Here is a 55,731-nt window from a genome sequence, read left to right as displayed (position 1 = left end):
GTCTTGCGGGCGATCGTGTCACACAGGCTTTGACGAATGGTCTCGAACTGCCCTTCGCAGGCTGCGAGTTCGCTTGGTAGCCGGGCCGCCAGTGCGACCGCAACCAATGCCGTCGTCTCGCAGCATGGGTCTTCGTAGGAGCTAGCGCTTTCATAGCACAGCAGAACGAGGCCTGCTCGGATAGGGTCGATTTTCAGATGGAGCAGGACGCGTTGGAATTCGTCGATCGTCAGGTTTCCATCTTCGACCTTGTCGAAGAACTTTTTACGCCGACTTTCTTTGATCACGCCTTCATCGGTCAATTTGCGCAAGCTTGTGTTCTGCAGCCTCATCTGTTCCTTGATGAGCGCTGCATACAGTTGGTTTACGCTGTGAGCTCTGCTGGCGACTCCATCTTCCGTCCCTTCGCACATGCGTGCCTCCACGATCCCATGTATTCCACTCCATGCAGTTTCATAGTTTGACTTTGTCGATTTGCATTTTGCAAGCGGAAAATTCGCCTTCCGCTACCAACATTGCGCAGAAAATCAGTGTTTCGCGCACCCCGCAATGAGCCTTGGTAGCGGCGTTCAGCTCGCCTTTCAGCCGCTCGACCGCCGCATTGTCCGTAGAATTGAGACGGACGTAGATCCGAACGGGTCCGTCCACCGGAAGCAGGGTCTCCAGCGCTGCGGAATGTCCATCTTTGAGGGCTGGATACCGCTCCAGCGCATGGAGAATGACGTCTTTGAACGTAACAAAGCGCGTCTGCTCAAGGCTGAGTGCTGCGATGGCCCTGACGATATCTTCGAAGGCGTGTGCGCTGATGGAAATCTCGTGGGCTACATGCGTGCTTTTGCTCAATTCGATCTCCTTTCTCTCGATGTGGCAGCGTCTGAACTTGTCATCCTGCAACTGCGCGGTTTCCGGGTCATCCTTTTACCCGTGGGGCGGATTCCTCTCCACCTTGGGGCTGATTTTCGCCCGCTGTGGGGCACAAATATCCCCGGTGTGGGTCGCAAATTGGACCACGGTGGGAAATACTCATTCCCAGGCTGGGAGCGAATCGAATCCTGGGTGGGGTTCAATTCTGCCCCAATCTCTCATTTCCTTAGAAATCCTGACACTTCGCTGTTGAGAAAAGGTTCTCCTCGGTCGGATTTTGGCTGTGGCGGCAGACGCCAGCATCCAACCGAAAGGGAAAACTCAATGACAAGTCTCGATCTGAAGAATCGCAGCGGCACGCTTGCTGTTGCGGTTGCGGCGCTCGCGGCCGCCAGCGTGTTCGGCGCTGATGCCGCAATGGCGGGGGCCGACACGACCTTCAACACCGCTCTCGCCCAGTTCACCGGCTTCCTTGAAGGCTCCGGGGGCCGGATCATCACCGTGCTCTCGCTCGCCGGCGGGATCGTGGCGCTGGCGTCGGGCCGCTTCTCGCTCGGTCAGGTCGCAATCCCTGTGGGCGTCGGCGTCGGCGCCGGGACCGGCATTCCGATCGTCACCGCCTCGGTTACCGGCACGGTCTGAACGCTGCGCCCTCGCTTCATGATGGCAAGGGTACCGCAGTTCACCCTTTGGGCTGCCGCTACTTGTCCTCCCTCTGGCGGAGTTGATCCTTGGACCAGTATTCGATCCCAAAACATCTCGACGATCCAGAACTGATCGGGTTCTGGACCCTGGATGAATTCCTGGTGATGGTCATACCCTTCACCTGGGGCATCCTCGCTCAGCACGTTGTCATCGGGCTTCTTTTGGCCCTGGCTGCGTGGTTCGGCTATCGCAAAGTCAAAGCTGGGCGTTCGATGCATTGGGTCCTGCATTTTGCCTATTGGCATTTGCCGGGAGAATTCTTCGGTCTGAAGGTCGCTCCGCCATCTCATCTTCGTGTGATGGCGGGCTGATATGGAAATCTCTTTTGCTCATGAGGCGTCGCAGCGGACCCTCAAGCAACGCAACCTGCTTGCGCTCATCTGTGTCGTGCTCGGCATTCTCGTGGTGGTCATGTTCACCGCGGCATCGACGCGGGACCGCGAGGTCGTGCTGCAGCCCATCCTGCCCAGCCAGATGACGCTGAGCTCTGCGGCGCTCACGCCCGAATATCTTGAGGCCGTGACGCGCGACACCGCGCAGCTCGCGCTCAACCGCTCGCCCGAAACACTCCAGTACTGGCTTGATGGCATCGTGTCCATTTCCGCGCCGGAGGCGCGCGGGGCTCTCAAGGCCAAGCTCCTGCGGATCGTGGCTGAACAGGAGGGGTCGCAGGTGACCCAGTTTGTCACGATCAACTGGATCCGTACCGATCCGGAAAACCTCACCAGCCAGGTCGGCGGCGTCCTTCATACCATCGTCGGATCCAAGGACGTGCGCCGCGAGCACAAGATCTTCGAATTTCACTGGACCTACACCGGCGTGTCGCTGCGCCTGAAGGGGTTTGGTGTCGTCGTTAAGAAGGAAGGAGCGAACCAATGACCTTCTCTGTCTCGACGCTCTGCCTTGCCTCAGGCGCGCCGTTGCTTTTCCGCATCGACAGCCATTTTCTTCGTGGGCTTGGCGCTGCGCTTTTCTCGGTCGGCTTCGTCATGGCGGCCACGCCAGCCTTTGCTGACGAAAACATCCTCGCCGTCGACAATGGAGAGGTTCGCTGCCGGGCATCCAAGGCCGACCTGACGCGCATTTCGCTGAAGGATGACCGGTTTGTGTCGGTGTCCCGAGTGCAAACTGGCGTCGAGGGTCAAGACTTCTCGATCGTCCACGAACCCACCCGCGGCGATATCTACATCTCGGTTCCCGAAGCCTATGCAAAGCCGAACATCTCCTTCTTCGGGACGACGCAAAAGGGCCTTGTCTACAAGTTCGACTGCCAGATTGGCGGTGACAGTGCGGTGCAGGTTTTTGTGGCGAATGCCGATATCGAAAATCCTTCCGCCAAGCCTGAGGTCCTTACAGCATCGGGTTCGTTGCAGGATCGCGCTGTCGGGCTCGTCAGGGCGATGTTCGAACAGCGCCCGGTGACCGGCTTCGAGATCCGCGATGCGGCCCGTGCCCCGGTCAACGTCGGCGATATGAAGGTTCAGCTCCTCACCGAGTATCGCAGCCCGACGATGACCGGGAAGGTCCTGCGCATCGAGAATGCCAGCTCCTCACCGATCGCGCTTCGCGAAGAACTCATCGCCGGGGACGGTGCAATCGCCGTCACAATTTCCAACCCCAACCTCGCAAGCGGGCAGGCGACTGCTGCTTACGTGGTCGTGCCTGCAGGAAGGTAAGCCTCATGGATTTTCTCAAGCGCAAGCCCAAGGATCTGGATGGCGCCGAGGCCGATGGCCGCGATGCGGTCGATGAAACGGGCTCGATCATCGACAATGACAAGGCACAGAAGCGGCAGAGAATGCTGTTTTTTGGGCTGGGTGGTGTCGCGGTCGTGGCTTCGACCATGTATGTCTTGCGGACGGAAACCGTGGTTGAAGAGGCAACCAAGCCTGGGCACGAGACCGAGGTTTCGACTGATGCCCTGATGAACCGACAGCGCGTCGATCAGGAATGGATGGCCATCTACGAGGGTCAGGTTAACTCCCAGGATCAGCGTCTCAAGGGCGTCGAAGCGCAGGCTGGCCAGGTTGCGCAGTTGCAAAGCGAGATTCAGGCTCTGCGCGGTGAAAATGCCGCGATGGCGCGCGACGGGCAGCAGGTACTCGAGGCCTATGAGCGTGAGAACCAGCAACTGCGCCAGCAGGTCACCAGGGGCAATGCCCGCCCGACTGCGCCCGGACCTGTTGCGGCTGCCCGTGATATGGGCGTGTCTTCGCCAGCTGCATCCGGCGCACCTTCCGCCGCAATCCCCCGCCGCGGCAGCGACGTGCAGATGGTGTCCTTCGCGCAAGCAGGCGGGACGGGCTCGCGCATTGATCCCGCCAAGGCCCCTGCGGTTTACACCGACTCCCCGAACTACCTTCCGCCCAATTCAATCGCGAATGCCACCGTGGTGGTCGGCGTTGATGCGACGACCAATACCCGCAGCCAGAGTGACCCTCTGCCGGTTCTTCTGCGCATCACGGGCCCGGCGCGCTCGGTCTATGGTGACGGCAAGCTGCTCGCGACCCGCGTGCAGGGCTGCATGGTCAATGGTGCGGCTTACGGCGATCTCTCCAGCGAAAAGGTCTATGTGAAGCTACAGCGCATGACCTGCGCGCAGCCCGGCGGGCGCTTTGCGGTGTCAGAGGTCAAGGGCTTCATTGCCTTTGGCGGCAAAGTCGGCGTTCGCGGACGGGTTGTCAGCCGTGAAGGCTCGCTGACCACGCAAGCCTTTCTTGCAGGGCTGGTGAGCGGGGTAGGCAACGCCTTCCAGGGTGCCAACCAGATCCCCCGGATTTCCCAAGATCCCGTGCTCCCGTCAGCTTCCGATGTCGGCATTCAGGCGATTGGCGGCGGCGCGGCCAACGCCGGGAACACTCTCTCCGATTATCTGATCGAACGGGCCGAGCAATATCAGCCGGTCGTCGAGATGCCCACCGGTGCTGCGGTCGAGGTCGTGTTCCTCGACGGCACCTTCATCAGGAATTGAGGCCCGTCATGGAATTCAAATGGACCACATGGAAGGTCGCAGGGGCCGCCCTTGCGCTCACTGGCTCCCTCGCCGCAATTGCAGCCGCCGCTCATGCCGCGGCGGCAGACGACGCTGCGACGATCAAGGCAGCGCTGGTCAAACGTCTCCCCAAGACCGAGATCACCACGATCGACTGCGACAAGATCGAGGGCGTTTGCGAAGTTCAGGCACGCCAGAACCTCTTCTACATCGACCGCTCGGCGCGCTATCTCATCATTGGCCGTGTCTACGACATGGAGACCAAGCAGGATCTCACAGCCGCCCGGTTGCTCGAGATGAACCCGGACATGCTGGTCGGCGCGGGGGGCGCTGGGGAGCAAGAGGACGCTGCCGAGCCGACACCGGCACGGCAGGCAGGTGCGGGCGGCGCGCAGCCACTGCCACGTATCGATCCCGCAGCGCTGGCAGCTCTGCCCTCGAGCGGCAGCGTCGTGATGGGCAAGGGTGGCCGGACGCTCACCGTCTTCAGCGATTTCCGGTGCGGGTATTGCAAACGCCTCCACGAAACCCTCGCGACGCTCGACGTCAAGGTCGTTGAGCGCCCGATTTCGGTGCTCGGCACCCGTCCAATCTCCGAGGCGGTCATCTGTGCGACCGACAAGCGCCGCGCGGTGAACGAAGCCTATGATGGAGGCGCGATCACGAGCGGTCGGCGCTGCGACACCTCGGGCCTTGATGCCAATGAGGCCTTTGCGAGGCAACATGGGTTCACCGGCACCCCGGTCATTGTGCGCGACGATGGCGCTGTCCTTCACGGCTTCCGCCCTCGCGAATTCCTCGAAACCTGGCTGAAGGAGAAGGTGTCATGAACACCAAAGGCGCATTGGCAATCGCGGCTGTGACGTTCGGGCTGTCGGCCTGTACGACGCTCGGTACCAACGTCAGCGGCAAGTTTCGCTGCGAGGCTGCAGACGGTATCTGCGCGCCTTCTCTGGTGATCGATGACAGCGCAATTGCGCGGATCGAGGAAACGACCTCGGCGGATCTTCTGAACCCTGCAGGTCCATTCCGGATGGACGACGGGATCTCCGCGCCTGTGCGAGGCCAGTCGCTCGGTTTCGAAGCCCTCGTTGCGCGTTCGTCGCCGAGTTACGAGCTGTCTGTCGTGTTTCCGGGCTACACGGATGCCGCAGGCACAGCCCATGCCCGCATCGCGGTGCCAGTTAAGGCGATGCTCCCGGGCCGGGGCGATGCTCTCGAGACAATTGCGCTACGAGGTGCAAAGCCTGCGCGTGCTCAGGGGCTGTTGGCGGCCGCCGAGAGCGCACCGCAATTCATGGCGATTGCCCCTGGCATCTTGGATGACGGTCAGCCAGGTTCCGTGGGCGCTGAGACTGCCATGGCGTCCAATCTTCCAAAGACCCCAGCGCCGATCCAGCAGGCCCCAGCCCAGCAAGCGGCTTCTCAGCCTGCCAACCCGATCGCTGAGATCGAGGCGAAGGTCTCCGAGCGCCTCGCATCACAGCAGCGATTGCCGAGGCGCGAGGCCGCCTCATTCCCTGCAACGCCCCCTGCAACGCCCCCTGCAACGCCGGAGTAACGCGCCATGCTGCAGGCCTTCACCAACATCATCGATCTGGTAACCGGCGACGCTCGCAAGCCTGAGCAGAACGCTCGGCCTGCCAGCGTGCCAATGCTCTCCCATTTCCTCGGGTATCGCTCGTTCGATGAGGAGAAGCGTATCTTTCATCAGGTCCGCTCGAAGGGTTTCATCATCGAGCTCGCGCCGCTTGTCGGTGCAAACGACCGGGTCAATGATGTGATCGGGTCGCTGTTCTCCGACATTCTTCTGCCCGGCACCAAGTTCTCGGTCACGAACTATTCGAGTCCGCGCGTTGCTGAGAAACTTCAGGCCTGGGCGTTGCCGCGCTACAAGGCTTCGGGGGTTTTCCAGACGCTCGCCCGTCACCGCGTCGACAAGTTGCGCAATGGAGCATGGTCCACTCTTGCGAGCGATGGCCCGTTCTTTGTGCGGAGCTTTCGCGTGCTGCTCGCGGTCGGGATAAGTGACGGTTCGGGCCTTTCGACCGATGACCTCCTTACCATGCGCGAGGGGATCATATCCGCGCTCGATTCCATCGATGTGCCGGTCAAGGAATTCGCGCCAACCGACCTGATCCGCTTCTTCGATGAGATCCTCGCCCCGTCCACTGGCGCTGGCGACGAAGTGCCGGGATACAACCGGTTCGATCCTATCAATGAGCAGTGCATCAGGCGCGATCTCGTCACCCATGTCGGTCGTGACCGCCTTGTGCTTGAGGCACAGTCGTTGCGGCCAACGGGCTCATCAGTCGATGGCGTGCCCGAGTTAAAGGACTTCGTGCCTGAGCGCTTCGATGTGCGCACCATGGCGGTGCGCAATTTTCCGGATCGTTGGGCACCCTGGGACAGCCAGAAGGTGATTGGGGACATCTTCAACCCCAAGCTCTCGCTGCCTTGTCCTGTCTTGCAGACGGCTTGTGGAGTGATCCCCAATCAGGAGTCTTCCGAAGCGAAGGCCGGCTACAAGTTCGTGCGCACCAGCTCGCTTGCGGAAGGCAAGGGCGTGAAGCTTGTGCCCAAGCTGCGTACCGAAGCGGCTGAGTGGCAGTTCGTTGCCGACCGGGTCAAGCAGGGCGAGAAGCTCGTGTCCTGCTACTATGCTGTTACGATCATCGCGCCGAAGGGCCGGGGCGAGCCCTGCGAGCGCACGCTGAAGGCTCTCTACAAGGCGAGCGGGTGGGATCTGATTGACGAGACCCATATCCAGCTTCCCGCCTTCATGGCGCACTTTCCGCTGCTGCTGGCTGACGGGCTCGACAGCGACCTCAAGCGGATGAAGCGCATGCGCACCATGCGGTCGGCGAACCTTGCCGCGATTGCGCCGATCCAGGGCGAATACATCGGTGGCAACATCCCGCACCTGCTCTTCGTAGGTCGCCGGGGGCAGCCGCAATTCTGGTCCCCCTTCCAGAACAGTGCCGGCAACCACAATGTCGCGATCTCCGGCAAGTCCGGCTCGGGCAAGTCGGTGCTGCTGCAGGACCTCACGGCAAGCTTTGCAGGGGTCGGGGCCAAGACCATCGTGATCGATGACGGCCGCAGTTTCGAGCATATGGCCAAGGCGCTGGGCGGGACCTTCACCGAGTTCAAGCTGTCTTCGGGCATTTCGATCAACCCGTTTCGCATGATCGACGAGGCCCTTGCCGAAGGTGACGACGACTATCTGGTCGATTGCCTTGCGATGCTCAAATCCATCGTGTCGCAGATGGCGCGCAACGAGACCCGGCTCAATGACACGGAGCGCGGGCTTATCGACCAGGCGGTCAATCTTGTGTGGGACACCCATGGGCGGGACGGCACCATCGATCACGTGATGCAGGCCCTCAAGGGCCACGAGCATCCCTTCGCTTATGATCTGGCGACCTCGCTGCTGCCGTTCGCGGCCAAGGGAACATACGGGAAGTTCTTCCTTGGCGATGCCAACCTTGATCTGTCGGCCGATCTTACCGTGTTCGAGCTCTCGGACCTTGCGACCCGGGTGGAGCTGCGCGGCGTCGTTCTGACCTCGATCATGTTCATTGCCTCGCAGGTCATGCGCCGGATGGACCGCGCGATCCCGAAACCGCTGATCATCGATGAGGCCTGGCAGATGCTGAAGGGCGGGGCGATGGCCGACTTCGTCGAGACCTATTCGCGCACCTGCCGCAAATATGGCGGCGCGCTGATCACTGCCACGCAGTCGATCCACGATTACTACAAATCCGAAGGCTCGCGGGCCGCCCTCGAAAACTCCGACTGGTTCCTCATCCTCCAGCAGAAGGGCGAAACCATCTCGGATTTTCGCAATTCGGACCGGTTCGAGATGGACAACATGACCGAGGCTTTGCTCCGGTCGCTGAAGCGAAACGGCACCGACTACTCGGACATTTTCATCCGCGGCCCAGAGACTGAATGCGTCGCTCGCCTGGTCCTCGACCGGTTTTCGGGCACGCTCTATTCATCGAGCCCGCACGTCTTCGCTCAGATTGAGGACTATGTGCAGCGTGGCTACCGGATGCCCGATGCCATCGAGGCAGTCGCATTCCCTGAAGAGCATCAGGTGCCTGAATATCTTCCGATGAGGGAGGCTGCAGAATGAGCACGCCTTCTCGTCCCTTGGCACGTCCCCTTGGCCGTTCCCCGATGCGTCACTCGGCCATTGCGCGCCGCAAGAAGGCCGCTCAGGATCTTGTCGTTATTGCCCTTCGGTTCAGCGGTTGGCTTGCCACCAGCGCGCTTGCGACCCTGGGCATCGCCACGCTGTTCTTCCTCGTGCTTGGCGGCTTCACTCTCGATGGCCTGATGCTTCATCTGGACAATCTCGCGTCGCGCTTCGTTGCCGCCGACGCTTCGAGACGCGGCCAGTTCGCGGCCATCAGCTTCGGCGTCATGCTCACGGGCTTTGTGCTGATCGCCTTCTTCCGCCGCGCGAGCCTGATTTCAGCCTTTTCTATTGCCGGAGATGACCAATGACTGACCTTTTCGACCATATGGCGGCGCCTGCCACACCCGCTTCGGCAAAGGCCTCACAGGTCAGACGTCGCAGTCGCTTTGCCGCGCTGTCGGCTCGTGAAATCCTCCTGTTCGCGGGCGCTGCGGCGACCTTTGTCTGGGGGGCCTGGGTGACCAAGAGTGTTGCCGCACAGGGGGCAGGGCAGCAGGAATTCGTCCAGCTTCAGCTGCAGGGCATCATCGGGGATTATCTCCAGGCACAGGCACGCTCGAATGCCGACGAGCAGACTGCTGCGCGGCAGACCGCTGTCTTCATGGCAGCGCTTGATGAGACTGTATCTGGCCTGTCGAAGTCCGGGAAAGTCGTGCTCGTTCATGAGGCGATCGTGGGCGGCGAGGTTCCCGACGTCACGCAGAGCGTGAAGACTGCCGTTTACGCAAAGGTTCCGCGTCCCCAACCCGCCCAAGCGCTTGGCGCCGCTCCCCAGGGTCAGGCGGCCCGCGTTGAACAAGAGATGCAGGCCTTCATGGCTGCCAATCAGGGGCGTCAGCGCGATGGCAAACCCTGATCCGCTCCCTCGTTCGGCTCAACGCAAGGGGTTTGCTCGGCTTTTGTCGGACAGTGAGCCCCCTGTGAAGACAGGTGCGACCAGACGCCTTTCGACCGGTGGCAGGCTTGTGGCGATCGCTGCTGTCTGTCTCGTTGCAGGTGCCCTCAGCGCAGCTTCGAAGTGGAGCGAGAACCACGCGTTGATGATCAACGTGACGGACTCGCTCCCGAACTGGGCGTTCGTGGTCGAGGCCAGGCGTTTTCCGGTGCGCGGGGACTATGTGGTTTTCCATCCCGGTCATGATCCCATTACGGTCAAGTATTTTGGGGCGAAGCCGGCGGCTTTCACCAAGATCGCTCTTGGTCTGCCGGGCGACATGGTGACGCGCATCGGGAATGATGTGCACGTCAACGGCAAGCGTGTGGCGACCATCAAACCGATGACGAAGCGCGGCGATCGTCTTGCCGCTGGCCCGCTCGGGGTTGTGCCGGAAGGCTGCATTTTTGCAGGCACACCGCACAAGGACGGGTTCGACAGCCGCTATGCCCACATCGGTTTTGTGTGCCGCGACCGGCTTGTCGGCACCGGGCAGCCAATCCTGTGAGGGTCGCTTTCTCCTTCCTCGTTGCTGGCGGACTTGCGGTGTCAGCGACGGCTTCGAGCGGCGGGGCAGTGTCTGGGCAAAGCGTCGACCACGGGCAGATGGGCCAGACCTGGCCCATTGCTGAGCCAGATCTCCTGAGCGTTATCAAGGCGCGGCTCGACCATGCGGCTGCGACCGGAAAACTCGATCAGATGAATCGCCAGTTCGCCGAAAAGGTGAAGGCGAGGGTGATGCGACCGGTCCCGGTCTCCGGGATTTCGCCTGCGGAAGAGACCCGGAGCTGGGAGTTCGATCCCTCGATCCGGATCGACAAGGACATCCGCGATCACAAAGGAAACCCGATTGCTGTGGCCGGTCAGCGCGTCAACCCGCTTGCCGCTGCTGGGCTTAGCAAGAAGCTCCTCTTTGTTGATGGAGACGACCCGGCAGAAGTCGAATGGGCGATTAAGCACGGGGGTGATGCGCGCGCCAAGATCATCTTCGTTGATGGCTCTCCCTTCGAGCTCATGAAGGCTCACCAGCGCCGGTTCTACTTTGATCAGGACGGCCGTCTTACCAGCTATTTCGGGATACGCCGGACCCCGGCGCTGGTCGAGCAGCGGGGCGACGTCCTCATAGTCACTGAGCAAGCCATTGCGCGCAAGGGGAGGGGGGCATGAACTCCTGGCGCAATCTGGTTCCGGCGCCTCTTGCTGCGCCCGAAACGCGCGCGCTCAAGGCGGCACGTTTGCGCACGATGACCGGGCTCTTTCTGGTCGCTGCCCTCGTCGTCTCGTTCGGGGCACTTCGGGCGCTAACCGGCATCTTTGCTCTCGCAATGTTCGCAGGCGCTACGACCTTCGCTCTGCTTCAGGGGTTCCTTTGGGTCCGGGCCAAGAACGCGGCGGATGATGCCTGGCTGATGAGGGAGAGAGACGATGCGCTCTAGGCTCCTTGCGCTCCTCCTGGGCTTTGCGTCCCTGTTTATGGCGGCAACCGTGCTGGCCCCTCCGGTTCTGGCTCAGGGTCTTCCGAGCGGGCCTGGCCGGTGCTCAGGCAGTTTCGTCAATCCGGTGACCGATGTGTGCTGGGGCTGCATGTTCCCCTTGTCGCTGGGGTCGCTCAAGATTTGGCCATCATCGCGTACTGACACCGACAATCCGGATCTTCCGATCTGCGCCTGCGGCACGCCGGTGCCGCGCATCGGCCTTGCAATCGGGTTCTGGGAGCCGGTCCGGCTGATTGATGTCTCGACCAAGCCGTGGTGCTTTCCGAACCTTGGCGGCATCAAGCTCGACCCCGGTTTTTCGATCGGTAACGGTTATGCCTCGGATGGCGCGCAGCTAGGGGGCCAGTCCCAGCGCACCGCCAAATACCACGTGCACTATTACATCTACCCGCTTCTCTACTGGCTCGAGGTGGTGACCGATTTCCTCTGTCTCGAGGCGAGCTCGTTCGACGTTGCCTATATGAGCGAGATCGATCCGCTTTGGCAGGACGACGAGCTGGCATCTCTGCTCAATCCCGAGGCCGCCCTTTTCACCTCAGTCATCGCGCAGGCCGCCTGCTCGGCCGATTGCATCTCGGCCAGCGCAAGATTGCCAATGGACGAGCTGTTCTGGTGCTCTGGTTGCCAAGGTTCGATGTATCCGATGAACGGCAATGTTGGTGCCAATATCGGCATCAAGCAGTCAGCGCGGCTCGCGGCCGAGCGCATGGTCTACAAGCTCCACCGTCAGGGTCTCGCCTGGGGCACCAGCGGATCGAAAGCGCTGTGTTCCAAGTACATCATGCCGATCCTCAAGAAGAGCCAGTACCGGATGCAGCAGGTAAATCCGACGCCCATGGTGAGTGGCCGCGAAGCCTGTTCTCCGATTGGAGCGACCACGATCTTGCCCAAATCTGGGCAGGTCTATCCCGTCAAAGGCGAGGATGTCGGCTTCCTCCTCTGGCGCAAACGCAATTGCTGCATGTTGTGAGGTCGCGCCAATGAACCGCAGAGGACTCTTCCCCGCTCTCGCCGCCAGCCTGCTGCTTGGTGTTACAGCCGTCGTTGCCCAGGATTTGACGGACTTCGACCCGAAAGCGATCGAGGCGCGGGCCGATACATTCAAGGCCGACGCCCAGGCGCTCTTCGACTATGCTACCGCTAACGCGCAAACCCAAGGCGAAGAGGCGCAGACGGTTGTCGCGCAAGGCTATGAGGCAGTTGAAGGCCTCGATGTGTCGCAGATCGCCGGCAAGGATGGCCCGGTCGACTTCGACGAAATGGTGGCTGGCGCCAGGGCCGGCATGGCCCGCCCCAAGGGTGCGCCGCTGTTCGTGGCATTCGCCAGCCTGTCGATGCCAGAAGAGGCGCTCGCACAGATGATCGCCGACACGACCAGAGCAGGCGGCGTTGTCGTTTTCCGCGGCTTCTCCACCGGTAATCCGCAGACCTTCATCAGCGGTATCCGCAAGGTTACAGACCAGTCTGGCGCAAGCAACGTGGCAATCGATCCCCGGCTGTTTCGATCCTTCGGCGTCGACCGGGTGCCTACCTATGTGGCTCTAGCGACCGATTTCGAGCCCTGCGATCAGCTCGATTGTGTGACCGCGCCGCCGCCGCATGATCGCATCTCAGGCAATACCAGTGTGGCTTATGTGCTCGAGACCTTCGCCGGGGCCAACGGTCCGGGCGCGCCGGTTGCCCGTCTCGCCCTTGCCAATCTGAGGGGGAAGAGGTGAATGGCCTGCGCATCCTTGCGGTCTCCCTTGCGCTTGCGGCTTGCGGTCATCTTGCTCACGCTCAGATGGCGGCCAGTGATGCTAGGGTAGAAGGCGAAGCAATCGCAAAGGGTGTCCGTGACACCACGTCTTCGGACATCCTTGGCAATGGTTCGGCGGCAAACGTGCCCGGCTTCCAGGGTACGGATATTCCAGCGCGTGATTATGTCGACGATCCTGTCGGATTGACAGCGGCGGGTGAAGCGCAGCGGTATCAGAATGAGTACCGTGTGATCGTCGATCCCTACAGGACCCGTTTCGATCCGGGGACTGTCGACCTGTCTGCCGGTCGCCTGATTGAAGCTGACCCCGACGCCTATCTCGGCGCTGGTGGTGGGCCTGGAGGAGCAGCGGGAGCCTGCAACCCCTTACCTCCGGGAGGCACTGGCACCACGACTTATCTTGAAAGCTGCAACGCCGGCTCGCAGCCCTTTGCGGAGGCGCGCAACTGCAATGCGCCGCTGCAGATCCAGACCGAGGGACGACGCACCTGGGAGTACGTCTGCGAAACCGAAGCGTTTGCTGATCGCAATGAGATGTGTCCGATGCTTGCGCAAGCACCGGACTCCAGCTCTTGCACTCTCGAGCGCACCGTTCGGGTAGGGCAAAGGTGCCTGCAGTGGGTGGAAGAGGAATTTGGTCGCAGGTGGTGTGCTGAGCCGGGTGAGCCGTTCTTCCGCCAGTTCTGGCAATGCCCCTCTCGGCTAAGCGGCGTACCCGGCGGGATTGAACGCAATACCTCGCGGATCGTCGGCGAGACCATTGACGAGGCCGCCTGCCAGAGCGCCACGAATGGTGCCACCTGCACGCTAGCGAGCGAGGTCTGCACTGCGCCTGGAGAGACGCGGGTCATCAATGGTCTTTCGGTGACGCGCAGCTGCTGGGAGTGGCAGCGCACCTATCAGTGTGAAGGGGTGGCTCCTGCCAATGACTGTGGTGCCCTTGAGGCGCGTGGGGATTGCAGGTTCAGCCATGATGAGTGCCTGAGTTTTGACGCGGATGGTGTGACCTGCAACGTCCATGATCGCTGGTACCAGTGCGCCATTCCCGGCGCGGGATCGCCGCCGCCGCCCGCCTATGTCTGTGCAGGCGATCTCTATTGCATCAATGGGGAATGCACTCAGGTCGAGCGCGAGGCATCACCTGAGTTCAAGGACGCCATGGTGGCCATGAACGTCATGGGCGAGCTGCGGGACGGGTTTGATCCTGACCGGTTGAAGATCTTCAGTGGCGAGCATTTGCGCTGCACCCGAAAGGTTTTCGGGTTGTCGAACTGCTGCAGCGGCAAGGGCGTGCCGCTTCTCACGCCGTTCCTGTGCGACCGCGAGGACCGTGAGGTAGACAAGCGGGATGACGAAGGTCTGTGCCGCTTTATCGGGACCTATTGCTCAGCCCGCGTGCTCGGCGTCTGCGTGACCCGCAAGCAGTCGTACTGCTGCTATGGCAGTAAGCTCGTCCGTATTCTCAATGAACAGGGCAAGGCGCAACTTGGGATGCGGTGGGGGACGCCGCAGCGCCCTGACTGCGAAGGTTTCCTGATTGCCCAATTCCAGCAGCTTGACTTGAGCCGCATGGATTTCCGGGAAGTTTATGCCGAGTTCGTTGATGCGGCAAAGCTGCCTGACGAGATCGATATGTCGATCCAGATCCAGCAGAAAATTCAGAACTACTACAACACGAACGGTGGGACCTGACCCATGAGCAGCGCCGATATTCTTGCCTTCCCGCATAGCGAGCCGTTTCCGCCAGCGCAGGTGCTCGATCTCGCGGTCAGCGTCGCCATCGGCCGCGATCTGGCGCGCAGCGAGACCGAGATGTTCGCGCTCATCAAAGACTGGTTCTTGCGGCCTGCGACGGTCGGTGAGCTCGCAGCATCGATCAAGCGTCTTCTTGATTGCGGCTCGATCACTCGGGTGAGCGATGGCGAGTTCGACTTTTGCCTCACGCCGGCAGGTGTGGAGGCGACCACCACCCTGTCGGGGGGAATGATCCGGATGATCGACCGGGGCCGCGGTTACTTCAAGACCGCCTTCCTCTTGCAGATGCTCGACCTTGAAAAAGGAAAATGCCCATGACGAGACTAGCGCTCCTGAGCCTTGCGGCGGCCCTCGGGGCCGCGGCTGTTCCCTTGCTGGCCCAGCCACCGGCTGATGCCAATCGCGATGCGTTCTACTGCGACGAGCGCAAGCTTGGGAGCTGGTTTTACTGCAACTCCGAGGAGGCCAAGCGCAGGGCACGCGAGCAGGCAATGCCTGCATCGCCTGCCATTCCTGCGACTGAGCGCATGGCCCAGATTACGGCGAAGCTCGATGAGCTCAAGGCACGTGCCATTCTCGAGCCAACGTCCGAAAACATCGTCAGCTATATCCGGTTTCAGCGTGAGCAGCTCGACCGTGCTTCGACATTCGCGGATGTGTGGGGCCGCTCGATCTGGCAGAACCCCGATCTCGACTATACGCTCGAACGACCCGTCTCGACCCTCGCAAAGCAGACTTGGGCGGAGGATCGCAAAGCCCAGCGTGAGGGCTCGATGGCGGCGCTTACCGAGCGCTACGGGGTCTTCTATTTCTACTCCTCATCCTGCTCGGCTTGCCGAACCTTTTCGCCGGTAATGCGGGCGCTGTCCGACACCTATGGGCTCGAGGTTCTCGCGGTCTCGATGGATGGCGGACCCAACGAAGCGTTCCCCAATTATGTCGTCGATAGCGGCCAGTACCAGCGCATGGGTCTGCAGGGCGGAGCTGTGCCGGCGCTGGTCCTTTTCGACACCCAGACACGCAAGCCGATTCCGATCGGCTACGGCGTGATGGCGGCCGACGATGTGATGCAGCGCATTTTCTACCTCACCCAGATTGAGCCCGGGAGTGACTACTGATGGCACGCCAGACCAAGCGCGGCTTTGCCGCCCGCCTCTTCCGCTCTTCGGGGACGGCCCTTGCCGTGCTTGCCGCTGCGAGTTTTGCGGCAGCCCCGGTCAGTGCCAATGTCGGGTCGGAGCTCAATAGCTTCTTTGACGACATGGGCGCTGCCGCCAATGCCACCGGCCCCGTCGCCTATCAGGGCCAGTCGGCAGGCTATTACTCGGGTGGCAACATCTGGACCCGTTTTCCGCAAAAGAACGTGAACCCGGTCAATCTGCAGCTGCCGGGGGTCAAAGCTGGATGCGGGGGCATCGACGTCTTCTCCGGCAGCTTCTCCTTCATCAACACCGACGAAATAGTGGCCATGCTGAAAGCGACTGCCAACAACGCGCTGGGCTTTGCCTTCCAGCTCGCAATCAAGTCAATCAGCCCGCAGATCGCCTCGACCATCGAGGAAATGGCACAGAAGGTTCAGCAGATGAACCAATTCAACATGAACAGCTGCGAAGTGGCGCAGAACCTCGTCGGCGGCTTGTGGGGCAAGTCCGATCGGATGTCCTCGGAGATTTGCAAGTCGGTCGGCAACAGCCAGGGGTTGTTCTCCGATTGGGCCAAGAGCCGCCATGAATGCGGGACAGGGGGGCAGCGTGCCTCGACGATCGCGGCCAACAGCGATCCCGACATTCCTGCACAGAGTTACAACTTCACGTGGGAGATGCTCAAGCAAAGCTACCCCAGTTTCTCGACCGAGTTTCGTGAGTACCTCATGACCTTCGTCGGAACGGTGATCTTCTACCAGGATGGCGATGCCAGTGGCAAACGCGGGTTCCAGTTCGTGGGGCAGGGCGACCGCGCCCTTCTGACCGCGCTTCTGGACGGTACCAGCTCGGTCACGATGCTGAATTGCGATACCAACGACAAGTGCCTCAACCCGACCACGCAGGCCATGTCGATTTCGGCGTCACAGGCGTTGAAACCCAGGGTCCGGGCGATGATCGAGAGCATGAACGCGAAGGTTCGCAGCAATGCCGCGCTCACCAGTGACGAAATCGGCTTGCTCGGGGCGACCACCATTCCACTCTACAAGATCATGACGGTCAACGCTGCCGCAACCCTCGGGGGCATGACCAGCAACGACATGAATGACCTCGCCGAAATCGTGGCGATGGATCTGCTCGATGCGCTTGCGCAGCAATATTATGGCTATGCCTCGCGCGGGGTAGGGACCTTCCAGAATGCCAATGAGGAAGCTCTTTCGCAGTGGCGCGATCAGATCAATTCGGTCCGACAGGTGCTCGACACATACTCGCAAGGCATGAAGCTGCGCCTCGACCGGACCCAGCATGTCGTTCAGCGCGCGGTGTTCCTCGAGGGCACGCTCAGGAACAATCTGTCGCCGCAGATGTCGGCCGCGCTGTCATTCAGCACGTCGCTTTCGCGCCAGGGCATCCAGTAGGGACCGCGTGCCATGATGGAGATATTCACGATCGGCGGGGGCGAATACATCGTCAATGTCTTCAACGCGGTATCCGCTTGGACAGGGGGAGGGGGCTTTCGCTCGCTGCTGCGCGTCGTGATGGTCATGGGCTTGATTTACACGCTGCTAGTGGTGGCGTTCAGCCTCAACTGGCGTGCCTGGTTCAACTGGTTTCTGGGGGCCACGCTCATGTACGGTGCCCTCATCGTACCCACGATGACGGTGAGGGTTACCGACCGCCTCAATCCATCCCTGGCACCCGCTACGGTCGCAAACGTCCCTCTGGGACTGGCAATGATAGCCTCGGTCAGTTCGACTGCTGGTGATTGGCTCACGCGCACGGCTGAGACGGTTTTCGTGATGCCAGGTTCGCTCCAAATGTCGAGCAACGGCATGATCTACGGCGCGCGCCTGTGGGACCGCACCCAGGACTTCCGGATCCGCGATCCCCGCATCAGCGCCAATCTTGAAGAGTACATGAAGCAGTGCCTCTTCTACGACATTCTGCTCGGCTTCAAATCTTTCGATACGATCGCGAACTCCAACGATATCCTGACGGAGATGGGGCCGGGATCGCCCGCGCGAGGGATGAAGTTCGTGCCCGAAAGCGGCCCTCCTACCATCGTCACGTGTCAGGCCGGTTATACGGCGATCGCCACCGGCGTTACGACCTATTCCGACACGGCACTGGAGGAAGAAGGTCGCAAGATTTTCCCGGGGTTAACCCCAGCGCTCGCGCGCTCGAAGCTGATTGCGGACCTTCCGATTGTCGCCAACCATTTCCATGGCAGTTCGCAGTCCGCGCAGCAGATTTTCCAACAGCGCTCGCTCGTCAACGCTTTCCTTCAGGCGCGCGCCAACCTTGGTGCGGCCGATGGTGACACCTTCGCGGTCCTGCGTGCCGAGGAGCAGGCGCGCAATACCTATACGTCGATAGCGGAGCAGGCCATGACATGGGTCCCGCTCCTCAACATCGTGCTGACGGTCGTCTTCTATGCGATGTTCCCGGTGATCTTCCCGCTCTTTCTCATCCCGCGCAGTGGGACGCCTGCGCTGAAGGGATACTTTACCGGCTTCTTCTACCTTGCCGCCTGGGGACCGCTCTACGTGGTCCTGCACATGTTCATCATGGACCGGACGGCTGATGCGATGAACGCGACCTCGCCGGGCGGGGTGACGATGGCCGGGATGGCAGGAATCGATGCCGTCAACACGGATACGGCAACGATTGCTGGCTTCCTGATGATGTCGATTCCGTTTCTGGCTGCAGGCATGGCCAAAGGCGCGATGGCGGTGTCGTCTCAGGCAACTTCGATGTTGGCACCTGCCCAGTCTGCGGCCGAGGCCGCAGCGGTGGAGCGCACGACCGGAAACTACGCTTACGGCAACGAGAGCTACATGAACCTCTCGAGCTCCAACCGGCAGTCTGACCAGTGGAATACGGCGCCGTCGTTCTCCGGGGGCGCGCCGATCATGTCGAGCGTAGGTGCGAATGCCGCGATAACCCGAACAACATCAGATGGGTCGACGATTTACGATACCTCACCTGCGATGAGCCGCCTCGCGTTTGCATCTTCTGTCAGCCAATTCGCGAATGCTGAGCGTCAGCAGACGCTGTCCGAGCTGGAGACTGCGCGCAATACGCTGAGCGAAGAGCGCTCCCGCGCGCTATCGTTGGCTGATCGAACTTCGAGCCGGCAAACAACCGGCACCCGCAATTCCAGCGGCTCCGAGAGTTCTGCAGGGTTCCGGTCGGGCGAGAACCTTCAGCGGTTTGACAACCAGTCGCTTGATGCACGCGACACGGTCTCGGAGAGCGATCGTGTGAGTTCCTCGCAGGGAGCCCAGCAAAGCAATACGGATCGTCTCGAAACAACCAAGGGTGGCTCGCTGAGCGTTGGTGGTTCAGCGGGCCGCGGCGGTAATCGCGCTGCAAATGGCGAGGGCGGAAGCGGGGCGAATGGTGCCATTGGCGGCAACGTTCAAGCGGGAATTAGTGGCGGCCGTTCGCGGCTAGATTCGGTCACCCGAGGAACTGAAGCCAACCAGAGCCAAGGCTTCGACTCATCGACATCTGAAAATCGTTCAAATGGATCCAACGCAACGCAGGACAGCGGCAGCTATTCGCAGAGCGGCAGCTTCAGCCGGAGCGAAGGGTACTCGGAAAAGGCCTTTTCCCGTGAACAGGCTCTTGAGGACGTTCGGCGGATTGATAAGCGCATTGCGGCGATCGACGAGGTCTCGAAATCCCTCAGCAGCAACACCTCAAGTAGGGATGGCTATGGGTCCAATCTCTCCTTTGACCTCAGCCAGATTATCGCAAGCCGGTACCAGGAAAAGGCTGGTGAACTGGGTCTGACGGCACCGAGTCTGGCCCGTACTGATCTTAGCCCCCAGGAGCAGGCGACTGCTGAAGTGGTCGCTCGGGCGATAATCTCCGACTATTACGATCAGCGGGTGGCGCCGTTCAGCGATCTGATACCAGAATCTGGTTCGCTTGTGGGCAATGTCTCAGGTCCGGGCTCATTTACCGAAGCAGACTTACGCGGACAGGGTCCCCGTCGTTCAGCCGGGTCACCGCGCAATCTTGTCGAGGGGGCGTCAGACAGCGCGATCGGCAATCGAATTGAGGAAGGCGGTCAGTCTCTCGGACAGCGTTATGAGACCAATGTCACGCGATCCGGCCAGCGCCGTCAGGATTTTCAGCAGGATCGCAAAGGCGAGGACGGTGCCGACGATCGCTTCAATGAGCGCTTCTATGATCGTGATCAGCGGTGACCTTTTAAACCCAACCGCTATTCCGGAAAGGCTACCAGCTAAGGACGGCCACGATGAGGAAGGCAATCGAAAGAGCCAGTGCAATCAGCGAACCACCCTTCGAAGGCTTCCCTCCGTAGGTGAGATACTCTTCCGGGCTCTTAGGGTTGCCGAAACGGCCAGGGAGATCAGTTGGGGATGCGCCGCGTGAGATATCGCCAGTGACGACAGCATAAGTGATCGGATCCATGTTCGATCTGTTGTTGAAATCGTCCATCGGGGTTCTCCTAGCCTTTCCGTAGCGTTTTTACGCCAAAAAGACAATCATAGGATCAACGCTGCGAGGGGTTAGGAGTCGATTGCCGATTCGATTTGTATCAGCGATTGCGTGGGGTGCCAGAATCATACCAGAAGGGGAGCGGTTGCGCTGAATTCAAGCGAGCCGTTGAGAGCATGTTATCGAAGACTGACGCGACCTATCTCGATCTTCGAGAGCGCATTCTATTTGGCGAGCTCAAGGCTGGAGCACCGTACTCTGCCCAGGACATGGCTGCCTACTACGGGCTTCATATCAATATGGCGCGCAGGCTGCTGGTCGCCTTGAAGGTCGGCGGCTATCTTACCCGCTCGGGCACGTCCTATGTCATCTCAACATTCTCGCAGAGCCAAGTTGAGGAATGGCGCCTTTCGTTGGGCGCAATCGTCGAGATCGGAGCAGTACGGTTGGCGCAGTCCGGGGGTGGAACTCTTGGCCCGCTTGCGGCATTCATCGACGAACGCATTCGAAACGTCCCTGTGAAACACGAGGATTTTTTTCTTGGTGCCATGGGGCTGACGCATATCGTCCTGGGTGGCAAGGAAAGCACCCTTGCCAACCTTGTCTCGCAATTCATCCCCCAGGCGTTTTTCCGCCTCCTTTGGATGGCAGATTCTTATGCTGTCCGCACAGGATTTCTAGTGGAGGCGAGCGACCAGTTTCTTGGATCTGCCAGGTCAGGCGACCTTGCGGGCGTTCGCGCAGCTAGCCGGATCTTCTTCGATGGCATCGCCCCTTCGCTCCAGACGCTCATCGAAAAGATGGGCGAGGGCATCTATCCGGTCAACGACCGCCAGGATGGGTTTCAGACGATCGAGGACAACATAGCCGGGTATCCAACCTATGCGGGCAGCTCCCGCACATTCACGCCGATTATAGAGCCTTTGGAAGAGGTCGGTCAGGTAGCCCTGCCGCTTTGCTGAGTGAGGCCTCCTACGCGATCACGGGCTCTCTCGGGTGGAGCCGCATGGCGACAGCTTCGGCTGCACAGTCCCGCGGTTCGGGCGTCCCGATGAGGTCCACAATGACATTAGCTGAACGTTTCATGCCCTCGAGGTCGGCAGCCTCAAGTCGAGCCGCAACTGCATAGGCGACCGCCAAACTGGCGTGTTTGACGTAATCTTCCATGAGGCGAAGCTCGCCGGTGGCGCTGACGATCGCCAGCATCATCCTGTTATGAGCAAGGCTCGTCCCAATCGTGTCCCCGCCATCCGCTTCTTCGAGGAAGTTCTCAGCCAAGGCGCGGATAACAGGTAGTGCCGGCGCGCAGTCCATGGACGACAGCCTGATGATTGCCGCGGCTTCGATTGCCGCTAGTTCGGCTATCTTATCATCGAGTTGCTTGCCGCTGGGCTGGTACCATTTGAAACGGGCCCAGTCCGTCTTAATGAAACCGGTGCTCCGCAGTTCCGCAAATGCGGCGGCACCCCAGTCTGCGTCCATTCCCACGATCGCGGCAAGCGAAGCTGGGTCAGTGCCCTCATATCCGAACTTGGAACTGATGCTGCAGCGCCGAATTTGCTCCATGCACGCGTCAGGGCTGATCGCCATCCGCTTGGCAGCTTCCTGGTAGAGCTCAATCCGTTTCGCCATGCGGCAATAGTAGCATGACGGCAATTCTCATCAATCGGCCTTTGGCCAATCGCCTCCGTGTACCTCACGCTCGTATTTCGAAATACGCTTCCATGCGATGGCGATTTCGTCAAATCCATCGTTCGAGAACAAGCGTTCGCACAGGCGGTCGATTTCGTGCGGGTCGTTAGGCAAGCTCTCGTCCTCACGGTACTTTGCGACCGCGTCCATTACTTTCAGAGCGTCGTCGTAGTTTGCCATTCGGTGCTCGTTTCGACCCTGTGATCGGTCGCATTGCTGTGGACCGTATGTCAAGACTGTATCACTAACTATCAAGGGTTTGCCGGTTGTTCGATTGGGCGCATTGCCGGTTGCATTGGCGTCGAGGCAAGCCTGTCGCGTGAAAGCGTTAGACTGCGCTGCGTTGGGTCGCGCTCAGCATCAAAACCCTTGAGTCGGTATGGCGCTCCTCTGCGAGGCGGACCGCCGCAAATCTTATGACCATACATTCCCCAAGTGGCATGCCGTCTGACGTGAGCTTCGCCTGAATCCGACCGCAGGACAATCATTTTCCGTCCCGAGCGGCGTCGTCGGGCGCGCAAGGCGCTGAGACAGGGCAGATCGGCCCGCGAAGCCGCCGTGTTGTGCCCTGGTGGCGGTGTTTTTCAGCGCAGCGGACAGACCCATCCTGCCGTTTTCGTTCAGTTTGGGCGTGGATGGCGGTCATGCGCATAGCGGAGGCGCTCGCAATCGGCGGATGGCGGCGAGGATGGCGCGGACCATCGGACCGGTGACGGCCACCTCGGCCAGCTGGAAGGTGATGGCGCGGGCATGGCGGACGACACGTGCCCCGATCTTGATCAGCTTCAGTTGAGGGCATAGCGTGGATGGTACGCTAAACAACGCTAAGGGCGAACAATCAGCGAACGCTTATGCGACGCGGCTATCCGGCGGGAGATTGAGGGCCTTGCGGCCAGCGGAAGCGGCTGCGCGATCCCAGAGGAAATCGCCGGAGAAGGCAATATGCTCCCAACCCACGGGGGACGTATGGGCGAGCAGATAATCAGGCACCGCGACCGAGGTTGATCGTAGATGCTGGGCGGCAGCATCCATGTAGATCGTGTTCCAGTAGACGATCGCGGCGATGACTAGATTGAGGCCGGATGCCCGATATTGTTGCGCCTCATGGCTGCGGTCGATGATCCGGCCTTGGCGGAAGGTGTAGATTGCCTGCGTCAGGGCATGGCGTTGTTCGCTGTTGTTGAGACCAGCATGGCATCGCTGGCGCAGATCGGGATTTTCCAGCCAGTCCAGCATGAACAGGGTTCGCTCGATCTTGCCGATTTCCTGTAGCGCGACGTCGAGTTGGTTCTGCCGTTCGTACGCGGCGAGCTTTCGCAGCATGACCGATGGCGCGACATGGCCGGCCTTGATCGAGCCGACGAGGCGCAGCACGTCATCCCATTGTTCAGCGATGATGTCGGTGCGGATACGCTTGCCCATTAGCGGGGCGATGGCCGGATAGGCCTTAACCGGCGCGATCGGCGCGAGGCGCCGGTCTGGAAAGTCGCGCAGGCGCGGGCAGAAGCGAAATCCCAGCATCGCGCACAGGGCGAAGACATGATCGGTCGCCCCGCCAGTGTCGGTGTAATGCTCGACGATTTTCAGATCGGTGCCGTGGCTGGTGAGGCCGTCGAGAACATAGGGTGCCTCATGCGTCGCGGCAGAGATCACGTTGACGTGGTAAGGCGCACGCTGGTCGGAAACATGAGTGTAGAAGCTGAAGCCATGATCGACGCCATAGCGGGCGTTGATATCGCCGCCCGATGCACCGCGCTTCGCGCCCCTGAAGAACTGGCCATCGGAACTGGACGTTGTGCCGTCGCCCCATACGCGCGAGAATGGCAGGCGGTGATGCGCGTTGATGAGCACGGCCAGCGCCGCGCAGTAGCTGTCGTCGCGGATATAGGCGTCATGGGTCCACAGGAGCTGGTCGCGCGTCACGCCCTGGCTCGCGGCAGCCATGCGCGACAGGCCGAGATTGGTGGCATCCGCAAGGATGGTGGCGAGCAGCGCGTTTTCGTTGGGGCACGCTTCGCCGGTGCGCAGGTTCGTGAATGCAGCAAGAAAGCCGGTTTCCTGCGCCACTTCATGCAGCAGCTCGGTGATGCGGATGCGGGGCATCATCGCATCGAGCCGGTCAGCCAGCGCTTCGGCATCGGGCATCGCGATCGTGCGAACCGGGGATATCTGGAGGCGGCCGTCGCGGAACCGCACACCCTCCAGAGCGTCGCGCTTCAGGCGCTGGGCAAATTTCTTCAGTCGCCAGTCCAGTTCGCGGCCCCGTTGTTCGAGCCATTCGCTGGCTGTGGGTGGCAGACCAAGAGCCGACACGATTGGCTTCGCCTTCGGTTCGCTGAGCAGGTAGCTGTCGAACTGGCGGTATCCCGCCGATCGCTCCACCCAGACATCCCCCGAACGCAACTTGTTGCGCAGATGCGCGATCGTTGCGATTTCCCAGAGCCGCCGGTTGATCTTGCCGTTATCGCCAACGACGATTTTTCGCCATTCTTTACGGAAGGGCATCGGAGCGTCGGTAGGAAGATCGCGTTTGCCCGACCTGTTGAGGTCGCGCAGCATTTCGATGGCAGCGATCGTTTTCGCACTGCCCTTTCCGGCCCTGAACTGGAGCGTCTCAAGCAGGTCGGGGGCGAACTTGCGTAACGTCGCATAGCGGTCGGCCGCGACCGTCAGCGGATCGAGGTTGGCGGTTTCCGCGATGCTCGCCACTTCCGGCCTCGCCTTCATCAGGGTGTTCCACCCGACCGATGCGTCCAGGACCTCAATTGGATCTTCGCCAGTATCGACCGCATCGGTCAGCGCATCGATCGTTCTGCGAAAGATCAGCATCAGCCGCGCCACGTTCTTCGATGTGGCGGCATAGCTACGCGCCTGGGCATTCTTCGCGCGGGTGAAGATGCTGCCGATCAGCTTGTCCGCCATCTCCAGAGCGCTGTCGGTCAGCTGCTCTTCAAGATCGAGCAGGAAGGCAACCAGCGTGGCGCGCCGCCGGGAGGGAACGTATCGCTCGATCATATAGGCAGGCGATGCACGGCCTTCCCGGACATATTGCCGGAAGCGGTCCGCGTGGATGCGGCCAGCCACGTCCGGGGAGATGCCGATCTTCCGCACTTGCCGCAGGCGGTCGAGAATCTGGCGGATATGATCGGGCCTTGCCGCGATGGGAATGGTCTTGAGCGAAGCGAGCTGGCTCATGCCCCCGGCGTCGTCAAAGAGCTGGTCGAGGGCGTGGACCTGTTCAGCGCTGAGATCGTCGATCAGGGCATAGGCGGCTTGCTTGCGGGCACGCGCGCGCCCCGCGCTGCTGGCACGCTCGATGGTGGAGATGGACGGCAGCAGAATCCGGGCCTCACGAAGGGCGGTGACAACACCGGTCGCTATCGTCATCCCCTTGTCGGTCGCCCATGCCGTTTTCGTGGCCGCTTCGATCATGAACGGAATATCGGCACGCGTCGGCCCTCGCAGTCCCAAGCGCGCGGCTAGCTCGCGAGCATGGTCCGTCATGGTCTGGTCCCTCGCCGCATAGTCAGCCAGATCCGTGACGCGCAGGCCAAGCTGTTCTGCGACGAAGGCGGCGAGATCATGGGGCATCGCTCCCCTGTTCTGTATCAACTGCGCCAGTGTGATGCCCGGGTGGCGCAAGAGCGCGAGTTGCAGCGCGACGCCCAACTGGTTCCGTCGTTCCCGTCGCGCGCCGATGATCTCGATGTCCGCAGGCTCGAAGGTGTAGAGCCGAGCCAAGTGGTCGCGATCGGTCGGGATGGCAAGGATCTGATTGCGCTCGCTCTCGGTCAGGAGTTGATGCTTGCGCTTCGTCATGCCGATTCCCGTCCACAAAAGGTCAACTGCGCCTATGGACAGCCATGAGTAAAGAGACATAGTATGTGGACGGCTATGGGCGGGGTGAAGCGGTCGCCCTTCAGAGCGTCCACAGAACGACCGTTTGGGAGACACGATAGATGGGCGGCATTCTGGGCTACGCCCGCGTCAGCACCGGCGATCAGGATGTGGCGGGCCAGACCATGCGACTGGAGAATGCCGGCGCCATCAAGGTGTTCACCGATGTAATATCGGGAAAAAGCATGGAGCGGCCTGGACTGGCCGAACTGATCGCCTATGCCCGCAAGGGTGACACGCTCGCCGTGGTCCGCCTCGATCGGCTTGGGCGTTCGCTGACTGAACTGCTCGCCACAGTCGAAACTTTGCGCAGCCAAGGCATCGCCCTCCTGAGTCTTGAGGAAAAAATCGACACCTCGTCGGCCGCCGGCGAACTCATCTTCCATGTGTTCGGAGCTATCGCCCATTTCGAGCGGCGGCTAATCTCTGAGCGGACCCGCGATGGGATCGCCGCTGCACGCGCCAAGGGCAAGCAGCCTGGCCGTCAGCCGCTCGACATGTCCAAGGTGGATGCGGCCATCAAACTGGTCGAAGCCCGTATCTCGCCGACAGAGGCAGCACGGCAACTCGGCATCGGCAGATCCACCATCTATCGCGAAATGCGCCGCCTTGGCGTGGAAAGGCCTGCCTGAATGTCCAGATTGAAATCTGCTCACGATCTGTCCGGGCTGATGAAATATGCGGATCGTGCTCCGTGGGACGAGGCGATGGATGAAATGCTGTCCGCGCATCTCGGTCCGGCATGTGAAGCGACCGGCCTCGAACCCGACGCCATATTCGAGATCATCGGTGATCATTGGCAAGGGCCGCTATGGGGCTGCGCCTTTGAAGATCTGCTGACACAGGAACTGGAACCTGACGGTCGCAATCTGGTCGATGACTATCTCAAGCGCCGAGGCTGGAACGAGAAGGCGCCGAACAAGGCCTATATGCGCGCGCTGCGGGATACGATGATGTCGCTCTATGAGGTTAGCGAGGTCGTCCCCGGTCAGTCGATGACCTTGCGTGATCTGTTGCGGGATGTTGCGCCAGTCACGGTCCGCGAACACGGCGCGACACAGACCCTCGTCAACTGGGACAAGATCGCTGCACGGGTTGTCGATGTGAACGGTCGCCATGGCATCTCGGGCGCGCTGTTGCCGTTCAGCGCTGATGGCGCCCTACAACTGATCGACGCGTTTGGCCGGCTTGCGGACGATGCAAAGGACACCTCCGAACTAAACCAGACCGACCGGGATGCTATTTTACGGGCATCAGGCCCGATGTTCACGAACATGTGGCTGCTCGATTGTCTGGGCAAAGCCATGCCTGGCACCATGCCGGATATGGTCAACGCCGATGGCGATGATCTTGTGTTCCACCGCATCGTCTTCCCCCTGGCCAAGGGCGTGATCGGCAAGAGCGTGGTTCGCAGGCTGAACGCGGCACAATGGCTGGAGCCTGCCAGCGACACATTCTGGAACTGGCTGGTGCCGGTGACGAAGGAGAGAAAACCACGAACGGCCAAAGGCGGGCAGGCTTTTGTGACGACCATGGAGGACGGCACACCCGTCTTCGCCAATGTCGAGTTGGCGGGACGCAAACTGATCGTTGAGGTCAATAGTGCCGCCCGTGCGGAGAAAGCGATTGCGCAAATGGGCGAATGGCTTGGTGATTGCGTGAGCACACCTATGACCGAAATCCGGACTCTGGCCCAGTTCATGGCTGATGACGCCGCCCGCGCTCCGCAGGAAGAGCCGCTCGATATCCCGCCGGACGAAATGGAGCGCATCGTTCATGATATGCTGACACGCGAATATACCAAAACGCTTGATGAAGCGGTGCCTGCCCTTGGCAACAAGACGCCGCGCGCTCTGGCCCGCACGAAGGCTGGCCGGGCGAAAGTGGCCGACTGGCTCAAATATATAGAGAATGGCGCAGCAAAATCCGGGGTCGGCGAGCCAATGGCTACCTATGATTTTACGTGGATGTGGCAAGAGCTGGGCATCATCGGCCTCCGCAGGTGATGCCCTTGCACGCCGTTCCGGTATTGTTCGTCCTTAGCGTTGCTTGGCGTACCTCCCACGCTATGCCCTCTTCAAGGAGCGCGGCAATACCGACGCCATGATTGTCACGCGCCGTAGCCAGCAGGTCTTCTCAGAAAGTTGCGAGGCTCACGGTGGCACCATCGTCCCGGCCGATGACCTGCGGACCGGGATGTTCCGCAACCGCGTCATTGCCCACCTGACCCGACCCACCGGGTATCGTCATCAATGGCGCGGTGAAGTGGCGATCTGCGACGGCAGCGGAGGCGAGCCGCTGGTGGGGTTCGTGTCTCTCCTGATGGATAATTCGGAGATTTCACGGTCCGGCGATATCGGGAGCCAGGTGATGGGGCGTTTGTTCGGCGGCCTGTCCAACACCACGGCGATTTACCTGTTTCACCCGGATCGACTGCCGACCGTTGCCGATGCCGCTGCGGTCGTCGACGAGGAAGAGCGCCGGATTGCCGCGGTCGAAGAGCGGTTCGAGGCAGCGAGCGAGCGGATCGCGGAGTTCCAGCGGAACCTGGCGATCGGCGACGAAAGCAACTGCGGCACGGTGATCGAGGTTCGCGGCCCCATGGCAGAGATTGCGGTGCCGACCAACCGGCGTGCGCCCAATGGGGAAAGCACCTTCTGGTCGCGGATCGAGCGCCTCGCGCCGCCCGGCTACGCGATCTGCACTTTCGGCCTCTGACGCCCACAGACCCACAATTACACATCCCCACAAGTCCACATTCACGAGGAGGATCAACAAATGCGCATAATCTCAGTCCAGAGCATTGCCGGCGGCACCGGTGTTACCAGCGTTGCCACCGAAATCATCGCCGACAAGCTGCGTGCAAAGGAGGCAATTCTGGCCATCGATCTGGGCAACACCCAAATGCTCGGCCGCAAGAATCTCGGTCGTGGTTTCGAGACGCTGGGTGACGCATCGCTGATCTTCGGCGCATGGCCCGCTGGAGTATGGCTACGGCAGGAAGCCCTTCCGCGACTCTGCCTGTTGGACCTGCGGGAACAGCGGCACCCCTATGATGCATGCGAAGAAGAGGTGCTGCTGGCGCTCACCTGCTATGACAGCGTCGGCGATATTCTCGACAGGTTGCGCGACCAGATGGCCAGTTTCGCCACCCGCTTCGACAGCTGCGTGGTGGACCTGTCCCAGGCGCCCGACCTGCTCAGGCGCCTGTTCATCGCCGTCAGCGACGAGGTGCATTTCTGCGAACGCCTGATGTCAGAATCGCAGACCTGGGAGGCCTTCCGCGAGAAATTCCTCGATGGCGAGGAGTACAAGCCCGACCAGATCTGGATCAAGCACCCCGATCGCGGCGAATGGCGGCCGCAGGTGATCGAGGACTGCCCGGGAATGCGGCTTGTCGATGCCTGATCCTTCATCGGCGTGCGCTGCGGCGGGAGGTCGAGCAAACGGTGTCCACCAAAGGGCCGCCCTCCCCTCGCTTCGGACTGCATCGAAGACCCCTTCGATCGCTCATTGACCTTGGTCCGGCACATACGCAGTCGGAGTGTCGAAGGAGAAAGCGATGCGTACCTCATTCGATCTTGGCAAATTCGATCCCGAGGTCACCTTGATGGATGCCGCCGTCGAAGAGGAGATCTTGCCGACCATGCGAATGGTGGCAAATGCCAGCCTGGGCGTCGAGCCCTTCGACGCCTACTACGCGGCGCAGGAACTGCTCGAGGTGCTGGAGGCGGTCCAGAGAAAGACACCCGGGGCAAAGGTAAGGCTGGCAGGCATTCTTTCGGCGGACTGCGACGATTACCAGCGTTGCCTCTATTACTGCCTCGCTGGGCGAGGAGCTGGCGTTATGCTCCTGTCCCTGTCGTGGCTGGTCCGCATTCTCCGCGGAAGGGCGGGTGCAATGGGCGAAGTCCTGCGAACGAAGGCAGAGGTGGAGCCGCCCTGCCCTCCTTATGTCGCCTCCCAACCTGATGGCCCGGTACCGTCGGCAAGCGAAGATTTCCACCTCGGTCCATCCTGGACCAGGGACCCGTTGACATATGGGCCGATCAAAGATTGAAGCGGCAACTTTGTTGGACGGTCCGGAACGGCAGGTTTTGGGGAGTGAACGAGGGATAGCTGCCCATTGTTGCGGCCATGTCCGATGGCAGCTAGCCGAGATCGATTTTACCGGCATTGCGGCTTCGCGCTTGTTTGAATAGGTCTGGCCCGGAATCCACTGGCGGGGAATGAGGCTATGCGAGAACATGAGTTGCGGCGGCAAGTTGTCAGCGAAATGCATTTGCGTCGCTGGCCGCTGTTGCAACTGCCGGTCGCAGTGTTCCAGTGGGTGCTTGAGGTTGGGCCTGGCGAGCGTGAGGCGGAGCGCTCAGTCTTGTCCGCTCTGTGCGGAAGCCAATCGGATGAAGAGAATCCGCGCCACCTGTCAGGTGCACTCTTTGGCGACGTCTCCTTTACATGGGAGCGACAGAGCGAAGGTTCGACGCTGACAGTGTTTTGTCCGGAACGCGCCATCGAAGTTTTGCTCGACCCCGGACTGGACTCTTCGGTGGGCGAGGCCATTGACTGGGCGGAAACCCTGCCGGGCGCAATCATTCGCGCGACATCGATCTGGGTTGGTGGCGACGAAGCCGAAGTCGAGAGGGCATTGCCGGCGGTTGATTTCAATCGCAGCGAGCTTGTGTCATGCGGCCTCTCCGGGGGAGTGCGTATCTGGTCGGATTTTCGCATTCACCCCGATGGCCGGGGGCGCCTTGTGGTGTCAGCCGGGGAAGTCGACCGGAGTGATCTCACCCGGCAACTGCAGCAATTGCAGGAGCTTGGGAATTACCGCAACAAGGCGCTCTTGGGGCTGCCGGTGGCACAAGAGGCCTGGCCAAGGCTGGACGCGGCCGAACGCGAATTGGCCGCACTTGCCAAGGCCGTAACGTCCTCGGTGGCCTCTGACGATGATTTGCTGGCGCAATTGTCTGACCTCAGCCTGGAACTTTCGACCATTGCCACGTCAATCGGCTATCGCATGAACGCTACCGCAGCCTATTCGCGTCTGGTGGAAGAGAGGCTCGCACAACTTGCTCCGGAACCGATCCGTGGGTTCGCTTCGCTCGTCGACTTCACTGAACGCCGCTTCCTGCCAGCAGCGCGCACCTGCGCCGCCTTGACTGAGCGCGAACGCCAGCTGACACGGCGTGCGCGCCAAATCTCCGAACTGCTGCGCGCCCGCATCGAGACGCGAATCGAGAACCAGAACGCGAAGCTGCTTCGATCGATGGAGCGCAGCACGACGATGCAAGTGCGCTTGCAGCAGATCGTCGAGGGCCTCTCAGTAGTGGCCGTGAGTTATTATGCCATCGGCCTGCTAGGGTATGCCATAAAGGGTGCGTCCCATCACTTTGACTGGGTTGATCCGGAAGTTGCGATCGCTTTGCTGGTGCTGCCGGTCCTGGGATCCGTGTGGTTTGCGCTCCATTCGCTCAAGAAGCGGGTTCTGGGCGGCCATTAACTGCATCCACGCGGAAATTGCGCAAGCGACAGCGCCTGTTACCAGCCTCCAAGCACATTTCATTGTTAAGTTAGCAGGCGAAATGCAAACTTTCCTTGCACATCGGTCGCGACTGGCAGTAGCAGTTGCGGTCCGCTGCATGTTGGGAGGTGCATTTGGCCGGGGAATTGACGATCCTTGTTGTTTCGCGCGACGATGCGCTGATCAGCGCGGCGCGAGCTGGGCTGAAGGAGCGAGCAGATTACCGGCTGGTCATAGCTGAGGACGGCAAGGCCGCGCAGGAGCGGCTCAACGACATCGAAGTACACCTCTTGCTTTGCGATCTCGACACGGTGGACGATGCCCAGGACAACATACTGACACGCGCGCGCGTGTCACATCCGGGGGTTTGTCGAATTGCGGTCTCTTCGCAGAATCGCGACGAAGCTGACAGCGAGGCAGTCCGTCGCTCTGCCGCCTATCTCTATCTGTTCAAGCCGCTAACACCTCATCAGATTGCGCTCATGGTAAAGCGCAGCCTGGAAATGAACGAACTTTCGCGACGCCATCGCCTTCTTTCGCGTGAACTGAAGATTTCGGTCGATGACCAGATCTTCGAGGAACGCGTGGATATGTCAGTCAAGGGCGGTTACTCGCAATTCGAGAAGCTCGTTTATGCCAGCGCCAAGATGGCTGATTTGATCGTTGAAGCGCGCAAGGCGGCGGTTACCGATCTGCCAGTCCTCATCGAGGGCGACACCGGGACGGGCAAGGAACTGCTGGCGCGAGCGATCCATTTCAACTCTACACGTGTCGATTCTCCGATCCATGTACAGAATTGCGGCGGTATGCTGGATTCCACGCTCCATTCCGAATTGTTCGGACATGTGCGGGGGGCTTACACCGGAGCCACCGCAGACCGGCTTGGGCTGTTCCGTGCCGCAGATGGCGGAACGGTGTTCCTTGACGAAATTTCAGATGTTTCGCCGAGTTTCCAGGTCAGCCTGCTGCGCTTCCTTCAGAATGGCGAGGTTAAACCGCTAGGGTCGGACAAGTTGTTGCATGCCAATGTCCGGATCATTGCGGCGTCGAACCGGCCGCTTCTGGAAATGGTCGAAAAAGGCGAATTTCGGCGTGACCTGTATTATCGTCTCAAAGGCTTTTCGCTGAGCATCCCGGCGCTGCGAGACAGGCGGGAGGATATTCCTGTTCTTACAGATTTCTTCATCGAGAAATATGCCGGAGTAGTCGGCCGCAGGGTAATTGGCATTACGCAGAGTGCGCTCGACAGGCTGCAGGCTCATCAATATCCAGGCAATGTCCGGGAACTGGAAAGCGAGATCAGGCGCGCGGTGGCGCTGGCTGAAAATGGTGGTTACATTACAGAGCGTAACCTTTCGGCCGTGTTTGATAATCTCGTTGTTGCCCCGGATGTCGGCCAGCAGGCGGAAATGGAAGGCGGCACACTCAAGGAGATGGTCGAGCGTCTGGAGCAACGGGTCGTGGTAGGTGCACTCACCCGTTTTCGCTGGAACCAGAGCAAGACTGCCGACGCGCTGGGGCTATCCCGCGTGGGCCTGGCCAACAAGATCAAGCGCTACGGTCTGCATGATGGCTGACGTTGGTCTCATGCAGGAGCAGGAGCAGGAACGGGAGTGGCAGTGAAATGGCAGACCGGGACAATGTTGTTCGCTTGCGTTTTTCCCGCATGCCCTATCCGGGGCAAGAGGCGCCACAAGACCTCGGCTCGACAAAACTGACGCGAACAGCGGGTGCAGGACTTTCTGGTGCGCATGGCCATTGGTGCGGGCGCTGCAAAGGCATCTGGTATTCGGCGTTCGGCGAAGTTGAATGCCCGGTCTGCGGCAACCGGCACGGCTAGCCTGAACGGTTGGCATACGCACCTCCTGCGGCTCCGACTGCAAAGAATGTTTCAAGGAGTGCGTGCAAAGTTTCTTTGCATTTTCTTCGCCGAAAATATGAGCTTCATCATAAAATACTGAAAATGCTTTATTATTTTTCTGGCACGAATCATGCTTAATGTCCTCCCATAGCCCGCAGGGGCATTTGGCCGGTCGGGCACTCCGCCGGGAAGTTGGGAGACTGAGAAATGGCGAATCTGTTGTGGCTTCAAGGCGGTGCGTGCTCTGGCAACACCATGTCCTTCCTTAATGCCGAGGAGCCCAGCGCATGCGATCTGGTGACGGATTTTGGCATCAATGTCCTTTGGCATCCCTCGCTTGGCCTCGAGCTGGGTGAGAATGTCAAAGTCATGATGGAAAAGTGCCTTTCCGGCGAAATCCCGCTCGACATTTTCGTGTTCGAAGGCAGCGTCATCAATGCGCCCAACGGTACCGGCGAATGGAATCGCTTCTGTGGCCGCCCGATGAAAGACTGGGTGGCAGATCTTTCTGCCAAGGCGCAATTTGTTGTGGCAATCGGCGATTGCGCCACCTGGGGCGGCATCCCGGCAACGGCGCCGAACCCGTCTGAAAGCGAAGGCTTGCAGTTCCTCAAGCGGGCCAAGGGTGGAGCGCTGGGCGAAGGCTTCACGTCTCAGGCTGGCCTTCCGGTCATCAATATTCCCGGCTGCCCCGCTCACCCTGACTGGGTAACGCAGATCCTTGTCGCCGTTGCCACGGGCCGCGCGGGCGACCTGACGCTGGACGAATTCCATCGGCCAAAGACCTTCTTCTCCAGCTTCACGCAGACGGGCTGCACCCGCAACATGCACTTCGCCTACAAGGTCTCGACCACGGCCTTCGGTCAGCGCAAGGGCTGCCTCTATTACGATCTGGGGTGCCGCGGCCCGATGACTCACAGCCCCTGCAACCGCATTCTGTGGAACCGCGTTTCGTCCAAGACCCGTGCTGGCATGCCCTGCCTTGGCTGTACGGAACCGGAATTCCCCTTCTTCGATCTCGCCCCAGGAACTGTCTTCAAGACCCAGACTGTGATGGGCGTGCCGAAGGATCTGCCGCTAGGGGTTGATCGTACCGGCTACGTCAAGCTCACAGCTGCCGCCAAGGGTGCGGCTCCGGCGTGGGCCGAAGAGGATATCTTCGTCGTCTGATTCATGAGGGTTCATGGCGCGCAGCGAAGCGCGCCGCACACAGAATTTCGGGAGAATTACAATGGCAGCTACACAAACCCTCGACATTTCGCCCGTTGGCCGGGTGGAGGGCGACCTTGATGTCCGCGTCGACATCGAGAACGGGATCGTCACCAATGCATGGACGCAAGCGGAAATGTTCCGCGGCTTCGAAGTCATCCTCAAGAACAAGGATCCACAGGCCGGGCTTGTCGTTACGCCTCGTGCTTGCGGCATCTGCGGTGCCTCGCACCTGTCCTGTGCTGCCTGGGCACTCGATTCCGCCTGGGGTACCACCGTTCCGCGTAACGCGATCCTTGCCCGCAATCTCGGGCAAATCGTCGAAACACTCCAGTCAATCCCGCGACATCACTATGGTCTGTTCATGATCGACTACACCAACCAGAACTATGCGAAGTCCAAGTTCTACGAAGAAGCGGTGAAGCGCTATGCGCCCTTCACAGGGACCTCCTATGAAGCGGGTGTGACCATTTCGGGCCGCCCGGTAGAAATCTATGCCCTGCTTGGCGGGCAGTGGCCGCATTCTTCCTTCATGGTTCCTGGCGGCGTGATGTGCGCCCCGACCCTGACCGACGTGACCCGCGCCTGGTCGATCCTGGAGCACTTCCGCCGCAACTGGATCGAACCGTTGTTCCTTGGTTGCTCGATGGAGCGCTATGAGGAAATCACCACGTACGATCAACTGATGGCGTGGCTTGATGAGCGGCCGGAACACGCGAATTCCGATCTCGGCATGTTTATCCGCATGTCGCTCGACATCGGACTGGAGAAATATGGCACTGGCCACGGCAAGTTCATCTCGTGGGGCTATCTCCCGCATGAAGACCGTTACAACAACCCCACGATTGAAGGCCGCAACAGCGCCGTGATCATGAAATCGGGGACGTTCGACGGTGCCAGCGGCGCGTTCAAGCTGATGGATCAGGGCAATGTCCGCGAGGACATGCAGCGCGCGTGGTACAACGAAGGGGACGATATCCACCCATTCGACCGGACGACGATGCCAATCGCGAAAAACGACATCGATACTGATGGCAAATACAGCTGGTCGACTGCCGTTCGCCACGCCGAACATGGTCGTCTTGAGGCCGGCCCGCTCGCGCGGCAGCTGATCGCTGGTGGCGATCATGGCGAGGCCTGGCAACACAGTGATGGACTGGTGCTCGACATGTATCGCAAGCTTGGCGGCGCTTCGACCTACCTGCGCCACTTCGCCCGCCTGCATGAGCTGTGCAAGCTATACCGCGAAGCCGAACGCATCCTGCGCGAGTTCCGTCTCAACGATGAATGGTACATCAAGCCTACTGAGCGCGATGGCCAGGGATGGGGCGCGACCGAGGCTGCGCGTGGCGCCTTGTGCCACTGGATCGACGTGCGCGATGGCAAGATCCACAATTACCAGATCATCGCTCCGACCACATGGAATGTCGGCCCGCGTGCGAGCAATGGCGAGTTGGGACCGATCGAGGAGGCACTCATCGGCACCCCGATTACAAATACTGCCGATCCGGTTGAAGTCGGACATGTCTGCCGTTCCTACGACAGCTGCCTGGTTTGTACGGTCCACGCACACGATGCGAAAACGGGCGAGGAACTGGCGCGCTTCCGCACAGCTTGATATCGGGCCGCCGGGTGGGAGGACGCTGTGAGGTGTCTCCCACCCGAGGCTGCGAATAGAATAACAACCCGTTGGGAGAATGCGCCGGAATGACTGGCGACAACACCGAATTGCAGCGCCAGCGCGAATGGCTCCTGTCCCGGTATGGCGTGGTGCCTTCAGAGGCCGATCATGCGACACTTCTGCGCATGATCGAGGATTATCTCAACGAAGGGCTGGAAACGCAGGTTGAGCCATTTCCCGAAACCGACCGCGAGTTTTCAGGCATTCTTGACGAGTTAAGGGCGCTCGACCCGGATGATCTAAGGGCCAAGCTCGACATTTCCGGCTGGTTGCTTCGCCCGTACGGGGCAGACGAGATGCGCTGTCAGGAATGCATGTATTATCTGGTCCACAGGCGCTGGTGTGACCTGCCGGAGCTAAGCTTGCCCGCCGAGCCCGAATGGTGGTGTCGCCTCTGGCGCATTTGAAGGAGTTGCGCATGGCCACTGATGCAGACGAAACCCTACGGCGGGAGATCGCGGGTCTTCTGGCTGGCGGCCTTGAAACCGAAGTCTTCCCCAGAGCCGAAGACTCCGCGCAGGTCAACGCGATCGTGTCCCGCCTGCAATCGGAAGGCAAGGACCTTGCTTCCAAACTTGTGATTGCCGGGTTTACAGATCACACCATCACGGCTGATGAACTGGAACAGCCCTGCGAAACCTGCATGTATTACCTTATCAAGCGCCGTTTCTGTGATCTGCCTGAACTTATGCTGCCGGTTGAACCCGAGTGGTCGTGCCGCCTGTGGCGAATTTAGACGCACCTGCCACTGCGATCATTGGCTGCGGCAATATCAATCGCGGTGATGACGGGGCTGGTCCGGCCGTCATCGCCCGGCTTGCTGCTGAAGATTTGCCGTCTGATGTAGCGCTGCTGGATGCCGGCACTGATGGGATGGCAGTGATGTACCGTGCGCGCGGGGCGCAGCAGCTTATCGTGATCGATGCAAGGGAGCCCGAAGGCAAGCCGGGGGCTATCTACGAGGTTCCCGGCGATGTGCTGGCGGCAGAACCGGTCCATGGCGTGGGTCTTCACGCGTTCCGTTGGGACAACGCCCTGTTTGTGGGACGCAAGATCTTTGGCGATGACTTCCCTTCTGATGTGCAAGTCTATCTGATCGAAGCGCAGACGCTGGACTATGCCACCGAGCTTTCCGGGCCGGTAGTTGCAGCGGTCGAGAAGGTGGCGGCCAAGATCGCGGCGCGGCTCGTCATCGCCCCCGAGGCTTAAGTCATGGAGCAGACCATCTCGGTCGCGCGCGGGACGATCCGGTTTCCCGCAGGCCTGGTCGCTACCTATTTCTCGGGCATCGATGCAGTTGCGGTGCTGATCGATGGCGCGACCTTGCGGATTTTGCCGGTGTTTCACGCGGCGGCCGGAGGAGCGCTGTTGAAACAACGCAATGCTCAGGGTGATCGGGTAGTTGGCGCTTTCGATGTGTTCGAGGCGCACGGCCTGGCCGACTTCGAGGCGCAGGACGTCCCCGTAAGGTGGTCAAGCGGAGATGCGGCGCTTCTTGCGGACCTCCCCGTAACTGATAACTAAGTTTACATAACGAAAAACTGGTAGACAATTTACCCGGCGCTCGTTTTAAGGGCTGCAGGCCCGAATCCGATCAAGGGGAGGCCGGGGAGAGTCGGGATGGTTGCGCTCAGTCGCACAGAGGATCAGCTGGCGGCCGCCTTGAAGGTGGTGGAGGAAAGTGACGCTTCGGTTATCGAGAAAGCCGAAATGCTCATGGAAATTGCCATGGGTCTGCAACAGCGGCCGAAGGAAGCCGACGACCTGCTGGCAGCCATCGAACTCTATGAACAGGCAATCCATCAGTGCGGAGACCAGGATGCACTGCTGACTGCCCGGATTCGTGCGCGAATGGCCACGGCGCTCATGGCAATTCCTTCCGAAATTGCCGCACCGATCGAACAGGCTCGTGACTTGCTGAAACAGGCAACACCGGTCCTGGCGGAGGGAGGCAGCGGCGAAGAGGTGGCTGAAGCGGAAATGAACCTTGGCCTCGCCCTGCAGACTCTTGCAGGCGCAGGCATGGCACGAATTACAGATGCAATATCCGCCTATCAGCGATCGCTGCGGACGTTCAACAAGCTGCGTCATCCACGCGAATATGCCATTCTGAACAACAATCTGGCGACCGCCTTCCTCTCCGTTCCGATTACGAGCGAAAGCGGCAAGATCAGCGAAGCGCTGGCGGTGCAATCATTTGAAGAAGGACTTTCGGCGGTCAATCTGATCGATCAGCCGATGGAATATGCAATGCTGCAGAACAATCTGGGCAATGCGCTGCAATATGCATCATCGAGCCACCGGGTCGAGAACGGTTTCCGTGCGCTGGAGGCCTATGACGAGGCGTTGAAGGTGCGCCAGCGGGACAACACTCCGCTTGAATATGCCAACACCATAGCGAACAAGGCCAATTGCCTTTGCAACCTCCCTGACGATCCGGAAGACGGAGAAGCAGGCAATCCACGCAACATCGCGCAGGCGATCAAGCTGCTGCGCGAAGCGCGCGAAATATTTGCCGCTTCCGGAGCGCAGGACCGGGCCGAGAGCGCGGCGCAAACGATCATCGAACTTGAAATGGCAGTGCGCGGCGAACCCTCGCGCGCCAACGGCGGATTTTAGAGAACAATGGAGGTGAATTTGCTCGTAATTTTACTGCTGGCCCTAGTGGCCGGAATAGCAGGGGCTCTTGTCGGCGGCGCGCTCTCGGGCCTGAAGATTGGCGGGGCTGCGCTGGGCAAGCAACTGGCAGCCCAACTGGGCGGGCTATACGGCCTGCTCGCCGGAGTTCCCGGTGTAGTCATGGGACTCGCCGTGCTGTTTTTCATGCAATCGGCCTGAGGGAGACTACCATGTTTGATATGGTTTTCAGTTCAACCAAGTTGTTTTTTCAGGGCAAGCTGTTCCAGGATACGGCCCTCGCCATCCGTCTACTTGTGACCGGGGCTGCCGCAGCTACCGTTGCAACTGTATTGGTTGGCATGGTTGCACCACTATGGGGAGCGGCGATTGCCGGGGGCCTGGTGGGCGGCTTGCTTCAGCCTTACCTCTACCGGAACATCAAGTACGCCTGATCCGATGTCAGAGGCGGATCCCCAGCGGCCCGAGCCAACGCTTTCCCGCCTGCTGGGGGATCTGACCGCGCTGGAAGCGCTGGCAGAGAACTGGGAAGAAGGTGCACGCAATGGTGCGCAGGCACGGGCAGCGGCGCTTGACGCGCTCAATGCCGAAGCCTTCCGTCGCCTGATCCGGTCGCTGCGTGAGCTGCCCGGCGCAGCCGAGGCTTTGCGTCAGGCGGCGGCGGACGAGGTGGTCTATTGCGTGCTCCGCCGCCATGGCATCCTCAAGGCCAGCCTGTTCGAGCGGGTCGATGCCGCGCTTGCCACGGTGCGCCCGACGCTGGCCGGCCATGGCGGCGATGCCGAACTGGTCGAAGTATCTGGCGACAAGGCAGTGGTCCGTTTTCTGGGGGCCTGTGATGGATGTCCCGCTTCGGCGCTGACTTTCTATGCCGGGGTAAAGAAAGCGATCACTGAGCAAGTGCCCGAAATCCGCGAAGTCAAACAGGCCAAGGGGCTGGGTGGCGGCGGCGGTGACACGGTGCATTTCACCTCTCCCTTCGCCGCGCATGAGCATGAAGGCTGGCTCCACGCGCTGCAACTGACTGAATTGCCCGACGGGACGACTTCTGTCCTGGAGCTGGAAGGGCGTTCGCTGCTTCTTTCGCGCTTCGGGGACAAGGTTACCTGTTTCGAGAACGCCTGTGCGCATCTTGGCATGCCGATGGACCAGGCGGAAATTACCGATGGCTTCATCACCTGTCCGCACCATGGTTTCCGTTATGCGCTCGAAAGCGGTGAATGCCTGACGGCACCGGAAGTGCAATTGCAACCTCATGCCGTACGCGTCCGAGGGGACGCCATCGAACTGAGGCTGACGCGATGAAAGTATCGCTCGCGCCCTCCTTCCGTCCGGTCAAAGCCGAAGGGACGCAAATCGCGGGGGCACCGCTGCTGGAAGAAGGCGGGCCGCGCGTTGTGCTCGGGTGGTCGCCCGGCGACATTGCAACGCCGCTGTCTCCCGCCGCTGCAAGCCTGTTCGGGCCGCGCGGTGTCTGCCTGCATCCTGATGGAACATTGTGGGTCGCGGATACCGGGCATCATCGGCTGCTGGGATGGCGAAAAATTCCACAATCGGACAATGAGCCTGCCGACATTCTGATCGGCCAGCCGAGTTTCTCACGCGAAGGCCGCAACGCCAAGGGGCCTCCCGGTCCTGCTACGCTCAATGTGCCAACTGGCCTGTGCTCATGGCGCGGCGGATTAGCCGTGGCTGATGCCTGGAACCACCGCGTGCTGATCTGGCGCGAAGTGCCAACAGGCAATGGCCAGCCAGCCGATCTGGTGCTGGGTCAGGAGGATAGTGAATCCGTTCTGGCCAATCGCGGCGCTGACCGTCCAACCTCGGCCAGCCTGCACTGGCCCTATGGCGTGGCCGAAGTGGCCGGCAGACTGGTCGTATGCGACAGCGGCAACCGCCGCCTGCTGGTTTGGAGCGATCCTTCAGAAACCGGCCAGCCAGCCGATCTGGTGCTGGGCCAGCACGACTTCTCTACGCGCGACGAGAACGCGGGCGGCGAAGTCACGGCGATGTCGATGCGGTGGCCGCATGGAGCCTGCTGGTGGAATGGCCATCTCGCGCTGGCAGATAGCGGCAACAATCGTGTAATGCTGTGGCGCGGATTTCCAGAGCACAATGGCGCGCCTTGCGACGCAATCCTGGGACAGCGGGACGCCGCGCATTGCGATCACAATATGTCCTCCTACTATCCCAGCGCGGCCAGTGTGAACATGCCCTATGCGACGGTTGAAGCCGGTGGCCAGCTGATTGTGGCCGATACCGCGAACTCGCGTCTGCTCGGCTGGGCAGACAGCGCCACCGGCATTGCGGCGAACCGGCTTTGTGGTCAGCCGGACTTCGCCAGCAAAGGCGACAATCGCTGGGGCATGCCCGAACGAGACAGCCTGTGCTGGCCCTATGGCCTGTCAGCGCTGGGTGATCTGGTGGCGGTTGCCGATAGCGGCAACAATCGCGTCCTTTTGTGGAATCTGGCGCGGTGACCGGCGAACGCCTTCTGGTACGCGGCCAGGTGCAGGGCGTAGGCTTCCGGCCCACTGTATGGCGGGTTGCACGCGAGCTTGAGCTAACCGGTGATGTGCGCAACACCAGCAGCGGGGTTGAAATTCGCCTTTGGGGCGAAGCGGTGTCGCGCTTTGAAAGCGAACTGCGCGCGGCTCTGCCTGCATTGGCGCGGATTGATGCGATAGAACGCGTGGCAATTGATGCTGTGCGGCCCGAGAGCTTCGTTATCGGTGCATCGGAAGGTGATGGCATGCGCGGGGCTGTAACGCCCGATGCGGCAATCTGCTCCGCCTGCCTTGAAGAAGTGCGCGACCCTTTCGAGCGTCGCTATCGCTACCCCTTTACCAATTGTACCGAATGCGGGCCGCGTTTCTCGATTATCGAGACCGGCCCCTATGATCGTGCCCGCACGACCATGAGGGGTTTCGCGATGTGCCCGGAATGCGGAGAGCAATATTCCGATCCGACAGACCGGCGCTTCCATGCCCAACCTATCGCGTGCCATGTTTGCGGACCACGCGCATGGATCGAGCGCCTTGGCCCCGGTACTGTTAATCACGAAGCCTTTTCGATGATGGACGACGTGGATGCCGCAGGCGGCATGCTGATGAACGGGCATATCGTCGCCATCAAGGGGCTTGGCGGCTTTCATCTCGCCTGTGATGCCACCCGCGCGGAGGTGGTGGCCGATCTGCGTATGCGCAAACGGCGCAGGGGCAAGGCCTTTGCCCTGATGGCGCGCGATCTGGACGTTATCTGCCGTTATGCCGAATTCTCGGAACAGGAAGCCGAACTGCTGGCATCGCCTGAAGCGCCGATCGTGTTGCTGCGCGCATCGGGGGAACCGCTGCCCGAAGCGGTTGCGCCGGGGCTGGACCGTATCGGCTTCATGCTGCCGCACACCCCGCTACATCACCTGCTGTTGCGGCGGATGAAGCGCCCGGTGGTGATGACTTCAGGCAATCTCTCAGGCCGCCCGCAATGCACGACTAACGAGCAGGCCCGCGCCGAACTGGAAGGCATTGCCGAATTCGCGCTGATGCACGACCGGCACATTGCCAACCGGATCGACGACAGCGTTGCGCGGGTCGATCTGGGCCGGGTCCGGCTGCTGCGCCGCGCACGCGGCTATGCCCCCAGAGCTATCGACCTGCCCACCGGCTTTCCGCGTGACATTTCAATACTGGCCATGGGCGCGGAGCTCAAGAACAGCTTCTGTCTGGTGCGCGATGGCGAAGCTGTGCTGAGCCAGCACATGGGCGATCTGGAAGATGCGGCCACCGAAGATGATGTGCGCCGCAACCTCGATCTTTATACCCAGCTCTACGACCATCAGCCAGCGGCAATCGCGGTGGACGCGCATCCTGAATATCTTTCGACCAAGCATGGGCGCGAAATCGCGGATGGACGACCGGTGATCGCGGTACAGCATCACCACGCCCATATCGCCGCCTGTCTGGCAGAAAACGGCCGCTCGCTCGATGCCGCCCCTGTACTGGGAATCGCGCTTGACGGTCTGGGTCTGGGTGATGACGGCACGATCTGGGGCGGTGAGTTCCTGATCTGCGATTATCGCGGATACCGTCGTGCCGGGATGCTCAAGCCGGTCGCACTACCGGGTGGGACTGCGGCGATCCGCGAACCCTGGCGCAATGCCTATGCCCATTTGATGGCGCAGATGGGCTGGGCCGAATTCGCGATGAATTTCGCTGACCTGCCATTGTTTGCCCGCCTTTCCGCCATGCCGCGATCCACGATCGATGCGATGATCGCCAGCGGCACCAATAGCCCACTTTCTTCCTCATGCGGGCGGTTGTTCGATGCCGCTGCGGCGATCTGCGGTCTCGCCTGGGATCGGCAGGAATATGAAGGGCAGGCAGCCATGTTGCTGGAAGCAGCAATCGATCCGGCGGCGCTGAATGAGCCGGACGATCTGGCCTATCCTTTTTCCATTCCGTTGCTGGGCGGGCGTGGGCTTCCCTATGTTGAACCGCTCGCCGTGTGGCGGGCGATGCTGGGTGACCTGCTGCTGAATACGCCTGTTGGGGTGATGTCCGCGCGGTTCCATCGCGGCCTCGCACGGTCTGTTGTGGCCATGGCGCAGCGCCTGACCGCAGACGATGGCCCTGATACTGTGGCCCTGTCTGGCGGCTGTTTCCAGAACGCCACGCTGTTCCGCCTGGTCCATGAAGGATTGGAACAACTGGGGCTCAACGTCCTCAGCCACTCGAGAGTGCCCGCCAATGATGGCGGTCTGGCTTTGGGGCAGGCCGCTGTGGCCATGGCCCATTTGCACGAAGCGACCGCGGAAACCGAAAATGGGAGAGAAGTATGTGCTTAGGTATTCCGGGACAGATCGTGGAGATCACCGATGCCGGGCGCAAGCTGGGCGTGGCCAATGTCTCGGGCGTGCGGCGCCCGGTCAACCTCGCCTGCGTTATTGGCGAAGGCAGTGTCGAAGACCTGATCGGCACATGGGTGCTGATCCATGTCGGATTTGCCATGAGCAAGATTGACGAGGATCAGGCGGCCGAAACACTGCGCATCCTGACCGAGCTGGGAGAGGCGCAGCAGGAACTTGCAGCCATGCGCGACGGCGATCGCGCGTTGGGAGACGCGCAGTGGTGACCACTGGCCCTGCCTTGAATGCGCTTTATCCGCATATGCGCAGACGTGGCGAACAGCTCCGTGCCTCGGCGCAAAGCCTGCGCCATTCGGTTGAGAGCAAGGCTCGGGACCACACTGAGGTGTTCGGCAAGTTTTTTGCAGAACAGGCAGACGAGCTGGTCGCCGCCGCGACCACGCTGGCCGCAAGCTATCGCCAGGGCGGGCGCCTGCTGGCCATGGGCAATGGCGGATCGAGCTGTGATGCCGCGCATGTCGCGGTGGAGTTTCTCCATCCAGTGACCGCCGGAAGGCCGGCGCTGGGTGCGATCAACCTCGCGGCCGATGTCGCGATGCTGACGGCAGTCGGTAATGATGTCGGACAGGACCATGTGTTCGTGCGTCCGCTGATTGCCCACGGGCGGCACGGTGATTGCCTGATCGGCTTTTCGACCAGCGGCAATTCCGCAAACCTCATCCGGGCTTTTGCCAAGGCACGGGAGATGGGCATTGCCACGATCGGCCTGGCGGGTGGTGACGGGGGCGAGATGGCCCGCGCCGGACTGGATCATCTGCTGGTGGTCCCAACAGGCTCGATCCACCGGGTGCAGGAATGCCACCTCGCGGCCTATCACATCCTCTGGGACCTGACCCACACGCTGCTAGCCAATGACCGGGCCGCACCGCTGGAGGCAGGCGCATGAAGTATGTCGACGAATTCCGCGATCCGGTTCGCGCCGGTGTCCTGCTCAAGGAAATCGAGGCCCTGACTGCACAGATCATGGCCGGGCGCGATCGCCCAGTCGTCATCATGGAAGTGTGCGGCGGCCACACGCATTCGATCTTCCGATACGGCATCGAGAAGATGCTTCCGCCGGAAATCGAGTTTGCCCATGGGCCGGGCTGTCCGGTTTGCGTGTTGCCGATGGGCCGGGTCGATGATTGCGTGGAACTGGCTATGAAGCCGGAGGTGATCTTCACTACGTTTGGCGATGCCATGCGCGTGCCGGGATCGCGGCTCAGCCTGCTAGGCGCAAAGGCCGAAGGGGCCGATGTGCGGATGGTCTATTCACCACTCGATGCCCTCGCGCTGGCCCGTGCGAACCCGGACCGCGAAGTGGTTTTCTTCGGCCTCGGCTTCGAGACGACGATGCCCTCCACAGCCCTGACAATCCTGCAGGCCCAGGCAGAAGGGATCGGCAATTTCTCGCTGTTCTGCAACCACATCACCATCATCCCCACGATCAAGGCGATCCTCGATTCACCCGATATGGGGATCGATGGCTTTCTCGGGCCGGGCCATGTCTCGATGGTCATCGGCACTGATCCCTATGACTTCATCGCACGCGACTATCACCGTCCGCTGGTGGTCGCCGGCTTCGAACCGCTCGACGTATTGCATTCGGTTTGGATGGTGCTTCGGCAAATGGCCGAAGGCCGGGCGGAGATCGAAAACCAGTATGCCCGGATTGTGCCACGCTATGGCAATGAAGCTTCGCTGGCTGCGGTTACGGAAGTATTCGAACTGCGGGAATTCTTCGAATGGCGCGGGCTGGGCTCGATCGACCATTCTGGCGTCCAGATTCGCGAGGCCTATGCGGCCTGGGATGCTGAGCGAAAATTTGCCGTTGCATCGCCTAGCATTCCGGATCCCAAGGCTTGCCAGTGCGGCGAAGTGCTGAAAGGCGCGATCAAGCCATGGCAGTGCAAGCTGTTCGGTCGGTCGTGCACACCGGAAACACCGATGGGTGCCCTGATGGTTTCGTCTGAAGGAGCATGTGCCGCCTATTATCAGTATGGCGGGATCGATGCGGTGCCGGAGCCAGCGCAATGAACGCTGTAACTCCCACTGGCAACGGACGGCTGCGAGCGGAGCGGGTCACGCTGGCGCATGGCGGTGGCGGCAAGGCCATGCGGGATCTGATCGAGGATGTGTTTACCTCGGTTTTCGAACCCGACGGGTTGGAAGACCAGGCGCGGTTGAGCCACGAAATGTTGGCCGTGGAGGGTGCCCGGCTGGCCTTCACCACGGACAGTTTCGTAGTGCAGCCGCTCGAGTTCCCCGGTGGCGATATCGGCAAGATTGCGGTTTGCGGCACAGTTAACGACCTTACCGTCGGCGGCGCGCAACCGCTGTGGCTGTCGGCGGCCTTTATCATTGAGGAAGGCACCGAAGTCGCCTTGCTACGCCGCGTGGCAGCGGCCATGCGTAGGGCGGCCGACCAGGCCGGTGTGCGGATCGTGACCGGCGATACCAAGGTGGTTGAGCGCGGTGCCGCCGATACGCTGTTCGTCACCACTTCCGGAGTGGGAGTCATCCCTGCGGGACGCGAACTTGCCGCGGAGAAAGTTCGCGCGGGCGATGTCGCGCTGGTCAACGGCGTACTGGGTGATCATGGCGCCGCCATTCTGGCCGCGCGCGGAGACATGGTTTTCGAGGCGGATATTCGTTCGGATTGCCGCCCGCTCAATCACCTGATGGAAGCGGTGATCGAAGCCGCACCGGGTGTGCGCTGTGCGCGGGATGCCACCAGAGGAGGCCTGGCCAGCGCACTCAACGAAATATCGCAAGCCTCGGCCATCGGGATCGAGATCGACGAGGCCAGATTGCCAATGAGGGCCGAGGTCAAGGGCGTGTGCGAACTGCTCGGGCTTGATCCACTCTATCTCGCCAATGAAGGGGCGCTGGTGCTGTTCGTTCCAGAGGAGCAGGCGGAAGCTGCGCTGGCAGCCATGCGCTCAACCGAGGCAGGGCGCGATGCAGCCATTATCGGGCGCGCGGCAGAGATGCGCAGCCCGCGCGTGGTCATGCATAGCCTGTTCGGCGGAAGCCGGATCGTCGACATGCTGGTCGGCGAGCAACTGCCGCGTATCTGCTGAGGGAGAAGACCTGCCATGCAACTCTCGTTGATCGCCCTGGGTTTCCTTGCCGGAATGGGCCATGCGCTCGAACCCGATCACCTCGCCGCAGTCGGTGCCATGGCCACGGGACGGAATTCGCGCCGGTCGATGGTGCTGCGGGGTGCTGCGTGGGGGCTAGGGCATACGCTCACCCTGCTCGCGATCTGTTCTGCAGTGATCCTGCTGGGCATGGCATTGACAGGCCGTACGGCAGCCCTTCTGGAGAGCGCCGTTGGCTTCATGCTGATTCTGCTGGGGGGCGATGTACTTTGGCGGATGCGCAAGGCACGGGTGCATTTCCATCTGCACGATCATTCCGATGGCGAACGTCATTTTCATGCTCACAGCCATCTTGGCGAACGGGCGCCCCATGATGCGAGCCGCCACGAACACTCTCACCCCCACAAATTTCCCTTGAAAGCGCTGGCTGTCGGGCTGGTGCATGGCGCGGCAGGATCGGCTGCCCTGCTTACCCTGGCAGTCGCTTCGGTTGGTGATCCTCTGCTGGCGGTTATCTATGTCCTGCTGTTCGGAGTTGGCTCAATTGCAGGAATGGCTGCGCTCAGCTTTGTCGCCTCCTGGCCGCTTGGCTATGCAGAGCGTGTTGCCTTGCGACTTCATCGAGCGCTGAATCTGTCGTTGGCTGTGCTGGCACTTGGCCTGGGATTGCACACGATCTACGCCAACCTGCCTGGCGTGTTGGGGGCGGCCTGATGCACGAGCTGTCTCTTGCCCGGAATATTGTCGCCATTGTTGGTGATCACGCGCAGGGTCGGCGGGTGTCGCGTGTTCGCCTGGCAGTCGGCCCCTATGCCTGCGTAGAGCGCGAGGCGATCCGATTTTCATTCGAGGTGGCGAGCGAAGGTACGCTGCTCGAGAAGGCTGCACTCGAATTTCTGGAAGGCGAGACCGACCAGTTCATCATCAAGGATTTCGATATGGAGGAAATGGCCTGATGTGCGGCACCTGCGGATGCACCGATCCTGACAACGAGATCGCGATGATCGACCCGGAAACCGGAAAGCGAGTGCTGCTTCGCGGCGGCGATGACCATTCCCACGATCATGACCACACCCACGATCACAATCATTCACACGATCATGATCATTCACACGGGCACCATCATCACCATCATCATGATCACGGGCATGACCATCACCACCACGGTGAACAAGCGGCGCGTGTATCGCTGGAAACCGCCGTGCTTGACCGGAATGATCGCCAGGCGGCTCGCAACCGGGGCTGGTTCGAAGGGCGCGGTGTTGTCGCGCTCAATCTCGTCAGTTCGCCTGGGGCTGGCAAGACGACCTTGCTCGAAACCACGATCCGGGCGCTGGAAGGAAGTCTGCCGATTGCCGTTATCGAAGGTGATCAACAGACGGCCAATGATGCCACGCGCATTCGCGAAGCGGGGGCCCGTGCAATCCAGATCAACACAGGGGCCGGCTGTCACCTCGAAGCCGATATGGTTGCCCGCGCTGTTGAAGAACTCGCACCGAAATCCGGCTCGTTGCTGCTGATCGAGAATGTCGGCAATCTTGTTTGTCCGGCGATGTTCGATCTGGGTGAGCGGATGAAGGTCGCCGTTATCTCCACCCCGGAGGGCGAGGACAAGCCACTCAAATATCCGCACATGTTCCGCGCAGCAGAGGTGGTGCTGATCAACAAGATCGACCTCGCCCCGCATGTTGGATTCGACGAGGCCGCATGCCGCTCAAACATCTCCTCAGTAAACCCCAATGCGCGCGTCTTGCTGGTTTCCGCCCGCACCGGTGAAGGGATGGACGCGTGGTACGATTTTCTGCGAGCAATGGCGTCAGCAGCCGCGGATGGCGGGTGCCTCATTTAGGCGGGACTGCCCACGGGACTAAGATCGTCATCTTGCCCTATCGAGGAATGGCGGCTTTCTTTAGTTTTAGAGCCCAGACCGGACGGTCCGAAACCGGCCCTGTTTCACCCATGATCCGCCGCGTGAATCTATGTCCGGTTTCAACGGTTGGTTCTGAGACCGGGAACGACGGCTCTGTTGGCGGCAGCAGCCTGCCAAACCCTAACCGCAGCTATTGCAATTGGCATCCCGGAACCGGATTTTCCGGACACAAGCCAAAAGCGGTCACATTAACATAGCTTTGAATTATATTGTGATAGACCCTCGAAAATTCCAGCCTTGGCGAAGGTTGAAATGTCCTCAAAGGCAAGAAGGCGATCATTCCTAACGTGGCGAACACGATTGGGCTGTATGGGGATGCTGGCTTTGATTGCCGGACTTACCGGCATCTGGGTTGTTGGTTCGGCAATGACTGGCGCGACCAACGCGTCGGTTGAACCTGCCCCCGCGCCCGCCACCGAAATCCGGTTGACGACATCGGATCAGGTCGAGATCGCTGCGAGTTACTGGAAGGCTGACGATTCCACCGCCCCGGCCATTCTCTTGTTGCACGGCAACGGCGGCAATCGGCGAGATATGCTCGATATGGCAACGTGGTTGGCAGGCGAAGGCTATTCCGTGCTGTCCATCGATATGCGCGGACATGGCCAATCCAGTCCACAAAGCAAAAGTTTCGGCTATCTTGAAGCCCGTGATGCCCATGCCGCACTCGCGTGGCTCAGGCAGCAGCACCCCGCGAGCAAGCTGGGGGCAATCGGTTTCTCTCTGGGCGGTGCGGCCAGCGTTCTTGGCGACAGAGGCCCTCTCGACGTCGACGCTCTTGTGATGATGTCGGTCTACCCTGACATTCGCACGGCCATTTTCAATCGCATCGAAGCCGCCGTCAGGACCCTGCCGGCAGTGGCAATCGAACCGATGCTGAGCTATCAGTCCATTCCACGCTATGGAGTTGGACCGGATAAATTGTCTCCCCTCGCAGCCATGAACAAGGTTCGCGTTCCGGTCATGGTGGTTGGGGGAGAGCTCGACGCATACACTCCTCCCGCTGAGATTGAAGCCATGTACCGGGCAGCACCGCCAGGAAGCGAGTGGTGGATACTGGAGGGCTTGGGACACGATGAAGTGGTTCGCGCTAATGACCCTGCGTTTCGTAAGAAGCTCGAGACCTATCTTGTTCGCAGTCTAGCACGATGAAGCGCGAGATGGTTGGGCTGGGTCCGCCCCTAGGGCGAAGGCACTGGGCATTGCGTAAGTCCTGATGACTCGTCCTCGCCGCGGGATGCACTGCATCACCTACGTACGGCCATGCCAATCGACGAGGTTGGCCCGGTGCGCGTAAGTCGGCTCTTGTCGAAAACCGACGTTTTGGCGATGCGGGGAGGAATAACGGCTTCGTCCCCAAGATCGGTTGTTGGTGCCGATGTTGTAGTTTGATGAACGAACGGAGGGTTTCAGGGGGCAGGTAATTGCCATTGAATGTCGGTTATGTTGGCGATGTCAGGCAGCTGTTGCGAGTTTCTCGACCTTTATATCCTGCTCGTGCTTGCGAGCCTGGGCCAGTTCATAGGTCGTCTGCATCCGCAACAGCGTGTCGGCCTTGATGCCAAAGGCCTTCTCAAACCGGATAGCCATATCGGCAGACAGGTTCGAATTGCCATTCAGCAAGGTGCTCAATGCCTGCCTCGATACACCAAAATGCTCGGCCAAAGCCGTCACGCTGACCTGCGCGGGCTCCACGATTTCCGTCTTCAGCCAGTCCCCCACGTGGACCGCGAGCGACGGGTGCATCTTAAGCGCCATGATAATCCTCCAGATCCATATCGATCAGCGCGCCTTCGTCATTCAAACCGAAGGTCATCCGCCAGTTTCTCGTAACCGTCATCGACCAGATCCCCTTCCGATCGCCTGTCAGCTCATGCAATCCGAAGTTCGGAGGCACCGACAGCTCCTCGAAGCTTTCCGCAGCGTCGATGAAGGCGAGCATCTTGCGCAGTCGCCCCGCATCTCCAACCAGGCCTTTGGCGTTACCCGTCTCGAAGAAGCGGCGCAGGCCCTTGTGCCTGATGCTCTCTATTTCCATCATGCGGGCTTAGCCCGGTGCCGCAGGACTGTCAAGTGTCGCGCGACACATGTCAAAGGTGAGAGGCGATGGGTCTATACTCGCGCTGGCCATTCCGGCCATCGGAGAACCATCATGGGACATTCAGACCTCGACCCCGCTATTCATGATCGGAGCCCCTGGAACGCTGGGGAAAAAGTTGGTCCGAACATGCCTGTCTTGTCGACGAGTGATGTTCCCGCTGGTCAACGCATAGAGCAAGGCTGCACTTTCACATCTCCATCTCGAAGTCGTCGCCGATGTCGGGCTCCTCGCGTTCCACCTCATTCTCCCGCTGGGGCTCACGTTCCTTTTCAGGAGCGGGAAATTCCCTCGCCATCGCCTTTTCGAACAGTTCGGCCGGGCTTGGCGCATCGCGGACCGGGTTCTCCAGCAACTCGCCTGTTTTAGGGTCGAACGCCTCCCCGTCAGCGTCACTCAGTTCGGGCGCGAGATCCATCGCGTGCGGGACACTGCCGCGGTGGCCCTCGATGCTGTCTCGAAGCGCGGCCTTGTCGTCGGTCACAAGAGTAAGCTCCTCTCGCGCCCGCGTCTCCAGAACATAGTGGAGGCTTTCGCTGTTGAGGAGCCGGTCACCGCTCGACATCACCGCGATAGCGCGATCGACCGTGATCCCCTGAGCACGGTGCATGTTGAGCACCGCCGCATGACCAATGTGCTCCCGCGCCGGATCGTCCGGGCCAAGAGCATATTGCCGCTCGCCATTCGCCAGGTGAAGCGTCTCTCCTTCGATCGCAGTCACCACTGCCCGCGTCCCGTTGACGACACCGAGATCCTTGTCGGGCGTGGTGAACATCAGCCGGTCCCCTTCGCTCACCTCCGTCCGCCCGGGTACAGCCAGGCTGACACCTGAGCCAGATGGAGGAAGCCCGCGCGGATCGAGCCAATATTCTTCGCCTCCCGACGTCAGCTGCACAAGATTGTCTTCAGGCGAGACGATGCCGATCTTGTACGAACCGCGATTGAGGCCCGCCTGATCCCGATACACCTCCAGCCTCATGCCTTCGGCCCAACTGCGGATGTTGCGCAATTCCTCCCGCGTGAGGTTCAGCCGGTCCAGCGTTTCGATGGAAAGCACCTGCGAGCCGAGTTCGCCGCGCGCTAGCAAGCCGTCGCGGACATGGTCGAGCACGGCTTCCCGCAGCACATGCCCCGATGTCAGCAACGCCGTCCGGTCCCGTTCATGTGGCGACAGGGACAGGTACAAGGCGGCCGCCGCTGCAGCCGGGTCTGCCCGTTCGATAACGCGCTCGCCCAGCACATCGAAGGTCTTGCCGAGATCCCCTTTCCGCGCATGTTCTACTGCTTCGCGTAGCGCAGGATCGAGCTGACGGCGATTTTCGGTCAAGGTCTCGGTCGGCACGCCGTGCTGTTGCATCAGGCTGAATGCGCGTCCTGCCTGGACCGGGTCGATCTGCCTTTCGTCCCCTACAAAGGCAAGCTTCAGCGCGCCTGCCTTGTCGGCCAGCTCGATCAACAGTGCTGCCTCGCGGGTCGAGACCATGGACGCCTCCTCGACGATGACGAGGCGGTCCTCAAAAAGCGCCCTTCCCCGCTCGCCTGGCGACATGCGCCCCGCCCTGTCGGCATGCGCGACCAGCACCGAGGCAAGCGTATGCGCATCGAGGCCGCTTTCGCGCATTTCGGCGACGAGCGAGGCCTGCGACGTAAGGAACAAGGGCGCGCGACCAACTTGTGCCGTGATCGCGGCCGCAAAGCTGAACAGGGTCGACTTGCCGGTACCTGCATCGCCCTGAATGACCTGAATAGCATTATTACCGGATACCAGAGCCAGGATCGCGCCCTTCTGCTCGTCACTAAGCGCGAAACCGCGCTGCTGTTCCAGTGCGACAATCGCCTCTGTTGCCATGGTCCTATCGAGAAGCGCCACGCCGTTTCCAGCTCCTTCTCGAGCTGCCCGGATGATTGTTTGTTCGGTCTTGAGGAGATCTCGGGTGGTCAGCCGGTCGGCATGCTCGGTACCGGAACGGCCCCCAATCAGCACGCCTTCCCCAACCAGCGTATCGACCCGCCTTTCGATCTCACGAACGGTAGCCCCTTTTTCCGCGAACCCGAGCGCCGCCTTGAGGACATCCATCCGCTCAAAACTGGCCGACCGCTCGGCCAGATGCCGCACTCCAGCAGCTGTCGAGTAGGCAGCAGCCAGGTTGGCTCCAGTCCGTTGCCCGGAAGCGCCGACCATCAACGGTTCGGGCCGGGGTCCTAAGGCGCGGGTGATGCGCTCGATAAGCGCCTCACCCCATTCGCGCACGGCTGCGAGGATGGAGCGAGGTTGCGTCCGTTCCATGGCCTCCTTGATGACATCGGCAATCTCTGCACGAAACGGACCCTCCTTCTCCGCCCACTTCTGTCGGGCTGCATCACCAGAGCCGTGTTGCTTGGCATCGCGGGTGCGAACAGCGATGGCCTCCATCGCCTTCGGCGAGGTTACGCCGAGTTCGTCCGCCTTTGCCTGGATGTGGGCCCTGCGTTCGCTGAATGCCTCAATGGCCGCGCGCGAAATGCCGGCAATTTCGAACGATCCGTGCTTGCCTGTGATGCGCGTTTCGTATCCCAGTTGCGCCAGATTTGCCCTCAACTGGGCGTGATAAGCCGCCCCGATCACCGGTGCGTGCTGCCACAGTTTCACATTGTGCAATGCCCGCCATTCACCGTCCGCGCGCTGCGTCATATTGGCGACTGCGACGTGACTGTGCAGCTGCGGATCAAGGCTGCGGCTGAGGTCATGGTGGAAGCTTGCATGGACAAGATTGCCAGTCGCAATCTGCTCCGCGCCGCCCCTTCCCGCGCGGGCGAGAGCGAATCGTTCCTCCGCCCAGTTCATGGTGTCGCGAACCGCGTTTCGATGCGCCTCAATGACGCGCTCGTCGCCGCCGACAAGTGCTACAAGGGAAACCGATTTCGGCGCGCTGAAAGTGAGATCGGTACCCATGTTGCGCGCCCCGTCGGCTCCGCGTGCAAGCACATCGCCATTGGGCAAGATGCCGTCCACGACCCGCGCGAATGTCCCTGCCTCGACGGCACCCGCAAGACCAAGCGTGCCAGCGCCTTTGCCGCCCCATTCGGAGGGGCCTTCGTCCTGCGTATAGTAGTTATCCTGGGCGTAATATTCGGCGCTGGAGATCGCGGCGGGTGAGACGGTCATTGCGCTGAATTCGCCGCGCTTATTGCGGCCGGATCATAGGTCAGCCGGCAGCTCGCAGGCTCGCTGGCGCGCGCCAGACGGTCGACACATGCGCTGAAGTTCCGAGTGAATTCTTCGCTCGATCCTAACAGGATTCTGGTCTGCAAAAGCGGGCGCCGAACGACCTCGTATTCAGAAGACAACTTGATCCCGGCGGGCAGCGCCGAGCTTTCGCCCACCAGTCGCGTCGCGACCCAGCGCGAAGGCGCGGTATCCGCAAACAGGAATGCCAAGGCAGCAAGGGTCAAAAAGCAGCCCAACGCACCCGCTCCAACCATCCAGCGGTCGCGCAATTTGCCGCGTTGCAATTGACCGATCGCTGCCCGCGTAACACGATGCTCCGCGCCCTGATCGACGGCGCTTTCAAGCTTGGAAAAACGCGCATTCTGACGTGTCTCGAAGTCAGCGATCAGCTGCTTCAGAAGGTCGCGCAAATGGGCCGTGCCGCCAGTATTCGTGATCGTGGTTTTGAGGCCGTCGAACTCCTTCTTGAGCTGCCTCGGAATCGCCTGCGCGGTGGTGTTCAGCAGATGATTGAACTGACCGATGAAGCGGTCGAGCTCGCCGAAAAAATTATCGATCCGGTCGAGCGTGCGATCAGCCTTCAATCCCACCGCCCGCTCCGCGCGTCCGATGTTGGTTTTCAGCTCTTTTCGGACCGCCGCTTCGATCCATTCGGAAGCCGAAATTCCGCGCATTTTTGCCGCGCGCTCGATGTCATTTCGCAGGTCAGCGGACAGCCTTGGCCGGAAGTCGATTGTGCTCATTTGCCGGTCCTCGATTTGGCTTCGACAAGCATGCGTTCGGCCAGTTCGAACGACGCCTTCTGGACGTCGTGAAGCGACGTGCTTTTTGCCACCTTGGCGTCACCTCAAGGTTTGTGCGCCAGACAACGATTTGCCGGACATTGTGGGAACATAGGCGTCAGGCGGCGACGCGGAGATACTGGTATAGGGTTTCACGGCTGATCCCCAGGTCGCGGGCGATTGTGGCCTTACGCTCGCCGGCGGCAATGCGGCGGAGCAGCTCGGCGACCTTATCGTCAGAGAGGGACCGTTTCCGTCCGCGATAAGCGCCGCGTTGCCTGGCAAGCGCAATTCCTTCGCGCTGCCGTTCCCGGATCAAGGCACGCTCAAATTCGGCGAACGCGCCCATGACCGAAAGCATCAGATTGGCCATGGGGGAATCCTCGCCGGAAAAGGCAAGGCTCTCCTTCATGAACTCGATGCGGATGTCTCTCTTCGTGAGAGACTGGACCAGCTTGCGCAGATCGTCGAGATTGCGCGCCAGTCGATCCATGCTGTGCACCACGACGGTATCGCCCTCGCGGGCGAAGGCGAGCATGGCGTCGAGCTGGGGCCGATTGACGTCCTTGCCCGATGCTTTGTCGGTAAAGATCCGGTCGAGCGACTGACCTTCCAACTGGCGATCGACATTCTGATCGAATGTGCTCACCCGGACGTAACCGATCCTCTGGCCTTTCATCGCCGCCTCCGGTCAATTTGTCAGGTTGAAATCTATGACACCGCGCAACAGACGTCAACAAATGCGTTCACCAACTCTAATCTGACAGAATTGGAAGCACCGCCCTGACGTCCGGTTAGGCTATACTCCAAGCTGACATCACAAAATCAAATCCCTCAAAGATGGCGTCAATTGCCTTGATGGGGTAAAAACTGGAGTG

59 protein-coding genes and 1 pseudogene (1 of these 60 only partly in view) are annotated in these 55,731 nt (G+C 60.7%); 48 read left to right on the top strand and 12 right to left on the bottom strand.

Annotation, left to right across the window (positions count from 1 at the left end):
* Positions 1–413 carry the 5' portion of a hypothetical protein gene (locus ATE71_RS10370; protein ID WP_066110830.1) on the bottom strand. Its footprint begins 79 nt before the window's first position, so only the first 413 of its 492 coding nucleotides appear in the window; the start codon lies at positions 411–413; the stop codon falls past the left edge of the window.
* A 40-nt stretch (positions 414–453) separates the two neighbouring features.
* Positions 454–843, bottom strand: a complete 390-nt coding sequence (locus ATE71_RS10365; RefSeq protein WP_152998731.1) for a hypothetical protein — start codon at positions 841–843, stop codon at positions 454–456.
* Between the two features lie 345 nt (positions 844–1,188).
* Here ATE71_RS10365 and ATE71_RS10360 point away from each other — a divergent pair, with 345 nt between their 5' ends.
* From ATE71_RS10360 to ATE71_RS10265, 20 genes are all read left to right on the top strand, one after another.
* Positions 1,189–1,506, top strand: a complete 318-nt coding sequence (locus ATE71_RS10360; RefSeq protein WP_058803365.1) for a hypothetical protein — start codon at positions 1,189–1,191, stop codon at positions 1,504–1,506.
* 89 nt (positions 1,507–1,595) lie between these two features.
* A complete protein-coding gene (gene traL, locus ATE71_RS10355) occupies positions 1,596–1,880 on the top strand; it encodes a type IV conjugative transfer system protein TraL (protein ID WP_054136666.1) in 285 nt (94 codons plus the stop codon).
* A gap of 1 nt (position 1,881) precedes the next feature.
* A complete protein-coding gene (locus ATE71_RS10350; protein WP_058803364.1) occupies positions 1,882–2,448 on the top strand; it encodes a type IV conjugative transfer system protein TraE in 567 nt (188 codons plus the stop codon).
* 41 nt (positions 2,449–2,489) lie between these two features.
* The gene (locus tag ATE71_RS10345) at positions 2,490–3,245 is read left to right on the top strand and encodes a type-F conjugative transfer system secretin TraK (protein WP_231728246.1); all 756 of its coding nucleotides are present in this window, start codon (positions 2,490–2,492) and stop codon (positions 3,243–3,245) included.
* A gap of 5 nt (positions 3,246–3,250) precedes the next feature.
* The gene (locus ATE71_RS10340) at positions 3,251–4,540 is read left to right on the top strand and encodes a TraB/VirB10 family protein (RefSeq protein WP_058803362.1); all 1,290 of its coding nucleotides are present in this window, start codon (positions 3,251–3,253) and stop codon (positions 4,538–4,540) included.
* 8 nt (positions 4,541–4,548) lie between these two features.
* The gene (locus ATE71_RS10335) at positions 4,549–5,391 is read left to right on the top strand and encodes a DsbC family protein (RefSeq protein WP_058803361.1); all 843 of its coding nucleotides are present in this window, start codon (positions 4,549–4,551) and stop codon (positions 5,389–5,391) included.
* Complete coding sequence (locus ATE71_RS10330; RefSeq protein WP_058803360.1) at positions 5,388–6,122, top strand: hypothetical protein; 735 nt, start codon at positions 5,388–5,390, stop codon at positions 6,120–6,122. The genes ATE71_RS10335 and ATE71_RS10330 overlap by 4 nt, the downstream gene beginning before the upstream one ends.
* Positions 6,123–6,128: 6 nt before the next feature.
* Complete coding sequence (gene traC, locus ATE71_RS10325; protein WP_058803359.1) at positions 6,129–8,702, top strand: type IV secretion system protein TraC; 2,574 nt, start codon at positions 6,129–6,131, stop codon at positions 8,700–8,702.
* The gene (locus ATE71_RS10320) at positions 8,699–9,076 is read left to right on the top strand and encodes a hypothetical protein (RefSeq protein WP_082660514.1); all 378 of its coding nucleotides are present in this window, start codon (positions 8,699–8,701) and stop codon (positions 9,074–9,076) included. Before traC ends, ATE71_RS10320 begins: the two co-directional genes overlap by 4 nt.
* Positions 9,073–9,624, top strand: a complete 552-nt coding sequence (locus ATE71_RS10315) for a TrbI F-type domain-containing protein (protein WP_058803357.1) — start codon at positions 9,073–9,075, stop codon at positions 9,622–9,624. The genes ATE71_RS10320 and ATE71_RS10315 overlap by 4 nt, the downstream gene beginning before the upstream one ends.
* A gap of 64 nt (positions 9,625–9,688) precedes the next feature.
* Positions 9,689–10,210 carry a S26 family signal peptidase gene (locus ATE71_RS10310; RefSeq protein WP_414892749.1) on the top strand — a complete coding sequence of 174 codons (522 nt, stop codon included), beginning with the start codon at positions 9,689–9,691 and terminating at the stop codon, positions 10,208–10,210.
* Positions 10,207–10,869, top strand: coding sequence for a type-F conjugative transfer system protein TraW (gene traW, locus ATE71_RS10305; RefSeq protein WP_058803355.1), 663 nt, complete (start codon positions 10,207–10,209; stop codon positions 10,867–10,869). The genes ATE71_RS10310 and traW overlap by 4 nt, the downstream gene beginning before the upstream one ends.
* A complete protein-coding gene (locus ATE71_RS10300; protein ID WP_058803354.1) occupies positions 10,866–11,138 on the top strand; it encodes a hypothetical protein in 273 nt (90 codons plus the stop codon). Before traW ends, ATE71_RS10300 begins: the two co-directional genes overlap by 4 nt.
* Positions 11,128–12,168, top strand: a complete 1,041-nt coding sequence (gene traU, locus ATE71_RS10295; protein WP_058803353.1) for a conjugal transfer pilus assembly protein TraU — start codon at positions 11,128–11,130, stop codon at positions 12,166–12,168. The genes ATE71_RS10300 and traU overlap by 11 nt, the downstream gene beginning before the upstream one ends.
* Before the next feature lie 10 nt (positions 12,169–12,178).
* A complete protein-coding gene (trbC, locus tag ATE71_RS10290) occupies positions 12,179–12,916 on the top strand; it encodes a type-F conjugative transfer system pilin assembly protein TrbC (protein ID WP_058803352.1) in 738 nt (245 codons plus the stop codon).
* A gap of 65 nt (positions 12,917–12,981) precedes the next feature.
* A complete protein-coding gene (locus ATE71_RS10285) occupies positions 12,982–14,649 on the top strand; it encodes a conjugal transfer protein TraN (protein WP_058803351.1) in 1,668 nt (555 codons plus the stop codon).
* 3 nt (positions 14,650–14,652) lie between these two features.
* Complete coding sequence (locus tag ATE71_RS10280) at positions 14,653–15,030, top strand: hypothetical protein (protein ID WP_058803350.1); 378 nt, start codon at positions 14,653–14,655, stop codon at positions 15,028–15,030.
* Positions 15,027–15,830 (top strand): conjugal transfer protein TraF, encoded by an 804-nt coding sequence (locus tag ATE71_RS10275; protein WP_058803385.1) that lies wholly within the window; start codon positions 15,027–15,029, stop codon positions 15,828–15,830. Before ATE71_RS10280 ends, ATE71_RS10275 begins: the two co-directional genes overlap by 4 nt.
* Entirely contained in the window at positions 15,830–17,272 is a 1,443-nt protein-coding gene (locus ATE71_RS10270; RefSeq protein ID WP_054735543.1) for a conjugal transfer protein TraH, read from the top strand. The genes ATE71_RS10275 and ATE71_RS10270 overlap by 1 nt, the downstream gene beginning before the upstream one ends.
* Positions 17,273–17,284: 12 nt before the next feature.
* Positions 17,285–20,071, top strand: coding sequence for a conjugal transfer protein TraG N-terminal domain-containing protein (locus tag ATE71_RS10265; RefSeq protein WP_058803349.1), 2,787 nt, complete (start codon positions 17,285–17,287; stop codon positions 20,069–20,071).
* 31 nt (positions 20,072–20,102) lie between these two features.
* On the opposite strand, the gene ATE71_RS22110 is transcribed toward ATE71_RS10265, so the two are convergent.
* Positions 20,103–20,327 carry a hypothetical protein gene (locus ATE71_RS22110; RefSeq protein WP_058539808.1) on the bottom strand — a complete coding sequence of 75 codons (225 nt, stop codon included), beginning with the start codon at positions 20,325–20,327 and terminating at the stop codon, positions 20,103–20,105.
* A 176-nt stretch (positions 20,328–20,503) separates the two neighbouring features.
* On the opposite strand from ATE71_RS22110, the gene ATE71_RS10260 reads away from it, so the two are divergent.
* Positions 20,504–21,289: a hypothetical protein gene (locus tag ATE71_RS10260; protein ID WP_058539809.1), complete on the top strand. Its 786-nt coding sequence runs from the start codon at positions 20,504–20,506 to the stop codon at positions 21,287–21,289.
* A gap of 10 nt (positions 21,290–21,299) precedes the next feature.
* On the opposite strand, the gene ATE71_RS10255 is transcribed toward ATE71_RS10260, so the two are convergent.
* The 4 genes and pseudogenes from ATE71_RS10255 to ATE71_RS10245 all read right to left on the bottom strand — a co-directional run bounded on the left by ATE71_RS10255 (position 21,300) and on the right by ATE71_RS10245 (position 25,838).
* Positions 21,300–21,959 (bottom strand): hypothetical protein, encoded by a 660-nt coding sequence (locus tag ATE71_RS10255; RefSeq protein ID WP_058539810.1) that lies wholly within the window; start codon positions 21,957–21,959, stop codon positions 21,300–21,302.
* A 30-nt stretch (positions 21,960–21,989) separates the two neighbouring features.
* Positions 21,990–22,199, bottom strand: a complete 210-nt coding sequence (locus ATE71_RS10250) for a hypothetical protein (protein WP_058539811.1) — start codon at positions 22,197–22,199, stop codon at positions 21,990–21,992.
* 462 nt (positions 22,200–22,661) lie between these two features.
* Positions 22,662–22,811, bottom strand: a pseudogene (locus ATE71_RS21690) (transposase); the annotation flags it as partial.
* 57 nt (positions 22,812–22,868) lie between these two features.
* Positions 22,869–25,838, bottom strand: coding sequence for a Tn3 family transposase (locus ATE71_RS10245; RefSeq protein WP_007015734.1), 2,970 nt, complete (start codon positions 25,836–25,838; stop codon positions 22,869–22,871).
* Positions 25,839–25,978: 140 nt separating this feature from the next.
* Between ATE71_RS10245 and ATE71_RS10240 the strand changes: the two genes are divergently transcribed.
* The 27 genes from ATE71_RS10240 to ATE71_RS10110 all read left to right on the top strand — a co-directional run bounded on the left by ATE71_RS10240 (position 25,979) and on the right by ATE71_RS10110 (position 49,917).
* Entirely contained in the window at positions 25,979–26,548 is a 570-nt protein-coding gene (locus ATE71_RS10240) for a recombinase family protein (protein WP_007015735.1), read from the top strand.
* Positions 26,549–27,922 (top strand): hypothetical protein, encoded by a 1,374-nt coding sequence (locus tag ATE71_RS10235; RefSeq protein ID WP_007015736.1) that lies wholly within the window; start codon positions 26,549–26,551, stop codon positions 27,920–27,922.
* A 43-nt stretch (positions 27,923–27,965) separates the two neighbouring features.
* Positions 27,966–28,634, top strand: coding sequence for a hypothetical protein (locus tag ATE71_RS10230; protein ID WP_007015737.1), 669 nt, complete (start codon positions 27,966–27,968; stop codon positions 28,632–28,634).
* 60 nt (positions 28,635–28,694) lie between these two features.
* Positions 28,695–29,324: a hypothetical protein gene (locus tag ATE71_RS10225; RefSeq protein WP_007015738.1), complete on the top strand. Its 630-nt coding sequence runs from the start codon at positions 28,695–28,697 to the stop codon at positions 29,322–29,324.
* A gap of 154 nt (positions 29,325–29,478) precedes the next feature.
* Positions 29,479–29,976, top strand: coding sequence for a hypothetical protein (locus tag ATE71_RS10220; RefSeq protein ID WP_039330979.1), 498 nt, complete (start codon positions 29,479–29,481; stop codon positions 29,974–29,976).
* Positions 29,977–30,153: 177 nt separating this feature from the next.
* On the top strand, positions 30,154–31,419 hold the full coding sequence (locus ATE71_RS10215; protein WP_007015740.1) for a DUF3422 family protein: 1,266 nt from the start codon (positions 30,154–30,156) through the stop codon (positions 31,417–31,419).
* A gap of 149 nt (positions 31,420–31,568) precedes the next feature.
* A complete protein-coding gene (locus tag ATE71_RS10210) occupies positions 31,569–33,017 on the top strand; it encodes a sigma-54 dependent transcriptional regulator (protein WP_039330884.1) in 1,449 nt (482 codons plus the stop codon).
* A gap of 491 nt (positions 33,018–33,508) precedes the next feature.
* Positions 33,509–34,471 (top strand): hydrogenase, encoded by a 963-nt coding sequence (locus ATE71_RS10205; RefSeq protein ID WP_011536524.1) that lies wholly within the window; start codon positions 33,509–33,511, stop codon positions 34,469–34,471.
* 61 nt (positions 34,472–34,532) lie between these two features.
* On the top strand, positions 34,533–36,128 hold the full coding sequence (locus tag ATE71_RS10200) for a nickel-dependent hydrogenase large subunit (protein WP_039330883.1): 1,596 nt from the start codon (positions 34,533–34,535) through the stop codon (positions 36,126–36,128).
* Positions 36,129–36,217: 89 nt separating this feature from the next.
* Positions 36,218–36,598 carry a hypothetical protein gene (locus ATE71_RS10195; RefSeq protein WP_007015745.1) on the top strand — a complete coding sequence of 127 codons (381 nt, stop codon included), beginning with the start codon at positions 36,218–36,220 and terminating at the stop codon, positions 36,596–36,598.
* 11 nt (positions 36,599–36,609) lie between these two features.
* The gene (locus tag ATE71_RS10190; RefSeq protein ID WP_039330882.1) at positions 36,610–36,927 is read left to right on the top strand and encodes a hypothetical protein; all 318 of its coding nucleotides are present in this window, start codon (positions 36,610–36,612) and stop codon (positions 36,925–36,927) included.
* Complete coding sequence (locus tag ATE71_RS10185; protein WP_007015747.1) at positions 36,915–37,400, top strand: hydrogenase maturation protease; 486 nt, start codon at positions 36,915–36,917, stop codon at positions 37,398–37,400. The genes ATE71_RS10190 and ATE71_RS10185 overlap by 13 nt, the downstream gene beginning before the upstream one ends.
* 3 nt (positions 37,401–37,403) lie before the next feature.
* Entirely contained in the window at positions 37,404–37,715 is a 312-nt protein-coding gene (locus ATE71_RS10180; RefSeq protein ID WP_007015748.1) for a hypothetical protein, read from the top strand.
* Between the two features lie 96 nt (positions 37,716–37,811).
* On the top strand, positions 37,812–38,810 hold the full coding sequence (locus ATE71_RS10175; RefSeq protein WP_007015749.1) for a hypothetical protein: 999 nt from the start codon (positions 37,812–37,814) through the stop codon (positions 38,808–38,810).
* 6 nt (positions 38,811–38,816) lie between these two features.
* Entirely contained in the window at positions 38,817–39,029 is a 213-nt protein-coding gene (locus ATE71_RS10170; RefSeq protein WP_011536531.1) for a hypothetical protein, read from the top strand.
* An 11-nt stretch (positions 39,030–39,040) separates the two neighbouring features.
* Complete coding sequence (locus tag ATE71_RS22485; protein WP_007015751.1) at positions 39,041–39,262, top strand: hypothetical protein; 222 nt, start codon at positions 39,041–39,043, stop codon at positions 39,260–39,262.
* A gap of 4 nt (positions 39,263–39,266) precedes the next feature.
* Positions 39,267–40,133: a NifU family protein gene (locus tag ATE71_RS10160; protein WP_007015752.1), complete on the top strand. Its 867-nt coding sequence runs from the start codon at positions 39,267–39,269 to the stop codon at positions 40,131–40,133.
* A complete protein-coding gene (locus ATE71_RS10155) occupies positions 40,130–41,308 on the top strand; it encodes a hypothetical protein (protein ID WP_007015753.1) in 1,179 nt (392 codons plus the stop codon). The genes ATE71_RS10160 and ATE71_RS10155 overlap by 4 nt, the downstream gene beginning before the upstream one ends.
* Positions 41,305–43,671, top strand: coding sequence for a carbamoyltransferase HypF (hypF, locus tag ATE71_RS10150; protein WP_230960710.1), 2,367 nt, complete (start codon positions 41,305–41,307; stop codon positions 43,669–43,671). Before ATE71_RS10155 ends, hypF begins: the two co-directional genes overlap by 4 nt.
* Positions 43,672–43,688: 17 nt before the next feature.
* Positions 43,689–43,958, top strand: coding sequence for a HypC/HybG/HupF family hydrogenase formation chaperone (locus tag ATE71_RS10145; RefSeq protein WP_007015755.1), 270 nt, complete (start codon positions 43,689–43,691; stop codon positions 43,956–43,958).
* A 14-nt stretch (positions 43,959–43,972) separates the two neighbouring features.
* Positions 43,973–44,638, top strand: coding sequence for an SIS domain-containing protein (locus ATE71_RS10140; protein ID WP_007015756.1), 666 nt, complete (start codon positions 43,973–43,975; stop codon positions 44,636–44,638).
* On the top strand, positions 44,635–45,768 hold the full coding sequence (hypD, locus tag ATE71_RS10135; RefSeq protein ID WP_007015757.1) for a hydrogenase formation protein HypD: 1,134 nt from the start codon (positions 44,635–44,637) through the stop codon (positions 45,766–45,768). The genes ATE71_RS10140 and hypD overlap by 4 nt, the downstream gene beginning before the upstream one ends.
* Positions 45,765–46,814, top strand: coding sequence for a hydrogenase expression/formation protein HypE (gene hypE / locus ATE71_RS10130; protein WP_007015758.1), 1,050 nt, complete (start codon positions 45,765–45,767; stop codon positions 46,812–46,814). Before hypD ends, hypE begins: the two co-directional genes overlap by 4 nt.
* A gap of 15 nt (positions 46,815–46,829) precedes the next feature.
* On the top strand, positions 46,830–47,549 hold the full coding sequence (locus tag ATE71_RS10125) for a high frequency lysogenization protein HflD (protein ID WP_007015759.1): 720 nt from the start codon (positions 46,830–46,832) through the stop codon (positions 47,547–47,549).
* The gene (locus tag ATE71_RS10120; protein WP_011536540.1) at positions 47,549–47,791 is read left to right on the top strand and encodes a hydrogenase maturation nickel metallochaperone HypA; all 243 of its coding nucleotides are present in this window, start codon (positions 47,549–47,551) and stop codon (positions 47,789–47,791) included. The genes ATE71_RS10125 and ATE71_RS10120 overlap by 1 nt, the downstream gene beginning before the upstream one ends.
* Positions 47,791–48,684: a hydrogenase nickel incorporation protein HypB gene (gene hypB, locus ATE71_RS10115; protein WP_007015761.1), complete on the top strand. Its 894-nt coding sequence runs from the start codon at positions 47,791–47,793 to the stop codon at positions 48,682–48,684. The genes ATE71_RS10120 and hypB overlap by 1 nt, the downstream gene beginning before the upstream one ends.
* A 396-nt stretch (positions 48,685–49,080) precedes the next feature.
* On the top strand, positions 49,081–49,917 hold the full coding sequence (locus ATE71_RS10110) for an alpha/beta hydrolase (RefSeq protein ID WP_160328031.1): 837 nt from the start codon (positions 49,081–49,083) through the stop codon (positions 49,915–49,917).
* Positions 49,918–50,220: 303 nt separating this feature from the next.
* On the opposite strand, the gene ATE71_RS10105 is transcribed toward ATE71_RS10110, so the two are convergent.
* From ATE71_RS10105 to ATE71_RS10085, 5 genes are all read right to left on the bottom strand, one after another.
* Entirely contained in the window at positions 50,221–50,523 is a 303-nt protein-coding gene (locus tag ATE71_RS10105) for a HigA family addiction module antitoxin (RefSeq protein ID WP_039330864.1), read from the bottom strand.
* On the bottom strand, positions 50,513–50,803 hold the full coding sequence (locus ATE71_RS10100; RefSeq protein ID WP_039858854.1) for a type II toxin-antitoxin system RelE/ParE family toxin: 291 nt from the start codon (positions 50,801–50,803) through the stop codon (positions 50,513–50,515). The genes ATE71_RS10105 and ATE71_RS10100 overlap by 11 nt, the downstream gene beginning before the upstream one ends.
* Before the next feature lie 250 nt (positions 50,804–51,053).
* Positions 51,054–54,008, bottom strand: coding sequence for a MobF family relaxase (mobF, locus tag ATE71_RS10095; RefSeq protein WP_058803347.1), 2,955 nt, complete (start codon positions 54,006–54,008; stop codon positions 51,054–51,056).
* Positions 54,005–54,814, bottom strand: coding sequence for a hypothetical protein (locus ATE71_RS10090; protein WP_058803346.1), 810 nt, complete (start codon positions 54,812–54,814; stop codon positions 54,005–54,007). The genes mobF and ATE71_RS10090 overlap by 4 nt, the downstream gene beginning before the upstream one ends.
* A 157-nt stretch (positions 54,815–54,971) precedes the next feature.
* Positions 54,972–55,532 carry a recombinase family protein gene (locus ATE71_RS10085; RefSeq protein WP_058803345.1) on the bottom strand — a complete coding sequence of 187 codons (561 nt, stop codon included), beginning with the start codon at positions 55,530–55,532 and terminating at the stop codon, positions 54,972–54,974.
* Between the last annotated feature and the right edge of the window lie 199 nt (positions 55,533–55,731).

The organism is Sphingopyxis sp. H115, assembly GCF_001468465.1.
Taxonomy (GTDB): domain Bacteria; phylum Pseudomonadota; class Alphaproteobacteria; order Sphingomonadales; family Sphingomonadaceae; genus Sphingopyxis.
Note: the sequence above shows the minus strand (reverse complement) of the source record. Positions and strands in the feature narration are given on the sequence as shown.

What these genes read in the sequence shown, in the direction of transcription:
- ATE71_RS10360 (WP_058803365.1), top strand. Translation starts at nt 1,189, where the DNA reads ATGACAAGTCTCGATCTGAAGAATCGCAGCGGCACGCTTGCTGTTGCG.
- ATE71_RS10350 (WP_058803364.1), top strand. Translation starts at nt 1,882, where the DNA reads ATGGAAATCTCTTTTGCTCATGAGGCGTCGCAGCGGACCCTCAAGCAA.
- ATE71_RS10340 (WP_058803362.1), top strand. Translation starts at nt 3,251, where the DNA reads ATGGATTTTCTCAAGCGCAAGCCCAAGGATCTGGATGGCGCCGAGGCC.
- ATE71_RS10335 (WP_058803361.1), top strand. Translation starts at nt 4,549, where the DNA reads ATGGAATTCAAATGGACCACATGGAAGGTCGCAGGGGCCGCCCTTGCG.
- ATE71_RS10330 (WP_058803360.1), top strand. Translation starts at nt 5,388, where the DNA reads ATGAACACCAAAGGCGCATTGGCAATCGCGGCTGTGACGTTCGGGCTG.
- traC (WP_058803359.1), top strand. Translation starts at nt 6,129, where the DNA reads ATGCTGCAGGCCTTCACCAACATCATCGATCTGGTAACCGGCGACGCT.
- ATE71_RS10320 (WP_082660514.1), top strand. Translation starts at nt 8,699, where the DNA reads ATGAGCACGCCTTCTCGTCCCTTGGCACGTCCCCTTGGCCGTTCCCCG.
- ATE71_RS10315 (WP_058803357.1), top strand. Translation starts at nt 9,073, where the DNA reads ATGACTGACCTTTTCGACCATATGGCGGCGCCTGCCACACCCGCTTCG.
- ATE71_RS10300 (WP_058803354.1), top strand. Translation starts at nt 10,866, where the DNA reads ATGAACTCCTGGCGCAATCTGGTTCCGGCGCCTCTTGCTGCGCCCGAA.
- traU (WP_058803353.1), top strand. Translation starts at nt 11,128, where the DNA reads ATGCGCTCTAGGCTCCTTGCGCTCCTCCTGGGCTTTGCGTCCCTGTTT.
- trbC (WP_058803352.1), top strand. Translation starts at nt 12,179, where the DNA reads ATGAACCGCAGAGGACTCTTCCCCGCTCTCGCCGCCAGCCTGCTGCTT.
- ATE71_RS10285 (WP_058803351.1), top strand. Translation starts at nt 12,982, where the DNA reads ATGGCGGCCAGTGATGCTAGGGTAGAAGGCGAAGCAATCGCAAAGGGT.
- ATE71_RS10280 (WP_058803350.1), top strand. Translation starts at nt 14,653, where the DNA reads ATGAGCAGCGCCGATATTCTTGCCTTCCCGCATAGCGAGCCGTTTCCG.
- ATE71_RS10275 (WP_058803385.1), top strand. Translation starts at nt 15,027, where the DNA reads ATGACGAGACTAGCGCTCCTGAGCCTTGCGGCGGCCCTCGGGGCCGCG.
- ATE71_RS10270 (WP_054735543.1), top strand. Translation starts at nt 15,830, where the DNA reads ATGGCACGCCAGACCAAGCGCGGCTTTGCCGCCCGCCTCTTCCGCTCT.
- ATE71_RS10265 (WP_058803349.1), top strand. Translation starts at nt 17,285, where the DNA reads ATGATGGAGATATTCACGATCGGCGGGGGCGAATACATCGTCAATGTC.
- ATE71_RS22110 (WP_058539808.1), bottom strand. Translation starts at nt 20,327, where the DNA reads ATGGACGATTTCAACAACAGATCGAACATGGATCCGATCACTTATGCT.
- ATE71_RS10260 (WP_058539809.1), top strand. Translation starts at nt 20,504, where the DNA reads ATGTTATCGAAGACTGACGCGACCTATCTCGATCTTCGAGAGCGCATT.
- ATE71_RS10255 (WP_058539810.1), bottom strand. Translation starts at nt 21,959, where the DNA reads ATGGCGAAACGGATTGAGCTCTACCAGGAAGCTGCCAAGCGGATGGCG.
- ATE71_RS10250 (WP_058539811.1), bottom strand. Translation starts at nt 22,199, where the DNA reads ATGGCAAACTACGACGACGCTCTGAAAGTAATGGACGCGGTCGCAAAG.
- ATE71_RS10245 (WP_007015734.1), bottom strand. Translation starts at nt 25,838, where the DNA reads ATGACGAAGCGCAAGCATCAACTCCTGACCGAGAGCGAGCGCAATCAG.
- ATE71_RS10240 (WP_007015735.1), top strand. Translation starts at nt 25,979, where the DNA reads ATGGGCGGCATTCTGGGCTACGCCCGCGTCAGCACCGGCGATCAGGAT.
- ATE71_RS10235 (WP_007015736.1), top strand. Translation starts at nt 26,549, where the DNA reads ATGTCCAGATTGAAATCTGCTCACGATCTGTCCGGGCTGATGAAATAT.
- ATE71_RS10225 (WP_007015738.1), top strand. Translation starts at nt 28,695, where the DNA reads ATGCGCATAATCTCAGTCCAGAGCATTGCCGGCGGCACCGGTGTTACC.
- ATE71_RS10220 (WP_039330979.1), top strand. Translation starts at nt 29,479, where the DNA reads ATGCGTACCTCATTCGATCTTGGCAAATTCGATCCCGAGGTCACCTTG.
- ATE71_RS10215 (WP_007015740.1), top strand. Translation starts at nt 30,154, where the DNA reads ATGCGAGAACATGAGTTGCGGCGGCAAGTTGTCAGCGAAATGCATTTG.
- ATE71_RS10205 (WP_011536524.1), top strand. Translation starts at nt 33,509, where the DNA reads ATGGCGAATCTGTTGTGGCTTCAAGGCGGTGCGTGCTCTGGCAACACC.
- ATE71_RS10200 (WP_039330883.1), top strand. Translation starts at nt 34,533, where the DNA reads ATGGCAGCTACACAAACCCTCGACATTTCGCCCGTTGGCCGGGTGGAG.
- ATE71_RS10195 (WP_007015745.1), top strand. Translation starts at nt 36,218, where the DNA reads ATGACTGGCGACAACACCGAATTGCAGCGCCAGCGCGAATGGCTCCTG.
- ATE71_RS10190 (WP_039330882.1), top strand. Translation starts at nt 36,610, where the DNA reads ATGGCCACTGATGCAGACGAAACCCTACGGCGGGAGATCGCGGGTCTT.
- ATE71_RS10180 (WP_007015748.1), top strand. Translation starts at nt 37,404, where the DNA reads ATGGAGCAGACCATCTCGGTCGCGCGCGGGACGATCCGGTTTCCCGCA.
- ATE71_RS10175 (WP_007015749.1), top strand. Translation starts at nt 37,812, where the DNA reads ATGGTTGCGCTCAGTCGCACAGAGGATCAGCTGGCGGCCGCCTTGAAG.
- ATE71_RS10170 (WP_011536531.1), top strand. Translation starts at nt 38,817, where the DNA reads ATGGAGGTGAATTTGCTCGTAATTTTACTGCTGGCCCTAGTGGCCGGA.
- ATE71_RS22485 (WP_007015751.1), top strand. Translation starts at nt 39,041, where the DNA reads ATGTTTGATATGGTTTTCAGTTCAACCAAGTTGTTTTTTCAGGGCAAG.
- ATE71_RS10160 (WP_007015752.1), top strand. Translation starts at nt 39,267, where the DNA reads ATGTCAGAGGCGGATCCCCAGCGGCCCGAGCCAACGCTTTCCCGCCTG.
- ATE71_RS10155 (WP_007015753.1), top strand. Translation starts at nt 40,130, where the DNA reads ATGAAAGTATCGCTCGCGCCCTCCTTCCGTCCGGTCAAAGCCGAAGGG.
- hypD (WP_007015757.1), top strand. Translation starts at nt 44,635, where the DNA reads ATGAAGTATGTCGACGAATTCCGCGATCCGGTTCGCGCCGGTGTCCTG.
- hypE (WP_007015758.1), top strand. Translation starts at nt 45,765, where the DNA reads ATGAACGCTGTAACTCCCACTGGCAACGGACGGCTGCGAGCGGAGCGG.
- ATE71_RS10125 (WP_007015759.1), top strand. Translation starts at nt 46,830, where the DNA reads ATGCAACTCTCGTTGATCGCCCTGGGTTTCCTTGCCGGAATGGGCCAT.
- ATE71_RS10120 (WP_011536540.1), top strand. Translation starts at nt 47,549, where the DNA reads ATGCACGAGCTGTCTCTTGCCCGGAATATTGTCGCCATTGTTGGTGAT.
- hypB (WP_007015761.1), top strand. Translation starts at nt 47,791, where the DNA reads ATGTGCGGCACCTGCGGATGCACCGATCCTGACAACGAGATCGCGATG.
- ATE71_RS10110 (WP_160328031.1), top strand. Translation starts at nt 49,081, where the DNA reads ATGCTGGCTTTGATTGCCGGACTTACCGGCATCTGGGTTGTTGGTTCG.
- ATE71_RS10105 (WP_039330864.1), bottom strand. Translation starts at nt 50,523, where the DNA reads ATGGCGCTTAAGATGCACCCGTCGCTCGCGGTCCACGTGGGGGACTGG.
- ATE71_RS10100 (WP_039858854.1), bottom strand. Translation starts at nt 50,803, where the DNA reads ATGGAAATAGAGAGCATCAGGCACAAGGGCCTGCGCCGCTTCTTCGAG.
- mobF (WP_058803347.1), bottom strand. Translation starts at nt 54,008, where the DNA reads ATGACCGTCTCACCCGCCGCGATCTCCAGCGCCGAATATTACGCCCAG.
- ATE71_RS10090 (WP_058803346.1), bottom strand. Translation starts at nt 54,814, where the DNA reads ATGAGCACAATCGACTTCCGGCCAAGGCTGTCCGCTGACCTGCGAAAT.
- ATE71_RS10085 (WP_058803345.1), bottom strand. Translation starts at nt 55,532, where the DNA reads ATGAAAGGCCAGAGGATCGGTTACGTCCGGGTGAGCACATTCGATCAG.